General features: G+C 73.3%; 51 protein-coding genes (1 of these 51 cut by a window edge). 29 read left to right on the top strand and 22 right to left on the bottom strand.

All coding sequences use genetic code 11. From position 1 onward, the window contains the following. A protein-coding gene (locus ABT092_RS23955; protein ID WP_351247162.1) for a winged helix-turn-helix transcriptional regulator crosses the window boundary here: on the bottom strand, positions 1–61 show its start. Its footprint begins 317 nt before the window's first position; 61 of the gene's 378 nt are visible here — the first part of the coding sequence; its start codon is at positions 59–61; its stop codon lies off the left edge, out of view. A 123-nt stretch (positions 62–184) separates the two neighbouring features. Here ABT092_RS23955 and ABT092_RS23950 point away from each other — a divergent pair, with 123 nt between their 5' ends. From ABT092_RS23950 to ABT092_RS23915, 8 genes are all read left to right on the top strand, one after another. After that, complete coding sequence (locus ABT092_RS23950) at positions 185–1057, top strand: NAD(P)-dependent oxidoreductase (protein ID WP_351247160.1); 873 nt, start codon at positions 185–187, stop codon at positions 1055–1057. Between the two features lie 93 nt (positions 1058–1150). Continuing rightward, positions 1151–1591: a fluoride efflux transporter FluC gene (locus tag ABT092_RS23945; protein WP_351247158.1), complete on the top strand. Its 441-nt coding sequence runs from the start codon at positions 1151–1153 to the stop codon at positions 1589–1591. Beyond that, a complete protein-coding gene (locus tag ABT092_RS23940) occupies positions 1588–1935 on the top strand; it encodes a DUF190 domain-containing protein (RefSeq protein ID WP_351247156.1) in 348 nt (115 codons plus the stop codon). The genes ABT092_RS23945 and ABT092_RS23940 overlap by 4 nt, the downstream gene beginning before the upstream one ends. Then, entirely contained in the window at positions 1932–2306 is a 375-nt protein-coding gene (gene crcB / locus ABT092_RS23935; protein ID WP_351247154.1) for a fluoride efflux transporter CrcB, read from the top strand. The genes ABT092_RS23940 and crcB overlap by 4 nt, the downstream gene beginning before the upstream one ends. A gap of 175 nt (positions 2307–2481) precedes the next feature. Beyond that, on the top strand, positions 2482–3429 hold the full coding sequence (locus tag ABT092_RS23930) for an ABC transporter ATP-binding protein (RefSeq protein WP_351247152.1): 948 nt from the start codon (positions 2482–2484) through the stop codon (positions 3427–3429). A gap of 57 nt (positions 3430–3486) precedes the next feature. After that, entirely contained in the window at positions 3487–4275 is a 789-nt protein-coding gene (locus ABT092_RS23925) for an ABC transporter permease (protein ID WP_502968493.1), read from the top strand. 26 nt (positions 4276–4301) lie between these two features. Then, positions 4302–5579 carry a sensor histidine kinase gene (locus ABT092_RS23920; RefSeq protein WP_351247150.1) on the top strand — a complete coding sequence of 426 codons (1278 nt, stop codon included), beginning with the start codon at positions 4302–4304 and terminating at the stop codon, positions 5577–5579. After that, the gene (locus ABT092_RS23915; protein ID WP_351247148.1) at positions 5569–6285 is read left to right on the top strand and encodes a response regulator; all 717 of its coding nucleotides are present in this window, start codon (positions 5569–5571) and stop codon (positions 6283–6285) included. Before ABT092_RS23920 ends, ABT092_RS23915 begins: the two co-directional genes overlap by 11 nt. A 16-nt stretch (positions 6286–6301) precedes the next feature. Here the strand turns inward: ABT092_RS23915 and ABT092_RS23910 are convergent, their stop codons facing one another. The 4 genes from ABT092_RS23910 to ABT092_RS23895 all read right to left on the bottom strand — a co-directional run bounded on the left by ABT092_RS23910 (position 6302) and on the right by ABT092_RS23895 (position 8574). Next, positions 6302–7111, bottom strand: a complete 810-nt coding sequence (locus ABT092_RS23910) for a phosphotransferase (protein WP_351247146.1) — start codon at positions 7109–7111, stop codon at positions 6302–6304. A gap of 240 nt (positions 7112–7351) precedes the next feature. Then, complete coding sequence (locus ABT092_RS23905) at positions 7352–7987, bottom strand: hypothetical protein (RefSeq protein WP_351247144.1); 636 nt, start codon at positions 7985–7987, stop codon at positions 7352–7354. A gap of 84 nt (positions 7988–8071) precedes the next feature. Then, positions 8072–8260 carry a hypothetical protein gene (locus ABT092_RS23900; RefSeq protein ID WP_351247142.1) on the bottom strand — a complete coding sequence of 63 codons (189 nt, stop codon included), beginning with the start codon at positions 8258–8260 and terminating at the stop codon, positions 8072–8074. Between the two features lie 11 nt (positions 8261–8271). Beyond that, positions 8272–8574, bottom strand: a complete 303-nt coding sequence (locus ABT092_RS23895) for a hypothetical protein (protein WP_351247141.1) — start codon at positions 8572–8574, stop codon at positions 8272–8274. Between the two features lie 119 nt (positions 8575–8693). On the opposite strand from ABT092_RS23895, the gene ABT092_RS23890 reads away from it, so the two are divergent. Together ABT092_RS23890 and ABT092_RS23885 are read left to right on the top strand one after the other, a co-directional pair. Beyond that, positions 8694–9503, top strand: coding sequence for a helix-turn-helix domain-containing protein (locus ABT092_RS23890; RefSeq protein WP_351247139.1), 810 nt, complete (start codon positions 8694–8696; stop codon positions 9501–9503). Continuing rightward, a complete protein-coding gene (locus tag ABT092_RS23885; RefSeq protein WP_351247137.1) occupies positions 9500–9688 on the top strand; it encodes a DUF397 domain-containing protein in 189 nt (62 codons plus the stop codon). Before ABT092_RS23890 ends, ABT092_RS23885 begins: the two co-directional genes overlap by 4 nt. A 64-nt stretch (positions 9689–9752) precedes the next feature. On the opposite strand, the gene ABT092_RS23880 is transcribed toward ABT092_RS23885, so the two are convergent. Together ABT092_RS23880 and ABT092_RS23875 are read right to left on the bottom strand one after the other, a co-directional pair. Continuing rightward, on the bottom strand, positions 9753–10355 hold the full coding sequence (locus ABT092_RS23880) for an AAA family ATPase (RefSeq protein ID WP_351247135.1): 603 nt from the start codon (positions 10353–10355) through the stop codon (positions 9753–9755). A gap of 34 nt (positions 10356–10389) precedes the next feature. Beyond that, positions 10390–10857 carry an RDD family protein gene (locus ABT092_RS23875; RefSeq protein ID WP_351247133.1) on the bottom strand — a complete coding sequence of 156 codons (468 nt, stop codon included), beginning with the start codon at positions 10855–10857 and terminating at the stop codon, positions 10390–10392. A 266-nt stretch (positions 10858–11123) separates the two neighbouring features. On the opposite strand from ABT092_RS23875, the gene glnA reads away from it, so the two are divergent. Continuing rightward, positions 11124–12533, top strand: a complete 1410-nt coding sequence (glnA, locus tag ABT092_RS23870; protein WP_351247131.1) for a type I glutamate--ammonia ligase — start codon at positions 11124–11126, stop codon at positions 12531–12533. Positions 12534–13255: 722 nt separating this feature from the next. On the opposite strand, the gene ABT092_RS23865 is transcribed toward glnA, so the two are convergent. Both ABT092_RS23865 and ABT092_RS23860 read right to left on the bottom strand, forming a co-directional pair. Continuing rightward, a complete protein-coding gene (locus ABT092_RS23865) occupies positions 13256–16204 on the bottom strand; it encodes an MSCRAMM family protein (RefSeq protein ID WP_351247129.1) in 2949 nt (982 codons plus the stop codon). Between the two features lie 334 nt (positions 16205–16538). Then, positions 16539–17324, bottom strand: coding sequence for a PASTA domain-containing protein (locus ABT092_RS23860; RefSeq protein WP_351247127.1), 786 nt, complete (start codon positions 17322–17324; stop codon positions 16539–16541). Between the two features lie 268 nt (positions 17325–17592). On the opposite strand from ABT092_RS23860, the gene mutA reads away from it, so the two are divergent. The 4 genes from mutA to ABT092_RS23840 all read left to right on the top strand — a co-directional run bounded on the left by mutA (position 17593) and on the right by ABT092_RS23840 (position 23786). Beyond that, positions 17593–19446 carry a methylmalonyl-CoA mutase small subunit gene (mutA, locus tag ABT092_RS23855; protein WP_351247125.1) on the top strand — a complete coding sequence of 618 codons (1854 nt, stop codon included), beginning with the start codon at positions 17593–17595 and terminating at the stop codon, positions 19444–19446. Continuing rightward, positions 19446–21653 carry a methylmalonyl-CoA mutase gene (gene scpA / locus ABT092_RS23850; RefSeq protein WP_351247123.1) on the top strand — a complete coding sequence of 736 codons (2208 nt, stop codon included), beginning with the start codon at positions 19446–19448 and terminating at the stop codon, positions 21651–21653. The genes mutA and scpA overlap by 1 nt, the downstream gene beginning before the upstream one ends. 11 nt (positions 21654–21664) lie before the next feature. Then, the gene (meaB, locus tag ABT092_RS23845) at positions 21665–22666 is read left to right on the top strand and encodes a methylmalonyl Co-A mutase-associated GTPase MeaB (RefSeq protein ID WP_351247121.1); all 1002 of its coding nucleotides are present in this window, start codon (positions 21665–21667) and stop codon (positions 22664–22666) included. A 619-nt stretch (positions 22667–23285) separates the two neighbouring features. Next, positions 23286–23786 carry a DUF7144 family membrane protein gene (locus ABT092_RS23840; RefSeq protein ID WP_351247119.1) on the top strand — a complete coding sequence of 167 codons (501 nt, stop codon included), beginning with the start codon at positions 23286–23288 and terminating at the stop codon, positions 23784–23786. 28 nt (positions 23787–23814) lie between these two features. Here ABT092_RS23840 and ABT092_RS23835 read toward each other — a convergent pair whose 3' ends face one another. After that, positions 23815–25179 (bottom strand): DUF2252 domain-containing protein, encoded by a 1365-nt coding sequence (locus tag ABT092_RS23835; protein WP_351247117.1) that lies wholly within the window; start codon positions 25177–25179, stop codon positions 23815–23817. A 172-nt stretch (positions 25180–25351) separates the two neighbouring features. Then, the gene (locus ABT092_RS23830) at positions 25352–25630 is read right to left on the bottom strand and encodes a hypothetical protein (protein WP_351247115.1); all 279 of its coding nucleotides are present in this window, start codon (positions 25628–25630) and stop codon (positions 25352–25354) included. A 288-nt stretch (positions 25631–25918) separates the two neighbouring features. Between ABT092_RS23830 and ABT092_RS23825 the strand changes: the two genes are divergently transcribed. The 6 genes from ABT092_RS23825 (at position 25919) to ABT092_RS23800 (ending at position 32595) form a co-directional block, all read left to right on the top strand. After that, positions 25919–26431 carry a MarR family winged helix-turn-helix transcriptional regulator gene (locus ABT092_RS23825; protein ID WP_351247113.1) on the top strand — a complete coding sequence of 171 codons (513 nt, stop codon included), beginning with the start codon at positions 25919–25921 and terminating at the stop codon, positions 26429–26431. A gap of 144 nt (positions 26432–26575) precedes the next feature. Further along, positions 26576–27607 carry a glutamine synthetase gene (gene glnII, locus ABT092_RS23820; protein ID WP_351247111.1) on the top strand — a complete coding sequence of 344 codons (1032 nt, stop codon included), beginning with the start codon at positions 26576–26578 and terminating at the stop codon, positions 27605–27607. A gap of 483 nt (positions 27608–28090) precedes the next feature. After that, complete coding sequence (locus ABT092_RS23815; protein WP_351247109.1) at positions 28091–28708, top strand: winged helix-turn-helix domain-containing protein; 618 nt, start codon at positions 28091–28093, stop codon at positions 28706–28708. A gap of 121 nt (positions 28709–28829) precedes the next feature. Further along, entirely contained in the window at positions 28830–29843 is a 1014-nt protein-coding gene (locus ABT092_RS23810; RefSeq protein ID WP_351247107.1) for an NAD-dependent epimerase/dehydratase family protein, read from the top strand. A gap of 135 nt (positions 29844–29978) precedes the next feature. Next, the gene (locus tag ABT092_RS23805; protein WP_351247105.1) at positions 29979–30581 is read left to right on the top strand and encodes a tetratricopeptide repeat protein; all 603 of its coding nucleotides are present in this window, start codon (positions 29979–29981) and stop codon (positions 30579–30581) included. A 67-nt stretch (positions 30582–30648) separates the two neighbouring features. Beyond that, positions 30649–32595 carry a hypothetical protein gene (locus ABT092_RS23800; RefSeq protein ID WP_351247103.1) on the top strand — a complete coding sequence of 649 codons (1947 nt, stop codon included), beginning with the start codon at positions 30649–30651 and terminating at the stop codon, positions 32593–32595. A gap of 66 nt (positions 32596–32661) precedes the next feature. Here ABT092_RS23800 and ABT092_RS23795 read toward each other — a convergent pair whose 3' ends face one another. Then, the gene (locus ABT092_RS23795; RefSeq protein ID WP_351247101.1) at positions 32662–33246 is read right to left on the bottom strand and encodes a hypothetical protein; all 585 of its coding nucleotides are present in this window, start codon (positions 33244–33246) and stop codon (positions 32662–32664) included. A gap of 287 nt (positions 33247–33533) precedes the next feature. On the opposite strand from ABT092_RS23795, the gene ABT092_RS23790 reads away from it, so the two are divergent. After that, on the top strand, positions 33534–34265 hold the full coding sequence (locus ABT092_RS23790) for a TetR/AcrR family transcriptional regulator (RefSeq protein ID WP_351247099.1): 732 nt from the start codon (positions 33534–33536) through the stop codon (positions 34263–34265). A gap of 58 nt (positions 34266–34323) precedes the next feature. On the opposite strand, the gene ABT092_RS23785 is transcribed toward ABT092_RS23790, so the two are convergent. From ABT092_RS23785 to ABT092_RS23775, 3 genes are all read right to left on the bottom strand, one after another. Beyond that, a complete protein-coding gene (locus ABT092_RS23785) occupies positions 34324–36003 on the bottom strand; it encodes a glycoside hydrolase family 13 protein (RefSeq protein ID WP_351247097.1) in 1680 nt (559 codons plus the stop codon). 229 nt (positions 36004–36232) lie between these two features. Further along, the gene (locus tag ABT092_RS23780) at positions 36233–37432 is read right to left on the bottom strand and encodes a globin domain-containing protein (RefSeq protein WP_351247095.1); all 1200 of its coding nucleotides are present in this window, start codon (positions 37430–37432) and stop codon (positions 36233–36235) included. A gap of 81 nt (positions 37433–37513) precedes the next feature. Then, on the bottom strand, positions 37514–37957 hold the full coding sequence (locus ABT092_RS23775; protein ID WP_351247093.1) for an RrF2 family transcriptional regulator: 444 nt from the start codon (positions 37955–37957) through the stop codon (positions 37514–37516). A gap of 187 nt (positions 37958–38144) precedes the next feature. Between ABT092_RS23775 and ABT092_RS23770 the strand changes: the two genes are divergently transcribed. Continuing rightward, positions 38145–39239 carry a LacI family DNA-binding transcriptional regulator gene (locus ABT092_RS23770; RefSeq protein WP_351247091.1) on the top strand — a complete coding sequence of 365 codons (1095 nt, stop codon included), beginning with the start codon at positions 38145–38147 and terminating at the stop codon, positions 39237–39239. Between the two features lie 133 nt (positions 39240–39372). Next, the gene (locus ABT092_RS23765) at positions 39373–40287 is read left to right on the top strand and encodes a phosphatase PAP2 family protein (RefSeq protein ID WP_351247089.1); all 915 of its coding nucleotides are present in this window, start codon (positions 39373–39375) and stop codon (positions 40285–40287) included. Between the two features lie 28 nt (positions 40288–40315). Here the strand turns inward: ABT092_RS23765 and ABT092_RS23760 are convergent, their stop codons facing one another. Further along, positions 40316–41908, bottom strand: coding sequence for an amidohydrolase (locus ABT092_RS23760; protein WP_351247087.1), 1593 nt, complete (start codon positions 41906–41908; stop codon positions 40316–40318). A gap of 124 nt (positions 41909–42032) precedes the next feature. On the opposite strand from ABT092_RS23760, the gene ABT092_RS23755 reads away from it, so the two are divergent. Continuing rightward, positions 42033–42656, top strand: coding sequence for a TetR/AcrR family transcriptional regulator (locus ABT092_RS23755; protein WP_351247085.1), 624 nt, complete (start codon positions 42033–42035; stop codon positions 42654–42656). Here the strand turns inward: ABT092_RS23755 and ABT092_RS23750 are convergent. Further along, on the bottom strand, positions 42644–45667 hold the full coding sequence (locus ABT092_RS23750; protein WP_351247083.1) for a bifunctional [glutamine synthetase] adenylyltransferase/[glutamine synthetase]-adenylyl-L-tyrosine phosphorylase: 3024 nt from the start codon (positions 45665–45667) through the stop codon (positions 42644–42646). The two genes, ABT092_RS23755 and ABT092_RS23750, sit on opposite strands and share 13 nt — an antisense overlap. A 392-nt stretch (positions 45668–46059) precedes the next feature. Between ABT092_RS23750 and glnA2 the strand changes: the two genes are divergently transcribed. After that, complete coding sequence (gene glnA2, locus ABT092_RS23745; protein ID WP_351247081.1) at positions 46060–47421, top strand: gamma-glutamylpolyamine synthetase GlnA2; 1362 nt, start codon at positions 46060–46062, stop codon at positions 47419–47421. A gap of 85 nt (positions 47422–47506) precedes the next feature. Continuing rightward, complete coding sequence (locus ABT092_RS23740; RefSeq protein WP_351247079.1) at positions 47507–49273, top strand: NAD+ synthase; 1767 nt, start codon at positions 47507–47509, stop codon at positions 49271–49273. Between the two features lie 49 nt (positions 49274–49322). On the opposite strand, the gene ABT092_RS23735 is transcribed toward ABT092_RS23740, so the two are convergent. Both ABT092_RS23735 and ABT092_RS23730 read right to left on the bottom strand, forming a co-directional pair. Then, a complete protein-coding gene (locus ABT092_RS23735; protein ID WP_351247077.1) occupies positions 49323–50090 on the bottom strand; it encodes a GntR family transcriptional regulator in 768 nt (255 codons plus the stop codon). Positions 50091–50095: 5 nt separating this feature from the next. Continuing rightward, a complete protein-coding gene (locus tag ABT092_RS23730) occupies positions 50096–50638 on the bottom strand; it encodes a GntR family transcriptional regulator (protein WP_351247075.1) in 543 nt (180 codons plus the stop codon). Between the two features lie 280 nt (positions 50639–50918). Here ABT092_RS23730 and ABT092_RS23725 point away from each other — a divergent pair, with 280 nt between their 5' ends. Continuing rightward, a complete protein-coding gene (locus ABT092_RS23725; RefSeq protein WP_351247073.1) occupies positions 50919–51467 on the top strand; it encodes a hypothetical protein in 549 nt (182 codons plus the stop codon). 127 nt (positions 51468–51594) lie between these two features. Here the strand turns inward: ABT092_RS23725 and ABT092_RS23720 are convergent, their stop codons facing one another. The 3 genes from ABT092_RS23720 to ABT092_RS23710 form a co-directional block, all read right to left on the bottom strand. Beyond that, a complete protein-coding gene (locus ABT092_RS23720; RefSeq protein ID WP_351247071.1) occupies positions 51595–52626 on the bottom strand; it encodes an endonuclease/exonuclease/phosphatase family protein in 1032 nt (343 codons plus the stop codon). Positions 52627–52820: 194 nt separating this feature from the next. Continuing rightward, positions 52821–53417, bottom strand: a complete 597-nt coding sequence (locus tag ABT092_RS23715; RefSeq protein ID WP_351247069.1) for a TetR/AcrR family transcriptional regulator — start codon at positions 53415–53417, stop codon at positions 52821–52823. A 138-nt stretch (positions 53418–53555) separates the two neighbouring features. After that, positions 53556–55157 (bottom strand): MFS transporter, encoded by a 1602-nt coding sequence (locus ABT092_RS23710; RefSeq protein WP_351247067.1) that lies wholly within the window; start codon positions 55155–55157, stop codon positions 53556–53558. Positions 55158–55347: 190 nt separating this feature from the next. Here ABT092_RS23710 and panB point away from each other — a divergent pair, with 190 nt between their 5' ends. Next, the gene (gene panB / locus ABT092_RS23705; protein WP_351247065.1) at positions 55348–56232 is read left to right on the top strand and encodes a 3-methyl-2-oxobutanoate hydroxymethyltransferase; all 885 of its coding nucleotides are present in this window, start codon (positions 55348–55350) and stop codon (positions 56230–56232) included. The last annotated feature ends 109 nt before the right edge of the window (positions 56233–56341 follow it).

The raw sequence follows: 56341 nt of genomic DNA, 5'->3' as shown, positions 1-56341 counted from the left end.
CCACGTCCATCGCCGCGTCGATGCCGCAGAAGTAGGGACCGCTCCGTGCGGGTGTCGTCATCCGTCCCCTCCTCGGGGTACTTACCCGTAGGTGAGTACCCGACTTGTTAGTCGGTACTGGTGCAGGCTACCGGCGAGGGAGAGGATCGAACAGAAGGACGAACACGAGGGGAAACGACCGAAGATGACGACCAACGACGTCCGGGTGAGCGTGCTCGGGCTGGGAGCGATGGGCAGTGCCCTGGCCGGCGCACTGCTGGAGGCCGGGTACTCGACGACGGTCTGGAACCGCTCGCCGGGCCGGGCGGAGGACCTCCTCGCGCGGGGCGCACGGGCCGCCGCCTCGGCCGGCGACGCGGTGCGGGCGGGCGGGGTGGTGGTCGTCTGCCTGCTGGACCACGCATCGGTCCACCAGGTGCTCGACCCGCTCGCCGACGAGTTGACCGGACGGACCCTGGTCAACGTCACCACCACGTCACCCGCCGAGTCGCGGGAGCTGGCCGACTGGGCGGCCCGTGCCGGGATCGCCTACCTGGACGGCGGGGTCATGGCCGTACCGTCCATGATCGGCCGGCCCGGGGCCTCGATCCTCTACAGCGGATCGGCCGACGCCTTCGAGCAGTGCGAGCCGCTGCTGGACCGCTGGGGAACCAGCACCTACTTCGGTGCGGACGCCGGACTGGCGTCCCTGTACGACCTGGCACTCCTCTCCGGCATGTACGTCATGTTCGCCGGGTTCCTGCACGGCGCCGCCATGGTCGCACCGGCCGGGGTGACGGCCCGCGAGTTCGCCGGCCTGGCGGCCCCCTGGTTGACCGCCATGACCAGCGCCTTCGAGGGGTTCGCCACGGTCGTCGACGGCGGGGACTACACCGTGCCGGGGCAGCAGAGCCTCCTCTTCTCCGACCTCGGCGGCCTTCTGACCGCGAGTGCGGACCAGGGCATCGGGACCGAGGCCGTCGCCATGGTCCAGCGGCTCGTCCGGCGCCAGATCGACGCGGGCCACGGGGAGGAGGGCTTCGCCCGGATCTACGAGTCCATCAAGCAACCGGGCTGAGCGCCGGACCCCGCAAGTTCCGTGCCAGGATCTCCGACGCCCCCGTACGCACCCCGGTGCGGGCGGGGGCCGACGAGGAGGAGGCGAACACCCATGGGACACCCACCGTCCTCGGCGCCCGGACGCGCCCGGGCCGCGGTCCCCTGGACGACGGTGGCGGTCGTGGCGCTGGGCGGGGCGCTGGGCACCGCCGCCCGCTACGGGGCGTCGCTCCGGTGGCCCACCGCGCCCGGGGAATTCCCGTGGACCGTCCTGACCGTGAACGCCGTGGGCTGCGCGGTGATCGGGGTGTTCATGGTGCTCGTCGGCGAGGTGTGGGCGGCTCATCCGCTGGTGCGGCCCTTCTTCGGCACCGGTGTACTGGGCGGGTTCACCACCTTCTCCACCTACGCCGGGGACGTCCGGCACCTGGTGGCGGGTGGACGGGCCGGTGCCGGTCTGGTCTACCTGGCCCTGACCCTGCTCGCGGCCCTCGCGGCGGTGTGGACCGCGGCGTGGGCGACCCGCCGAGCACTGGCACGGAGGCGAACATGACCAGACTGACCGGTACGGCGCTGCGGGTGACGGTCTTCCTCGGGGAGAGCGACCTGTGGCACCACAAGCCCGTCTACACCGAGATCGTGCACCGCGCGCACCGGGCCGGGCTGGCCGGCGCCAGCGTGTTCCGGGGCATCGAGGGGTACGGGGCGTCCTCCCTGATCCACACCCAGCGGCTGCTGTCGCTGAGCGAGGACCTGCCGGTCGCCGTGGTGATCGTGGACGAGGAGGCGAAGGTCCGCGCCTTCCTGCCGCAGCTCGACGAACTCGTCACCGAGGGGCTGGTGATCCTCGACGACTGCGAGGTCATCCGCCACGTCGGCCGGGAGGGCGCCCGGTGAACTGGTTGCTGGTCCTGGTCGGCGGGGCGGTGGGCGCGCCGCTGCGGTACCTCACCGACCGGGCGGTGCAGCGCCGGCACGACAGCGTGTTCCCCTGGGGGACCTTCACCGTCAACGCGCTGGGCTGCCTGGTCCTGGGGCTGCTCACCGGGGCGGTCAGCGCCGGTGCGGCCTCCTCCGAGGTGCAGTTGCTCCTCGGTACGGGACTGTGCGGGGCGCTGACGACGTACTCCACCTTCAGCTACGAGACGCTGCGGCTGGCCGAGGACGGGGCCGCGTTCTACGCCCTCGCCAACGTCGTGGGCAGTGTGCTGGTCGGGCTCGGCGCGGTCTTCGGCGGGTTCGCCCTCGCCGAGGCCCTGTGGACGTGACGGCGCCCGCCCGACCCCGACCAGCGCCCACGGGCGACCTGATGAGCAACATGCCCCTGCCCATGGGCCCCGTGCCCACGGGCATGCGCACGCTGCCGCACCATCCGATCGGGTGATGCCGCGTCGAGCCCGACGGGCGATGCGGCGGGCGGGGCCCGTCCGCGAGGCTCTCCGCATGACCACGGCGAGCATGACCACGGCGAGCATGAGCACGGCGGCCCGCGGGCCCGTCGTCGAAGTCCGCGACCTGCGCAAGTCCTACGGCGGCCGGGCCGCAGTCGACGGGGTGTCCTTCACCGTCGAGGAGGGCGAGGTCTTCGGCATCCTGGGCCCGAACGGCGCCGGCAAGACCACGACGGTCGAGTGCGTGGAGGGCCTGCGCACCCCCGACTCGGGCCTGGTGCGGGTCGCGGGGCTGGACCCCGTCGCCGACCACGCCGAGGTGACCCGGGTGTTGGGCGCACAGCTCCAGGAGAGCGAACTCCAGGCCAAGCTGACGGTGCGCGAGGCGCTGGAGCTGTACGCCGCCTGCTACCCGCGTCCGCTGGACTGGCGGGTCCTCGCCGAACGCCTGGGCCTGACGGCCAAGCTCACCACCCGCTTCGGCGGGCTCTCCGGCGGGCAGAAGCAGCGCCTCTTCATCGCGCTCGCCCTGATCGGCAACCCCCGGGTCGTCGTCCTCGACGAGTTGACCACCGGCCTGGACCCCCGGTCCCGCCGGGACGCCTGGGAGCTGATCGAGGACGTCCGCGCCAACGGGGTCACCGTCCTGCTGGTCACGCACTTCATGGAGGAGGCGCACCGGCTCTGCGACCGGATCGCCCTGATCGACGGCGGGCGGGTCACCGCGCTGGACACCCCGGGCGGGCTGATCGGACGCGCCGCGGCGTCCACCCTGATCTCGTTCACCCCCTCGGCGCCCCTCGACGGTCGTGAACTGGCCGCACTGCCCGCGGTCGCGTCCGTCGATCACCGGGACGGCCGGATCACCCTGGGCGGCACCGACGAGACCGTGGGCGCGCTGCTCTCGCTGCTCGCCCGGCACCGCGTGACCGCCCACCAGCTCCGCGTCACCGACGCCACCCTGGACGACGCCTTCCTCGACCTGACGAGGCACCGGTAGTCCGCGCTGCCCGTCCGCCCCTTCCCCCCGCCCCACCACCCGCACAGGAGCCGTACCGTGTCCCGTCCTCCCGCCGGCGTCGCGCCGCTCGCCCGCGAACGCCGCGCCTCGCCCCGCCTCGCCGTGCTGCGCGCCGAGGCCCGGCTCTTCCGCCGGGAGCCCGGCAACCTCTTCTGGATCGTGGGCTTCCCGCCCGGGCTGTTGGCGATCCTGGGCTCCGTCCCCATGTTCCGGGAGGTCCGGGACGACCTCGACGGGCTCCGGCTCATCGACCTGTACGTACCGGTGACCGTCCTGGTCGGCCTGATCATGGCCAGCATGCAGGCGCTGCCGCCGGTCCTGACCGGCTACCGCGAGCGCGGCGTCCTGCGCCGGATGTCGACCACCCCGGTGCGCCCGTCCGCGCTGCTGAGCGCGCAGATGACCCTGATCGGCACGGCGGCCCTGTTCTCGGCGCTGCTCTCCCTCGCAGTGGGCCGGTGGGCCTTCGACGTGCCGCTGCCGGGCCGGCCCGCCGGCTACGCGCTGGCCCTGTTGCTCGGGGTCGCCGTCGCGGTGGGCATGGGCGCCCTGGTGGCGGCGGTGGCCCGGACCGCCAAGAGCGCGACGGCCATCAGTTCGGCGGTGTTCTTCCCGATGCTCTTCTGCGCGGGGGTGTGGCTGCCGGTGCAGGCCATGCCGGACCTCCTCGCCCGTATCGTCGGGTTCACCCCCTACGGTGCCGCGGCCCTGGCCCTCGGCGAGGCGGGGGCGGGCGACTGGCCCGCGTGGTCCCGGCTGGCCGTGCTCGCCGGGTGGGCGGTCGCCCTGTCGGCCGGGGCCTCGCGCTGGTTCCGGTGGGAGTAGGCAGCGGGAGGCGGGGGGAGCACGCGGTGGCGACGGCGACCACGGACGCGGACCGGGATCGACGCCGGACGGCCTTCCTCGCCCGGCAGCCGTACGGGCTGCTCGGCATCTCCGCACTGCTGGCCGTCGCCTCGGCCGGGCTGACGCCCACCGCGGCGGAACGGACCGCCGTCGTGGTGCTCGTGGTCGCGGCCCTGGTGCTCCAACTGTGCTGGGGACGGGTGGCGGCCCGCACCGGCCCGGGCCCGGGCCGCGCCTCGGTGGCGTACTACGTGCTGCGCTGGGTCATCGGTGCCGCGTTGACCTGGCTGAACGGGTTCTTCTCGTTCTACGCCGCCGCCGGCTGCTTCGACGCGGGCGAACTGCTCCCCGGCCGGCGCCGGGCGCGCCTCGGCCTGGTCGCCTGTTCCGTGCCGCTGGCGACGGCCCAGGCCAGCGGGCTGGCGTTCCGGGGCGGGCAGGAGTGGCTGGTGTTCGCCGGGCTGCTGGTCGCCAACAACGTGCTGCTGACCGTCGTCGGGCACGTCTTCCAGCAGCAGGAGGAGCAGTCCCTCGCCCGGGCGGCCACCATCGCCGAGTTGGAGCGCACCAACACCGCCCTCCAGCGGGCCCTCGACGAGAACGCCGCCCTGCACGCCCAACTCGTGGTCCAGGCACGGGAGGCGGGCGTCGCCGACGAGCGTCGGCGGCTGGCCGCCGAGATCCACGACACCATCGCCCAGGGCCTGACCGGTGTCATCGCCCAACTCCAGGTCGTCGCCGCCGCCCCCGACCCGGCCGCCGCCCGGGTGCACCTCGACCGGGCCACCGGTCTGGCCCGGCACAGCCTGGGCGAGGCCCGCCGCTCGGTGCGCGACCTCGCCCCCGTCGACCTGGCCCACGACGCGCTGCCCCGGGCGCTGCGCACGACCGTCGCCCGCTGGTCCGAACAGGCGGGCGTACGAGCCGAGTTCACCCTCACGGGTACCGTGCGGGAATTGCCGGGCGGGGTCTCCGCGACGCTGCTGCGGATCGCCCAGGAGGCACTGGCGAACGCGTCCAAGCACGCCGGCGCCTCCCGGCTCGGCGTCACGCTCAGCTTCATGGGCGACGAGGTCACCCTGGACGTCCGTGACGACGGGCGGGGCTTCGACGCCTCGGCACCGCCCGGGCGCACCGGCACCGGCGGTTTCGGGCTCGACGGGATGCGGGCCCGCGCCGAGGGCGTCGGGGGCGTGCTGGCCGTCGAGTCCGAGCCGGGCGGCGGCACCGCCGTGTCGGCCCGCGTACCGTGGGCACGAGATGAACCGCGCCATGAGCAGTGAGACGCCCGAGGGCCGGAACGGGGACGGGTTCGGGGACGTGACCCGGACCGCGGCAGAGGGCACGGCGGTTGCCGGGGGCCCCGTGGTCTCCCTGCTCCTGGTGGACGATCACCCGGTGGTGCGGGACGGCCTGCGCGGCATCTTCGAGTCGGCGCCGGGCTTCACCGTGCTTGGTGAGGCGGCGGACGGGGTCACCGCCGTCGCATCGGCCCTCGCCCTCGACCCGGACGTGGTGGTGATGGACCTGCGGATGCCGGGCGGCGGCGGGGCCGAGGCCATCGCCGAACTGACCCGCCGCGGCGCCCGGGCCAGGGTCCTGGTGCTGACCACCTGGGACACCGACTCCGACATACTGCCCGCGATCGAGGCGGGCGCGGCCGGCTACCTCCTCAAGGACGCCCCGCGCGAGGAACTCTTCGCGGGGGCCCGCGCGGTGGCGGAGGGCCGCCCGGTCTTCGCCCACTCCGTCACCTCCCGGCTGCTCGCCACCGTCCGTGCCCCCGGCCGGGAGACGGCCCTGACCGCCCGTGAACGCGAGGTGCTCGGCCTGGTCGCCCGGGGCACCTCCAACCGCGGGATCGCGGTGGAACTCTTCATCAGCGAGGCCACGGTGAAGAGCCACCTCAAGCACGTGTACGCCAAGTTGGACGTCAACGACCGTGCCGCGGCGGTGGCCAGGGCCTACGAGCGGGGCATCCTCGGCTGAGGTCCGCGGCCCCTCCTCAGCGGGGCGCGGCCAGCAGGTGGCGGAACCGTTCGTTGCTGCCCCGCGCCCCCCGTTCCCCGACCCGCGCGGACCACTGCCGGCAGGTCGCCCGGACGTACGCCTCGACGGCCTTCGGGTCGGCCTTCCGCCAGGACGGGAAGCCGTTCAACCAGTCCAGGGCGGCCCCGGGTTCCTGGTCCTCCTCCATCAGCCGGACCGCGGTGTTCGCGGGGTCGATCCACTCCGGGCCGAGCGCGGGCATGGCCCAGTCGATGACGTGGGCGTCCCCGCGCGTCCCGCAGATGAGGATGTTGTGCGGGTTGGTGTCGGTGTGCAGCAGCGCGGAGCCCCGCAGGGCGTCCCGTTCCTCGGGCGTCAGGAACCCCCGGAGGCGGTCGGCGACCCGCGGCAGCCCGCGAACGAGCCGGACCGGGAGTCGCGGGGCGGGACGCCCCATCCTGATCATGGTCGTCCGGACGGCGGTGAGGTCCCGGCTGCCGGGGCCGAGGCCGGCGTGCCGTCCGTCGACGTGGGCGAAGGCCAGCAGCCGCCACCCGGCCGCGTCGAACCGGTGGCGGATCGCGGGGCCGCAGCCGGTCACGATCCCGTTGACGGCCTCCTCGTTGCGCAGGCCCGCCATGCCCTCGTGGTCCGAGGTGCGGACGCCCTTGAGGAAGAGCCGCCCCGAGGGGGTGCGCACGGCGAGGGCCACGGTGCAGTTGAGACCGGACGGGACGACGACCGGGTCCACGACGGTCCCGGTGCCCTCCTGGACCTCGTCACGGAGTTCGGCGGGCAGGTCGTCCCACCTCAGATGCTCGTTCACGTGTTCTCGCTCCGTGGATGCGGCGGGGGCCGGGCGGGTCCCGGCCCCCTGCGGTGTCACTGGTGGAACGGCCCGGCTCAGGACGCCGTCACGCCGCACTTGCGACAGCGCGTCTTGCCGGACCAGCCGACCCACTCGTGTTCGCACTCGCGGACCGCCCGGGGGCGTGGAGTCTGCGGAATCATCGTCGTGCCTTTCCTTCCTCTTTCCGGTGTTCCTGCGGGGCGCTTCGGAGGTGCGTCAGCGGCTGACCAGGGACTCCCGGTCCGCCCGTCCGATCTCCTCCTCGGCGAGCCGCGCCAGCCGGCCGGTGCAGGCGGCGCAGGCGTACATGGGTGCGTCGCCCCGGGGCACGCGGACGGGCCCGATCCAGGTGACGGGCAGGTCCGTGCCCCCGCAGTACAGCCAGCACCGGCCGGGTACCCATCCCCCGCCCGTCATCGGGGGCTCCGACTCGGGTGGCGGGTCCTCCGGGGCCGGACGGCCGGCGCGGAGCTTGGCCGCGCCGAGCCAGCGGGCGAGCGATTCCTCCGCCGGGTCGCCCCGGAGTTGCCACCCGTGGTGACGGGGATGGCCCCAGAACAGGGTGCACGTCTCCTCCCGCGCCGCCCCGGCCGCCTCGCACCAGGGCAGCGACTCCAGCCGGGTCGCCGCCGCCCCGTCCGTCGCCCAGCGCACCCAGAGCGCGTGGGTGGGGCGGTGGTCCCAGTCCCACACGTGGTCCGCGTGCTCGCCCTCGTGCCACAGCCCCAACTCGCAGCGCAGCCTGCGGGGAATCCGTGCCAGGTCGGCGGCGCCGACCCGGCCCTGTCCCGCGAGTATCGCCAAGAACACGTCTCCGTGGGGCACTTCGGTCGCCGCGGTGCACTTGCGCATGTGTCAACGTCCTTCGTCGTGAGGGGTCGTCCCGCCCGGACGCCGGTAACGCACGGGCGGGAAACAGAGGTTGAGCAGGTCGGTTCAGCGGGTGGCGGTCATCCGCAGGCAGGTCGGGCAGTTGACCCGGCGCAACCACTCCCAGGTCTCGTCGCCGTCCTCGCCGGCGCCGCACACCGGCCAGACGTAGGGCCTGCGGTCGGGCACCCGCCGCCACTCCAGGGCGTGCACGGTGAGCACGTCCTCCCCGACCGTCACTGCCCCGGCCGGCACGCCCGGCGCCCTCACCGGGACCCTTCCGCGCCGGGCACCAGGGGGAGTTGGACGTCCACGACCTGGTTGCCGACGGCCAGCAGTTCGATCAGTCGCTCCGTCGAGGGAATGTCCACCACCCCCAGGTCGACGACCCACCTGCCGCTCTCCTCCTGCCGCTGGCACATCGTGCGGAGGTGGACCCCGAGGGCCAGCGACAGCGAGTAGAGGACCGTGTACGCCGTCCGCGCACGTTCCTCGGTCACCGTGTTCTCCACGGCGGTGTAACGGCTTGCTCCGGGGCCGCGCTCGGGCGGGTTGCTGTCCAGGTGCATGAGGGTGTTCCGCTTTCTGAGGGCGCTGTTCCTGACCCCTCACACTGTGGACCGCGTATCCGCTCCGTCACCAGGTGTAATATCTTCGTCCCCTGAACCCGACTACGCGGGACGGAGCCATGGGCAGGCCCCTCAAAGAACTGACGCCGCACAAGAGCGCACAGGACCTGATCGGTTGGCGCATCCGGAAACTACGGATGGAACGGAAGTGGGGCGTCGACGAACTCGCCGCCAAGGTGTTCGTCACCCCCGGTCGCATCACCCAGGTCGAGACCGCCAACGACCCGCCCGGCAGGGAGCTGACCAAGCAGCTCGCGGAGGTGCTGGGCGCACAGGACCTGGTCGAGCTCTGGCCGTTGATGAGGCTGGAGAGCTTCCGGGGCTACGCGAAGCTCTTCCTGCGGGACCAGGCCACGGCCGATGTCATCCACGACTTCGCGCCGATCGTGCCTGGTCTGTTCCAGGTCACCGGCTACGCCAGGGCCGTGATGGGGCTCACCAGCTCTGAGGACTTGGCCGAATTGGAGGAGGCCGTCACGCTGCGGATGGAGCGGAAGTCCATCTTCGAGCGGACCGATCCCCCCTGGATCTGGGTGGTCCTCGCTGAGGAAGCACTGACCCATGTGCAGGGCAGCCCCGAGGTGATGGTCCAACAGATCGACTACCTGCTGGAGATGGTCCAGCGCCCTCGCATCAACATCCAGCTTCTACCCCTGGACAAGACTTCGATTCCCGGGTCCATCAGCCTCCTCTCACTCCCCGGTGGGGAACGCACCGCATACGCCGAGGGGTTCGGCACGGGCACCTACTACCGTGAGCCCGTGGACGTGCATCGGTTCCAGAGGCTCTACGATCGGCTCCAGGCCGGCGCCTTGGACATCGAGGCGTCGATCGAGGCCATCAGGGACATTCGAAGGAAGCATCAATGAAGCAGCCCCACTGGCACATCAGCACCTACAGCGGAGACCGGGACAACTGCGTCGAGGTCGCCGTGTTCGATGCGGCGTTGCCGGGCGTGGTCCGCGTTCGGGACAGCAAGGACCGCACCATCCCCGAGATCCAGGCGTCCACCGCCGCGTGGCAGGGCTTGGTCCGGCTGGTGCACGGACACTGAACCCGCACCCGGCCCGGTGACGGGATCGCCCCGCAGCACATCGGCGGGGCGATCGCACGTTCCGTCAGGCCGGGAACGGCGGATCGAGTCGCCCGGGGTGGAGACGGTGGGTGCCGCTCGCGATGTCCCGCAGGACACGGTCGGCGGTCTCCCCGGCCGTCAGGGCCGTGGAATCCAGGACGTGCGCCTCGTACCGGCCGAGGTCGCTGAACTGGCCGTGCAGCGAGCGGATCGGCTCGGGGTCGGTCAGGGCGTCGCCGGGCCGGCTCGTCGCCCGGTGCAGCGTGGTGGGGCAATCCGGTCGGAGGACGACGTAGCTGAGCGGGAGGTTCCGCTCGCGGGCCGTCGTCCGGAAGAGGTCGATGAACCAGGGGCCGACGATGCCGTCGCAGATCACCTGGTACCCGCCGTCCGCGTAGCCGAAGGCCGCTGAGACCAGCACCCGCAGGACCACCTGGTTCTGTCCGTGCGCCTCGGGCAGGTAGGGAGCGATCGCCCCCTGCTTGATCCAGTGCCAGAAGTCGTCGCTGTGCAGGTGGACGCTGGGGGTCAGCCGATCGGCCAGCAGTCCCGCCACGGTGCTCTTGCCGGCTCCGGGCGGCCCGGTCAGGACGATCACCTGACCACGGCCGGGGGACGACGGGTGGGAGGCGGGCGTCGGGTTCATGCCGTCACCCTGCCACGCGTCGGCAGGGGGACGGTCAGATCCGGACCTCGATCGACCGGGCCAGCCGGTCGTGGAGGCCGCGGCCGTCGCGGTCCCAGACGAGGGGCGGCAGGGCCAGGCAGAGCAGGACGCTGCGCAGCAGGGCGCGCTGGGGGCGGATGTGGCCGCCGTCCTCGGCGACGACCCGGAGGCCGAAGAGGCGCTTGCCGGGGGTGAAGCCGACCGTGCCCACGGTGAGGACGTTGAGGACGAAGAGCACGAGCAGCGCCCAGTTGCTGGTGACCTGCGTGTAGCCGCCGGTGATCAGACCGTATGCGATCAGCAGGCACAGGGCCCAGTCGACGGCGAGGGCGCCGAGCCGGCGCCCGGGGCGGGCGATCGAGCCGGGACCCGTCTCGGGCAGGCCCAGCTGCTGGCCCCGGTAACCGAAGTCGACGCCGGCGTTCTCCGCGGCCTCGCGGGGGCCGGAGAGCCAGGATCCGATTGCTTGCCTCTTGTCCACCCGACCACGGTAACCGGGCGGAGGTGGATCACCCGCGCCAGGGTGCCCCGGGCCCCGGTCACCCGCCGACCGGCGGGGACGCTCCGGGGCGGGGCCGGGGCGTGGCGGCGGTACCGGGCGGACGGCGTCGGTTAACTTCGGCGAAACAAATGGGTCACGCTCGGGAAATGCCCCGTCCCTATGGTCGGGGCGAGCGTGCGCCACCGCACTGACGCGCGAACGAGTTGCAACCCCGCCCCTCCCGGGTCGGGAGTAGGAGGAGTTGGATGTTCCAGAACGCCGACGAGGCCAAGAAGTACATCGCCGACGAGGACGTCAAGTTCATCGACGTACGGTTCTGTGACCTGCCGGGAGTGATGCAGCACTTCACGATCCCGGCCGCGGTGTTCGACCCGGACGAGGAGCTGGCGTTCGACGGTTCGTCGATCCGCGGCTTCCAGGCGATCCACGAGTCCGACATGTCGCTGCGCGCGGACCTGTCGACGGCGCGGGTCGACCCGTTCCGCCGGGACAAGACCGTCAACATCAACTTCTTCATCCACGACCCGATCACGGGCGAGCAGTACAGCCGTGACCCGCGCAACATCGCCAAGAAGGCGGAGGCGTACCTGGCCTCCACCGGCATCGCGGACACCGCTTTCTTCGGTCCCGAGGCCGAGTTCTACGTCTTCGACTCGGTGCGCTTCAGCACCTCCGCGAACGAGGGCTTCTACCACATCGACTCCGAGGCGGGCGCCTGGAACACCGGTGCGGTCGAGAACAACCGCGGGTACAAGGTCCGCTACAAGGGCGGCTATTTCCCGGCCCCGCCGGTCGACCACTTCGCCGACCTGCGCGCCGAGATCTCCCTGGAGCTGGACCGCCAGGGCCTCCAGGTCGAGCGCCAGCACCACGAGGTGGGCACCGCCGGCCAGGCCGAGATCAACTACAAGTTCAACACGCTGCTGGCCGCGGCCGACGACCTGATGCTCTTCAAGTACATCGTGAAGAACGTCGCCTGGCGCAACGGCAAGACCGCGACCTTCATGCCGAAGCCGATCTTCGGTGACAACGGTTCGGGCATGCACGTCCACCAGTCGCTGTGGAGCGGCGGCGAGCCCCTCTTCTACGACGAGCAGGGCTACGCGGGCCTGTCCGACATGGCGCGCTACTACATCGGCGGCATCCTGAAGCACGCCCCGTCGCTGCTGGCCTTCACCAACCCGACGGTGAACTCGTACCACCGTCTGGTGCCCGGCTTCGAGGCCCCGATCAACCTGGTGTACTCGCAGCGCAACCGGTCCGCCGCGATGCGCATCCCGATCACCGGTTCGAACGCCAAGGCCAAGCGCGTCGAGTTCCGCGCCCCGGACCCGTCCTCCAACCCGTACCTGGCGTTCTCCGCGCTGCTGCTCGCGGGCCTGGACGGCGTCAAGAACAAGATCGAGCCGGCCGAGCCGATCGACAAGGACCTCTACGAGCTGGCTCCCGAGGAGCACGCGAACGTCGCCCAGGTCCCGACCTCCCTGCCGGCCGTCCTCGACGCCCTGGAGCAGGACAACGAGTACCTCCAGGCCGGTGGCGTCTTCACCTCCGACCTGATCGAGACCTGGATCGACTTCAAGCGGACCCAGGAGATCGCCCCGATCCAGCAGCGCCCGCACCCGCACGAGTTCGAGCTGTACTTCGACCTCTAAGCCGAACCGGCTCCCGCGGATTTCCGCGCGAAGGCCGCCGCCCCGTTCCGGGGATGCTGCTGGCTAATCCGGGCCCTTGCATGACGTCGGCCCCCGAGACCCGTTGGTGTCTCGGGGGCCGACGTCGTCGTTTGGGGAGGGCGTTTGTGTCGATGCGGTCGGGTGGGTCGGGCGAGATCCCGGTGGAGACAGTGCGGGTGGCGCAGGGCGCGTTCCCGAAGGGCAGTCTGGCGATCCGGGTCCGTGACGGGCTCGGGGTCCTGTGCCAGGACCGGGTACTTCGCGACGCTGTTCGGTGCGCGCGGCAGGCCAGAATGCTGTTGCTGCGGATGGCCTGGGCCTACGGTGCCCCGCCACGGCTACAGTCCCTGCCAGCACCGGCACCGGCCCGTTGCTCCCCGTCCCCGCGGACCAAACGGGCCAATCGACCTCGACGCGGGGGCCGCGCAGACGGACCGCCCGGCTTCGACCGCGAGGCGTGCAAGCGGCGGAACACCGTCGAGCGGTGCGTCAACCGCCAAAGCAGTGGCTCGCCGTCACGAGCCGCTACGACAAGACCGCAACGACCTGCCGGGCCGGACTCCACATCGCCGGAAATCCTCCTCCGGTCCGCCGGTCGATTCGTCGCAGGGCACGGCAGGGACGGTTCGCCTCGTGCGTGGGCCCGGGTCCCGGGGCGGGAGGATGAGACCGTGGCGTCCGCCCCGGGGCCGGGTCAGGGGTCACTTGCCTTTGGGGGATTCCCCTCTCTTGTTGGACAGGGCCACGAGGACGGTTTCGTCGGCGTTGCTGGTGGTGATCTCGTAGGGGCCGCTGACCGGGTTGTCCGGGAGGAGATAGCCCTCAGGGACGGCGACTTCACGGAGGTAGTACTCGCCGGTGGGCAGGTCACCGAACTCGCAGGTGCCCGTCGCGTCGGTGGAGCAGCCGTTGCCGACTTCGGTGTCGGGGTCGCTGCCGCCGGTCTGGAGGCCGGCGGTGCCGTTGGTCTCCCGCCAGAGTTCGAAGACCGCGCCGGCCAGGGCCTCGCCCGTCTTCTTGTCGGTCTTGGTGAGCTTGATCGTCCCCTGGACCGGGGTCTCGGTGTTGTCCGCGACGACGCTCACGCCCTCCTCCGCGTTGGCCTCGGTGAGCGTGAGGGGGCCGAAGACCGGGTCGGCGGGGAGGTCGTAGCCGTCCGGTGCCTGGGTCTCCTGCCAGTAGTAGGTGCCGAGCGGGACGGTGCGGCTGCACGTGCCGTTGGCGGTGGTGGTACAGGAGGCTCCGATGCGGGTGTCCGGGTCGGTGCCGGTGGTCTGGAGACCTTCGACGCCGTTGGTCTCCTCCCACAGGCGGAAGATCGCGCCCGACAGGGGGGCGCCCGTGGTGGCGTCCTCCTTGACGACGGTCACCTCACCGCGCGCGGGGGGTACGGGCGTGAGGGTGTTTCCGGCACTGGTCGTGACGCCCTGGGACGCGTTGTCCTCGGTGAGGACGAGCGGTCCGGAGACCGGGTCGGCGGGGAGGTCGTAGCCGTCCGGTGCCTGGATCTCGCGCCAGTAGTACGTACCGGTCTCCACCGTGCGGGAGCACGTGCCGTCGGCTCCGGTGGTGCAGGAGCCGTCCACCCGGGTGTCGGGGTTGGTGCCGGTGGTCTGGAGGCCGAGGACTCCGTTGGTCTCCTCCCACAGTTCGAAGACCGCGCCGGCGAGCGTGGCGTCGGTGGCGGCGTCCCGCTTGATCACGGCCACCTCGCCCGTGACGGGCGGCGGGGGTTGCGCGGTGTCGCGGGCGGTGGCGGCAACCCCCTGCGAGGCGTTGTCCTCGGTGAGGACGAGCGGTCCGAAGACCGGGTCGGCGGGGAGGTCGTAGCCGTCCGGTGCCCGGTTCTCGCGCCAGTAGTACGTACCGGTCTCCACCGTGCGGGAGCACTCGCCCTGGGTGTCGGTCAGGCACGGGGTGCCGATCCGGGTGTCCGGGTCGGTGCCGGTGGTCTGGAGACCTTCGACGCCGTTGGTCTCCTCCCACAGTTGGAAGACCGCGCCGGCCAGCTTGGCGCCGGTCTCGTCGTCGACCTTCACCACGGTGACGTCCCCGGTGACGGGTGTCGGCGGGATCGCCGTGTCGTCGGCCGTGACGGTCACCCCCTGGGCGGCGTTGCCCGCGGTGAGCACGAGGGGGCCGAAGACCGGGTCGGCGGGGAGTTGGTACCCGTTGGGGGCTTCGGTCTCGCGCCAGTAGTAGGAGCCGGTCGCCACGGTCGCGGTGCACGTCCCGTTCGCACCGGTGGTACAAGGCAGTCCGATCTGGGTGTCCGGGTCGCTGCCGCCGGTCTGGAGGCCGGCGGTGCCGTTGGTCTCCTCCCATAGTTCGAACACCGCACCGGCGAGCGGTTCTCCGGTCTCTTCGTCCTCCTTGACGACGGTGACGGCGCCGGTGATCGGCGGGACCACGCCGGTGCTATTGGTGAAGGTGACCGGGGCGGCCCGGTACGTTCCGCCACCGTGGTCGTTCAGGACGGCACCACCGCCGGCGAAGAACCCGCCGACCTCCAGCGCGGAGAGCAGACCGCGGTCGTAGTCCTGGAGGTAGGGCCAGGCCAGTAGCGCGTCCTTCAGGGCCTGGGTGATCGGGATGTAGGTGACCGGTTGCGCGGTGCCGTTCTGGGAGGTCGACTCCAGCCGGTACCCTGCCGCCCACTCCGCGGGGGTGATGTACTCGTAGGCCGTCAGTTGCCAGCCGGTGAGCGGGTCGGTGTTGTACGCGGTGCCGTCCGACCCGGTCTGCGAGGCGTAGATCGCCGTGCAGCACACGCCCCCCACGCCGCCGATCGCCCCGCCGAGGTTCTTGTTGGTGAACAGGATGGTCCGGCCGGAGACGGAGCCGGTCGAGCCCTCGGCCAACTCCTTGATCGCCGTTACCGAGAAGTGCTTGGTGATCGTCGTGACCGTGCGGGTGGCCCCGGCGCCGACGGTGACGGGCAGGATGCGACCGCCGAGGTAGCCGCCGCTGCCTCCGGAGAAGTAGGCCCGGTCGCCCGAAGGAGTCACGTACAGGCCGGAGTCGTTGAAACGCGACCCGGCCGGGAACCCGCCGTCGATCCAGTACCCCAGCGACCAGTCCGGACCGATACCGAACTGCGTCAGGTCCCGGTACCCGATGAGGTTCCCGCTCGCGTCGAAGTCCCGCTCGTACTGCACCACGTAGTAGGTGTGGGCGGTGTCCACCAGGACGTCGGTGCACGAGCCCCCGTCCACCTCGTAGAGCTGACCGCCGTACAACTCGGGACTGGACGGGTCGAGGAGTCCGTCCGGGGTGTCCAGGTTGGCGGCCACCTGTTGCTGGGTCGGCACGCCCGGCGTGCCGTTGTAGACCTCGCCGACGAACTCCCCGGGCGAGACTCCCGCGTCGTAGACCGCCATGTAGGTGGTGTGCCCGGGGGGCAGCGGCTGCTCGGTGCTGGTCTGTCCGGTCGAGAACGGACCGCCGTCCACGCTCCGGTCCGCGCACAACCGCAGGGTTCCCGTCGCACGCGGCGCGGCCTCCGCCGGCGCGATCGCTCCCGCCAACGGCAGCACCGCCGCGCACACCACCGTCACCACACCCGACCACAGGGCCCTGCCCGCCGGCCTGCGGCCGGACCTGCGGAAGCCGACCCGTCTCTCGTCACACGCGGCGCCTCGGCCGCTCATGCTTCGCATGAGACCGCATCACACCGCCCGCAGCCGCCTCCCAGCCGGACCCATCGGACCACACGCGCCAAGATCACTCACCTACCTCACGCACAAGGCCCGGACGGACCAGACCGCGGCACGGGTGCCGGGCCCGCAACAGGGAGAGGACGTGCGGATCACGGCGGTCGCCGGCCCGAACGCAGGGACTCCGGGCGTTGCGACGGTGCGTCGAACCAGACGTGCCCAATTTCCACACCGATGGGTTGACAGGCGACCGGTACGCGTGGAGGCCACCCGTCCCGTTCCCGGGCGGGTGGCCTCCACCGTGCGGTACGCGGGTGTCCCCGGTCCGTCAGCAGGACTCCTCGAACTTCACCACCCGCAGGGTGACCGGCTGGCCGTTGAGGGCGGTGCCGGCCGACGGCTGCTGGGAGCAGACCTTCCAGTTGGACTCGACGAGGACGAAGCGGTCCTCGCCGGAGGCGTCCTCGACGCTGAGGCTGGTGGAGGAGTCGAGCGCCTCCCGGGCCACGTTGGCGGACTTGCCGGTGAAGTCGGGCATCGTGTCGGTGGCCTCGGCGACCTCGCCGCCCCGGTCCGAGGCGGGGCAGGTCTCGTCCAGCTTCACCGTGCCGAAGTCCACCTCGGTGTCGGTGGGGTGGACGCCGGGGCGGGGGCTCTGGAAGCAGACCTTCCAATTGCGGTCGGAGAACTGGTTGCGCTCGCGGCCCAGCGCGTCGTGGGAGGTGAGCCGGAAGAAGTCGAGTTCCTGCGCCTTGTCCTGCGCGGACTGGAGTCCCATGCCGACGAAGTCGGGGAGTCGTCCGGTCTCGGGCTCCTCCTTCTCCTCCGGTGGGGTCTCCTTCGGGCGGACCGCGGGGGTCGCGGGCGGCTCGACGGCCGGCGAGGTGGTGGCGGGCGAGGCGACCGCCTTGGCGTCGGACCGCCCGCCCGCCTCGTCCTTCTCCGCGTCGCCGTCGCCGACCACGGCGCCGAGCGCGACCAGGAAGACGAAGACGCCGCCGAGGGCGAGGGCGATGACGGCCCCGGTGGACAACTTCTTCCGCGGCGGCGGCCCGTAGGGACCGGGGGCGGGCGGGTAGGAAGGCGGCTGGTGGCCCGGGTACTGCTGGCTCACGTTCCCTCGTTCATGTACGACCGACAGATTGGCGCGGCAAACGTACCGTGGGCTGATGAGAGGGGACATGTCACCCCTGTCCCGGTTGCCGCCGGGGGGTCGCCGGCCACCTCCGGGGCGTGACCGATCGTCCGAGGCGCCCCCGCGCGCACACCCGCGGTCACACGACGAGTTGTGGCAAAACGGCGCACAAGGCGCACCTTCCTGAGTTGGAGATCACAGTGTGTGCCCTGATGCCACGCAGCGAGTGAGGGCCTAGCATCTGGGCATGACGGTCCTGCCTGACGACGGGCTTTCGTTGGCCGCCGAGTTCCCTGACGCGACCCGTGAGCAGTGGCAGCGCCTCGTGGAAGGCGTACTGCGCAAGTCGGGCAAGGAGATCTCGGGCGACGACGCCGAGCGCGTTCTGTCCACCACGATCGAGGACGGGCTCATCACCCGCCCCCTCTACACCGCCCGCGACGCGGTGGCCTCCCCCGGTTTCCCGGGTGCCGCCCCCTTCGTGCGGGGCGGCCGGCCGGAGGGCTCCGCCTCCGGCGGATGGGACGTGCGACAACGGCACGCCGGGAACGATCCCGCCCGGGTCAACGAGGCCGTCCTCGCCGACCTGGAGAACGGCGTCACCTCGCTCTGGCTGACCCTGGACCCCGGCGGGCTGACCGTCGACGGACTCGGGCGGGCCCTGGAAGGCGTCCTCCTGGACCTGGCGCCGGTCGTCCTCGACGCCGGCGCGGCGTACAGGGAGGCCGGACGGGCGCTGCTGGCGCGGTACGAGGCGCACGGGGTGCGCCCCGAGGAGGCCCGGGCCAACCTGGGCGCCGACCCGCTGGGCCACGAGGCCCGGTCCGGGCGGGAACTCGACGGCGGGGACGCGGTGGAGCTGGCGCGGGCCGCCCTCGCCGGGTGGCCGGGCGTGCGGGCGCTGACCGTCGACGCCCTGCCGTACCACGAGGCGGGCGGCTCGGCGGCCGAGGAACTGGGCCTGTCGCTGGCCACCGGGGTCGCCTACCTGCGGCTGCTCACGGACGCGGGGCTGACCGTGAGCGAGGCGTGCGGACAGCTGGCCTTCCGGTACGCGGCGACCGCCGACCAGTTCCTGACCATCGCCAAGCTGCGGGCGGCCCGCCGGCTCTGGGCCCGGGTCGCCGAGGTGGCGGGGGCGCACGGCACGGCCGGCGCCCAGCAGCAGCACGCGGTGACCTCCTCGGTGATGATGACCCGGCGCGACCCGTGGGTGAACATGCTGCGCACCACGCTCGCCGCGCTGGGCGCGGGGGTCGGCGGCGCGGACGCGGTGACGGTGCTGCCGTTCGACGAGGCGATCGGGCTGCCGGACGCCTTCGCCCGGCGGATCGCCCGCAACACCTCGACGATCCTGCTGGAGGAGTCCCACCTGGGACGGGTGATCGACCCGGCCGGCGGCTCCTGGTACGTGGAGCGGCTGACCGACGAACTCGCCCACCGGAGCTGGGAGTTCTTCCAGGAGCTGGAGGCCGCCGGCGGATTGCCCGGGGCGCTGCGCTCGGGTTTCGTCGGCGAACGGCTGGCGAGTACCTGGGCGGCGCGTTCCCGCCGGCTCGCGACCCGGCGGGAGCCGATCACCGGAGTCAGCGAGTTCCCCTCGCTGGCCGAGCGGACCGTGGCGCGGGAGCCCGCTCCGGCCCGGGTGTCCGGCGGGCTGCCGAGGGTGCGCCGGGACGAGGCGTACGAGGCGCTGCGGGCGCGTTCGGACGCCCACCTCACGGCGACCGGCGACCGGCCGAGGGTGTTCCTGGCGGCGCTGGGCCCGGCCGCGGCGCACACCGCGCGGGTGACCTTCGCCGCGAACCTGTTCCAGGCCGGCGGGATCGAACCGGTCCACGAGCCGGTGACCGTGGACGCCGACTCGGTGGCCGCCGCGTTCGTCGCGAGCGGTGCGAAGGTCGCCTGTCTGTGCTCCAGCGACGCGCTGTACGAGGAGGGGGCGGCGGCGGTCGCGGCATCCCTGCGCGGGGCGGGCGCACAGCGGATCTACCTGGCGGGGCGCCCGGCCGATCACCCGGACGTGGACGCGTACGTCTTCGCGGGGTGCGACGCCGTGCAGACCCTGACCTCCGTGCTCGACCTGTTGGGAGTGGCGTGATGGCGATCCCCGATTTCACCGGCGTGGAGCTGGGCGACGGGGCCGGGACGGGCACCGAGGACGCCTGGCGCACCGCGCTCAAGGAGTCCGTCGGGATGGACGAGTCGGACCTGCGGTGGGAGACCCCGGAGGGCATCGACGTCAAGCCGCTGTACACCGGGCGGGACCTGGAGGGCCTGGACTTCCTGGGCACCTACCCGGGGATCGCCCCGTACCTGCGCGGGCCGTACCCGACGATGTACGTCAACCAGCCGTGGACCATCCGGCAGTACGCCGGCTTCTCGACGGCGGAGGAGTCCAACGCGTTCTACCGGCGCAACCTGGCCGCCGGGCAGAAGGGCCTGTCCGTCGCCTTCGACCTGCCGACGCACCGCGGGTACGACAGCGACCACCCCCGGGTCACCGGCGACGTGGGCATGGCCGGCGTGGCCATCGACTCGATCTACGACATGCGGCAGCTCTTCGACGGCATCCCGCTGGACCGGATGACCGTGTCGATGACGATGAACGGCGCGGTGCTGCCGGTGCTGGCGCTGTACATCGTGGCCGCCGAGGAACAGGGCGTCCCGCCCGAGAAGCTGGCCGGAACGATTCAGAACGACATTCTGAAGGAGTTCATGGTCCGCAACACCTACATCTACCCGCCGAAGCCGTCGATGCGGATCATCTCCGACATCTTCGCGTTCACCTCGCAGCGGATGCCCCGCTACAACTCGATCTCCATCTCCGGCTACCACATACAGGAGGCCGGGGCGACGGCCGACCTGGAGCTGGCGTACACCCTCGCGGACGGGGTGGAGTACCTGCGCGCCGGGCAGGGCGCGGGGCTGGACGTGGACGCGTTCGCGCCGCGACTGTCGTTCTTCTGGGCGATCGGCATGAACTTCTTCATGGAGATCGCCAAGCTGCGGGCGGCCCGGCTGCTGTGGGCCCGTCTGGTGCGGGAGTTCGGGCCGAAGAACCCCAAGTCGCTCTCGCTGCGCACCCATTCGCAGACCTCGGGCTGGTCGTTGACCGCGCAGGACGTGTTCAACAACGTGACCCGCACCTGCGTGGAGGCGATGGCGGCGACCCAGGGGCACACCCAGTCGCTGCACACCAACGCCCTGGACGAGGCGCTCGCGCTGCCCACCGACTTCTCCGCCCGGATCGCCCGCAACACGCAGCTGCTGATCCAGCAGGAGTCGGGCACCACCCGGGTCATCGACCCGTGGGGCGGCAGCGCCTACGTGGAACGGCTGACCTACGACCTGGCGCGGCGCGCGTGGGCGCACATCCAGGAGGTCGAGGCGGCGGGCGGCATGGCGCAGGCCATCGACGCCGGCATCCCGAAGCTGCGGGTGGAGGAGGCCGCGGCCCGCACCCAGGCCCGGATCGACTCGGGACGGCAGCCGGTGATCGGCGTCAACAAGTACCGGGTCGCCAGCGACGAACAGATCGACGTGTTGAAGGTCGACAACTCCTCGGTGCGGGAACGGCAGATCGACAAGTTGCGCCGGCTGCGGGCGGAGCGGGACGAGTCGGCCTGCCAGGACGCCCTGAGCGCCCTGACCCGGGCCGCCGGCCGGCAGCCCGGCCCCGGTCTCGACGGCAACCTGCTGGCCCTCGCGGTGGACGCGGCCCGGGCGAAGGCCACGGTCGGGGAGATCTCCGACGCCCTGGAGAAGGTGTTCGGACGGCACGCGGGTCAGATCCGTACGATCTCCGGTGTGTACCGCACCGAAGCAGGCCAGTCGCCGTCCGTGGAACGCACCCGCGCCCTGGTGGACGCCTTCGAGGAGGCCGAGGGTCGCCGGCCCCGCATCCTGGTGGCCAAGATGGGCCAGGACGGCCACGACCGCGGGCAGAAGGTGATCGCGACCGCCTTCGCCGACCTCGGTTTCGACGTGGACGTGGGCCCCCTCTTCCAGACCCCGGCGGAGGTGGCGCGGCAGGCCGTGGAGGCGGACGTGCACATCGTCGGGGTGTCCTCGCTGGCCGCCGGGCACCTCACCCTGGTGCCGGCGCTGCGCGAGGAGCTGGCGGCGGAGGGCCGCGAGGACATCATGATCGTGGTGGGCGGGGTGATCCCCCCGCAGGACGTCGAGGCCCTGCACGAGGCGGGCGCCACCGCCGTCTTCCCGCCCGGCACGGTGATCCCCGACGCGGCCTACGACCTGGTGGACCGGCTGGCCGAGCAGCTCGGACACGAATCCGGACGGCGGTGAGCCCTCGACCCATGGCGAGGACGATCGATCTCGACGGCTACGTGCAGGGCGTGCTCGACGGCAAGCGGGCCGCCATCGCCCGGGCGATCACCCTGGTGGAGTCCACCCGGGCCGACCACCGGGCCGGGGCCCAGCGGCTGCTGACCGCCCTGCTGCCGCACGCGGGCCGGGCCCGCCGGGTCGGCATCAGCGGGGTCCCGGGCGTCGGCAAGTCCACGTTCATCGACGCTCTGGGGACGATGCTGACGGAGCGCGGGCACCGGGTCGCGGTGCTCGCCGTGGACCCCTCGTCCACCCGGACCGGCGGGTCCATCCTCGGCGACAAGACCCGCATGGAGCGGCTCTCGGTGGACCCGGCGGCGTTCGTCCGCCCCTCCCCCACCGCCGGCACCCTGGGCGGGGTCGCCAAGGCCACCCGGGAATCCATGGTCATCATGGAGGCCGCCGGCTACGACGTGGTACTGGTGGAGACGGTCGGCGTCGGCCAGTCCGAGACGACCGTCGCCAACATGGTGGACACCTTCCTGCTGCTCTCGCTGGCCCGCACCGGGGACCAGTTGCAGGGCATCAAGAAGGGCGTCCTCGAACTCGCCGACGTGATCGCCGTCAACAAGGCGGACGGTCCCCACGAACGCGACGCCCGCGCCGCCGCCCGGGAACTCGCCGGCGCACTGCGCCTGTTGCGCTCCCCCGACGCGATCTGGCACGCCCCGGTCCTGAGTTGCAGCGCCCGCGAGGGCACCGGGCTTGACACCGTCTGGGAGCGCGTGGAGGCCCACCGCGCCCTGCTCGACTCCACCGGCGCGCTCGCCGCCAAGCGCCGTGACCAGCAGGTCGACTGGACCTGGTCGATGGTCCACGACGAACTGTTGGACCGCCTCCGCACCCACCCCGTGGTGCGGAAGCTGACCCCTGACCTGGAGCGGCGGGTACGGGACGGCGAGCTGACGGCCACGCTGGCCGCGGAGCGGATCCTGGCCGCCTTCCGCGCGGACGGCGCGGGCGAGGAGTGACGGGAGGCGGGCCGTGGGCCCGCCCCCCGTGGATGCGCCACCCCCACGGGGAGCGATGACGCCGGCCGGCTACGGCGCGAAGGGCTCCGCGGGATGTTTCCAACCCACCAGGGCTGATGAACACGCCCATGGTGGCAGTGGTGGTGAGGCGCGCGCGGGCGATGTTTCCAACCCACCAGGGCTGATGAACACTACGCCGCCAACGTCCAGATGGCCAAAGACCTGATGTTTCCAACCCACCAGGGCTGATGAACACCACCCGAGGGTAAAGCCCCAGCTCAGAGTACCCCCCACCACCCCTCGCCCGAGCAAAAACGCAGCGAATCCCTGGTAGTGCATCACCGCAGGTCAGACGGGCGCCCGACGAGGCGAGCCACCACCGGCACCGAGCCGCACCCACGGTACCGAACCAGCGCGCCCTACCCCACCCCCGCCCGAGCCATGCCGCACCACAGGTACCCCACGCGCCCCTCGCGCCGCATTCACCCGTTCGGCCCCGCCCCGATCGCCGCTCGGGGCCGGGCGGCGGACGCTCGGGGCACCGGGTCCTCGGCGGCCCCTGTGCGGGGGTCGCCGCTCAGCACCGAGCCAGGGGACCGCGCTTCGAGGGGAGAACCCCATGAGCAGCACCACACCTCCGCCCGCGGGCACCCCGGGTGGACCGACCGCTCCCGGCGCGGGCGGCGGAGGACCTGCCTCGCACCGCAAGGCGTCCGGGGGCGGGCACGACGGCCGGGCGGGCTGGGTGACCGGCGGGACCGTGTTCGCCGGGGTCCTGATGCTGGTCTCCGGTGTGCTGGCGGTCCTGAACGGCATCGCCGCGATCGCCGAGGACGACGTGTACGCCAGCGTCAACGACTACGTGTTCGAGTTCGACCTGACCACCTGGGGCTGGATCCACCTGGTCCTCGGGGTGCTGGTGGCGCTCGTCGGCTACGGCATCCTGAAGGGCGCGGACTGGGCCCGGGCGGTGGGCGTGGGGCTGGCCGCGCTGAGCGTCGTGCTGAACTTCGTCTGGTTGCCGTACCAGCCGCTGTGGGCGCTGGTGGCCATCGCCATCGGGCTCTTCGTGATCTGGGCGCTGTGCAGCGCGCCGGAGCGCGAGGGCCGGGTGCTCTGACCCACCGGGAACACGGGGCGGCCCGGGCTCACACCCCGGGTTCCGCCGCGATGACCCCGGCCGCGATCGACGCCTCCAGGGCGGAGTGGTCGCTGGTGTTCTGGACGGTGTAGCGCAGGGCGAAGTCGGCGACGGCCCGGTCGAAGGTGTCGCCGTTGCCGAGGTAGGCCGCGAGGGCGATCCGGTCGCCGGAGCGGGCGTGGGCGCGGGCCAGGGCGGTGCCGCAGAGGCCGGCGTAGTTGACGAGTTGGCGGTCGGTGAGGGTGGCCAGGTCGACCGAGCCCTTCATGTCGCGCAGTTGGCGCCAGTAGTAGGCGCGGCTCTGCGGGCCGGTCATCCAGCCGAGGAAGATGTCGCTGGCGGCCTGGATGAGGCGTTGGCCGGCGACGACCCGGCGGCCGGGGTGGTCGTAGGCGCCGTTGGGCAGGTGTTCCTCCAGGACCGAGGCGTTGGCCTCCTTGACCTGGAGGAACAGCGGGTCGCCGTCGTCGCGGCCGGTGAGCAGCACGATGTAGCAGCGGGTGCCGACGCTGCCGACGCCGACGACCTTGCGGGCCGCGTCCACGAAGCGGTAGCGGTCGAGGAGGGTGCGGCGCTCCTCGGCGAGGGTGGCGCGGTAGTCGCCGTAGGTCTTGCGGAGTTCGGCGAGGTCGGGGCCGCCGACCCGTTCGACGAGGGGCGGATCGTCGACGATGCGGCGGTGGCCGTCGACGAGTTCGGTGAGCTTGTTGAGGGCCTGGAGGCTGGTGCGGCGGCGGGCCCGGGCGAAGGTGGCGCGGGCCGTCTTGCGACCGCTGGGGCGCACCAGGCGCATGATGCCGGCGGTGTCGATGCGGGTGTACCAGACCTCCAGTTCGCCGAGTTCGGCGAGGCGGCGCATCATCAGCCGGTACCGGGTGACGCTCTCCTGGGCGGCCCGGCGGGCGACGGCCTTGCCGAGGCCGTTGTCGCGGGCGGCGACGGCGGCGCTCACCGCGAGCCGTTTGACGTCCCACTCGAAGGGGCCCGGGTAGGTCTCGTCGAAGTCGTTGACGTCGAAGAGTTGGGCGCGTTCCGGGGAGGCGAAGAGGCCGAAGTTCATCAGGTGGGCGTCTCCGCAGAGTTGGACGGTGAGGCCGGTGTTCTCGCTGGTGGCGAGGTCCGCGGCCATGATCGCCGCGCTGCCCCGGAAGAAGGCGAACGGGGAGAGCGCCATCCGGCCGTAGCGGATGGGGAGGAGTTCGGCGACCCGGTCGGTGCCCTGGCGTTCGAGGACGGCCACGGGGTCGGGGCGGGAGACGGCGGGGGTCCAGGCGGCATGGGCGCTGCGCGGCACGCGCTTGCGGGCCCGGCGGCCGCGTTCGGTGCGGGCCGAGGCGGTGCGGTCGGCGGGCCGCCCGGCGGGGGTGCTCATGCCGTCCGCCGCGGTCGCAGGGACGGCGTGACGGGGTAGCTCGGCATGGGGGCAGCCTCCCGGGAGTGCGCCGCGTGGTGCCCCCAGTGAACGGGACCGGGCGGCGGGTCGCACCCGCCGGTGTGCGAACGGGTGAGCCCCGGGAAGGGGCCCACCCGGTGGGGCGGGGGCGTCAGCGGCCGTAGCGCATGAACGCCCGGACCATGTGGCAGGTGGTGGCGGACGGCGGGTGGATGCCGATGCGGGAGGCGGTGGAGCGGATGGTGCGGTCGGGTGCCTGCTGGGGCACGTGGAGGCCGGCGTCCAGCAGGGCGATGGCCAGGCGCATGGCCTTGAGCCGGCGGTTGTGGGTGACGTACCACTCGCGCGGGCGGCCGGCGGGCAGCGCCTTCTTCCGCAGCGGGGCGTAGGGCTCGATGGGCAGGGGCTGGGTGGACGCGGTGGTGGGCACGGATGTCCTCCTGACGTCGTCGGGGCTCCTTGGCGACCCCCTCGAACTGTCTCCATTCTACCGGCGGGCGCTGACAAGAGCCCCTGCTCAGAAGGGGTTTGGCGGAATCGACGGGTAGGCCGGGAGCGGGCCGGTCGAGGGGCGCGGGGTGTTCGTTACCCGGACTTTGCCTACCGGATTTGAGTAGCCCCCCGGCTTGCTGCGTACCTGTCACCGCGGGTCGCGTGTCCGGCCGGTCCGGTTCCCGGGGCGCCGCACTGCCCCCACGAGACCCACCGGAGGACGACCATGGACGCACACAGCCCCCAGGACACGGGGCGGGAGATCGTACGGTTGCTACGGGAGGCGGCGGTCGGGCTCGGGGTGCTGCACACCCGGTTCGCGGCCCGGCACGCGCTGCACCCCACCGACGTGCGGGCGCTGGCCTGCCTGCTGGACGCCCGACACGCGGGGACGCCGGTGACGGTGGGGCACCTGGGGTCCCGGCTGGGCTTGAACTCCGCGGGGACCACCGCCCTGATCGACCGGCTGGAGCGGTCCGGTCACGTGCGGCGGGTGCCGGACGAGCGGGACCGGCGGCGGGTGTTCCTGGTGTTGGAGCAGCGCGCCGCGGGCATGGCCCGTGCGGTGCACGCCCCGCTCGTCGACCGGTCGGCGCAGGTGCTGAAGGAGTACGACGACCGGCAGTTGGACGCGGTGCGGGGCTTCCTCGCGGCGGCCCTGGAGGCGACCCGTTCGCCGGCGCCGTCCGGGAGCGGGGGGTCGGGGGTGCGGCGCCGGGCGGGCGGGGTCGCCGGGTAACACGGGGTTCACACGCGGGCAACGGTCGGGAAACCGCGCCTTGACAGGCTGGCGCCAGCAGCGCGACCCCGGTGCGCGCGGCCCCGCAGGACCCGCGGCACCCGCCATGACCGCGCAGCCGAAACACCCCGAAGGATGTGTCCCGTGACGTTCAAGGCCGAGTACATCTGGATCGACGGCACCGCGCCGACGGCCAAGCTCCGTTCCAAGACGAAGATCATGCCGGGCTCCCCCACGGGCCTGGCGGGGCTGCCGCTCTGGGGTTTCGACGGGTCGAGCACCAACCAGGCCAAGGGCCACTCCTCGGACTGCGTACTCAAGCCGGTGTACGTCTGTCCGGACCCGATCCGCGGCGGTGCGGACGTCCTCGTGCTGTGCGAGGTGCTCAACACCGACCTGAGCCCGCACGAGTCCAACACCCGGGCGGAGCTGGTCGAGGTCGCGGAGCGGTTCGCGGCGCAGGAGCCGGTCTTCGGCATCGAGCAGGAGTACACGTTCTTCGAGGGCGAGCGCCCGCTCGGCTTCCCGGTGGGCGGGTTCCCCGCACCGCAGGGCGGCTACTACTGCGGCGTCGGGGTGGACGAGATCCACGGCCGGCCGATCGTGGAGGCGCACCTGGACAACTGCCTGACGGCGGGGCTGGGCATCTCCGGCATCAACGCCGAGGTGATGCCGGGCCAGTGGGAGTTCCAGGTGGGCCCGCTGCCGGCGGTGGAGGTCGCGGACCAGCTGTGGGTGGCCCGTTGGCTGCTGTACCGCACGGCGGAGGACTTCGAGGTGTCGGCGACCCTGGACCCGAAGCCGGTGAAGGGCGACTGGAACGGCGCGGGCGCGCACACCAACTTCTCCACCAAGGCCATGCGCGAGGGCTACGAGGCGATCATCACCGCGTGCGAGGCGCTGGGCGAGGGCTCCAAGCCGCTGGACCACGTGAAGAACTACGGCGCCGGCATCGACGACCGGTTGACCGGTCAGCACGAGACGGCCCCCTGGAACGAGTACTCCTACGGGGTGTCCGACCGGGGCGCCTCGGTCCGCATCCCGTGGCAGGTCGAGCAGGAGGGCAAGGGGTACATCGAGGACCGCCGCCCGAACGCCAACGTGGACCCGTACGTCGTGACGCGGCTGATGGTCGACACCTGCTGCACCGCACTGGAGAAGGCCGGCCAGGTCTGATCCTCCGCACCCTCCTCCCCGTGGGGGCGTCCGCCGGTCCGGCGGGCGTCCCCACGGGCGCGTTCCGGGGCCGCGATGTCCACGGAGTGGGACGGCCCCGTCTGCGGCGAGTCTCGCCGCACCCGTTCAACCTGGTGTTTTGTCTGACCAGTTGGGTGGTTGCGGGCGATCACCGTTCCGTGGGCGTCCACAGAGTGAGAGGAGACCCCTGGTGGCGGACGGCTTCTGGTTCAATGAGGTCATGGCCAGCCAGCGAAAAACAGCGACGGGACGTCCCGACCTGTACCTGGAGCCCTTCTGGCCGTCACGACAGCACCACGACTTCGATCGGGTGTGTCGCCGCGCACGGAACGCGCCGGCCCTCTAAAGCCGCTCACCCCGGCCTTCGGCCAGCGCGCACGACGTACGTCCCGAGGAACGGGCCCACCGGCCCGCCGCCCTCGGCTCCCACGACGGCATCTCGCGCGAAAGAGCTGACCTCTCATGGCGAACACCCGTTCCTTCCCGACGAACACCCCTCGTCCGGTCCCCACGGGCTCCGCGCTCCCCTCCCCTGCCACCACCACGCCCGGCCACGGCCGTTCCGGCGCCGCGGCCCGCCGCGGACTGCGGGCCGTGGACCGGGACGAGGTCGTCGACGTGACCGACTTCCTCCCGCCGGGCACCACCTGGCTGCCCGCCCCGCAACACGCCCTGCCCACCCTGCCCGGGCACCCCCCGATGATCGGCTACCTGGTGCTGGTCCCCGCCGACCAGCAGCGGCTGCTGCCCGTGCCCGCCCCCGACCAGGAGGTCGAGGAGGAGGGCGACGAACTGGTACGGGTCGACCCGGTGCGGCGCACCGCCCAGGTGCGGGGGCAGGACCTCGACCTGACCTACCTGGAGTTCGAACTGCTGGCCCACCTGGTGGCGCACCCGGGCCGGGTGCACACCCGGGACCAGCTGGTCACCACCGTCTGGGGGTACGGGCACGTGGGCGACGGGCGCACCGTCGACGTCCACGTGGCCCGGCTGCGGCGCAAGCTGGGCGCGGAGAACCGGCAGGCCATCCAGACCGTACGGCGGGTGGGCTACAAGTACGTGCCCCCGATCGCCTCCTGAAGCGCACCGCTCGGCGCGCCAACCACCGTGCGCGCCGAGCGGGTTCAGCCCTCGGAGTAAACCGTTCTCCCTCGGCCGAACGGGGTTCCGCACACCCCGGGCCGGGGGCAGGCTCCGGGGCATGAAGCTACTGATCCTGGGGGGAACCGAGTTCGTCGGGCGGGCCGTCGCCGAGGAGGCGGTGCGACGCGGCTGGGACGTCACCGCCGTCAACCGGGGCCGCCACCCCACCCCGGCGGGGGTCACCGCCCTGCTCGGCGACCGCACCGAACCGGCCGGTCTCGCCGCGCTCGCGGACGGCACCTGGGACGCGGTCCTGGACACCTGGTCGGCCGCGCCCCGGGCGGTCCGTGACGCCGCCGCGCTCCTGGCGGACCGGGCCGGCCACTACACCTACGTGTCCAGCAGGTCCGTGTACGCCTGGGCGCCCCCGCCCGGGGCCGACGAGAGCCACCCGGTGGTGGCGGGCTCCCCGGACGCGGAGTCGACGGCGTACGCCGAGGACAAGCGGGGCGCGGAACTCGCCGTCGAGGCCGCCTTCGGCCGGCGGCGGAGCCTGCTGCTGCGGGCGGGCCTGGTCATCGGACCGTACGAGAACACCAGGCGGCTGCCCTGGTGGCTGAACCGGATAGCCCGCGGCGGGGACGTCCTGGCACCGGGGCCGCGGGAGCTGCCCCTCCAGTACGTCGACGCCCGTGACCTCGCCGCCTTCGCGCTCGACGCCACCGCCGCCGGACTGAGCGGCCCGTACGACACGGTGGGCCCGTCCGGAATGACCACCACCGGCGAACTCCTCGACGCCTGCGTGGCCGTCACCGGCTCCGACGCGCGGCTGCGGTGGACCGACCCCGAGGTCATCCTGCGGGCCGGGGTGGCGCCCTGGACCGAACTGCCCGGCTGGACCCCGCCCGGCTCCGAACTCCACGGGGCCATGCACCGGTCGGACCCCTCCCGGGCGCTGGCCGCGGGACTGCACTGCCGGCCCGCTGCCGGGACCGTCGCCGACACCTGGGCGTGGCTCACCGCCATCGGCGGCCGGGCCCCCCGGCGCCCGGACCGGCCCGGCGCCCGGCTCGACCCGGAGACGGAGGCCCGGGTCCTTCGGGAGGCCGCCGGACTCGACGCCCCCGGCTGATCCGCGCCACCTTCGACATCCCGGACGACCGAAACGGATCGCCGGCGGAAACATGGCTGATCACCGCCGGAACCCGACCGCTTGTGGGGTACAAGTGTGCGAAGGTGTGCCTGTGGAAGAAGGAAGGGGAGGGGCATGCGCGGGAACGGGAGCAGCGGGAAGACGGTGCGTCAGGCGCAGCACGGCACACGGGGCGCGGCGCACGGCTCGACGACAACGACGGCGGTGACGGGGGACGGGGAGCCCGGGCTCGCGTGGGAGCAGCGGCTGGCCGCCGCCTGGTCCCGGTACGACACCCTGCCCGCGTCCGAGTTCCGGGCGGTGATCGAGGCGCTGGCCGCGGAGTTGCCGGCGGACAGCGCGGTGGCGGCCTTCGAACGGGCCGGGGCGTTCGACTCGACCGGACAGCCGGCGCGCGCGGTCCCGTTGTACCGGATCGCGCTGGAGCGGGGCGTGCGCGGCGCACGTCGTCGTCGCGCCAAGATCCAGCTCGCGAGTTCGCTGCGCAACCTGGGCCGCCCGGAGGAGGGCGTGGTGCTGCTGTCGCCCGAACTGGACGCGGAGAACGACGAGTTGGACGATGCGGTGCGGGCCTTCCTGGCACTGTGCCTGGCGGACGCCGGACGGGAGCGGGAGGCCCTGTCCCTGGCCTTGGGGGCCCTGGCACCGCATCTACCGCGCTACCAGAGGGCGTTGGGTCACTACGCGCACCAGCTCTCCACGCCGGCCGGTTCCTGACCGGTCGGCCGGTGCTCCGTCCGGGTCCGGGCGGTGACCTCCGCGGGATTCGTTCGTTGCGCTGGTCGTGCAGTCACAGGATGTCGCCTCCCGTCCCGCCCGCCCGGCCGACCCGGTCACCGACGAGGAGCGGGCCGAGGCCACGCTCGTCGAGCACTATCCCCGGCTCGCCCGGATCGCCTACCTGGTGTTGCCGCCGGACCTCCCCCGCGCCCGGCGGGTGCTCACCGCGCACGGCCTGGTCCAGCGGGCGCTGCCCCGGGGACGCGGGGCGCGGTGGGCGGCCGGTGTGGTGGCCGCCCGGCGTGCCGCGGAGGACGAGGGCGTCGACCCCGGGTACGCCCTGGTGCGGGAACGGGTCCTGCGGGGCGCGCTGGCCGCGGCCCGACCCGTGAAGCGGTGGGCGCTGCTGCGCCGGGCCCGGCGCCGGCCCGCCCTGCCGGCGGTGTGGGGACTGAAGCTGCACCCCCACCCCGGGGGCGCCGGGGAACTCGCCCTGGCCCGGGAGTGGTCCGAACTGTCCGCCGAGGCCCGGGCCGCCCTGGTGCTCCGGGGCGTCGAACGGCTCTCCGACGAGGAGGCCGAGGAACTCCTCGCGGCGGTCGGGGTGGCCGACCCGGAGGACGCGCTCGCCGAGGCCGACGAGGTCGACCTCCGGTACGCGCTGTTGGAGTCGCCGGAGTTCGACCCGTGCACGCTCCGGGCCCGGCCCACCGATCTGGTGCGCCGCCGCCAGCACCTGCGGGCGGCGGGCGTCGCCCTGGCCGCGACGGTGGTGTGCGGGGCGCTGCTGGGGATGCCCGGCGAGGGCTGGGGCCCGGACGGCGCGGCGGCCCCGCCCTACGCCCGCAACCCGGCCGGGCAGGCGGCGCTGGACCCGGAGCAGTTGACCGCCGTCGAGCCCGACGCCTGGCGGAGCTCGCCGCGGACCGACTTCTCGGTGTGGCCGGCCCGCGGTGCGCTGACCGGTGACCGGGCCCTGTTGCGACGGGCGCTCGCGGTGTGGGCGCGGCCCGGCTCCACGGTGCGGGTGTCCGCGACCCCGGGCACCCAGGCGGGGGCCGCGCCGGGCCCGGCGCAACTGCTGTACGCGGGCCGGGTGGACGCGGCCCGGGTGGTGCTGCTGTACGACGGGCTGCGGGTGGTGCGCTACGCGGAGCCGGCGGAGGGCACCGAGATCGCCGCCCTGGACCTGGCCCGGGTGGACGGGGCGGAACGGGCCGCGGCGGGGGCGCTGGTGCTCGGCCGCTCCGACGGCAACGTCCGCTATCTGACCGCCCCCTGGGTGACCGGCGCCGCCGCCCGGGACCTGCGGAAGCCGGACGCCGAGCCGGTGGAGCTGGGCCGCAGTGCACAGGGGGTCACCGACCCGTTGCCGGGGCCCGGCCGCCCCGATCCGGACACCGGCGTCTGCGGTGCGGTCAACGCCCTCCAGCTGCGGGAGTCCGGGGGCGCCGGCCGGCTGTTCGCGGACCTCGGGGAGATCACCCCGGCCCGGCTCACCGCGGGCCCGCCCGGCTCGCCGCGGGACGTCGCCGGTCCGGAGGCGTACGGGGAGTGGGCGAGCACCGCGTGCTCACTGGCGGTGTTCCAGGGCCAGGGGGTGCGGTCGGTCAACTCGTGGGCGTACGCCCGGCAGCCGTTGCCGCAGGGCAACGGGGAGGCCCGCTGGCTCTGCACCCGGGGCGAGACCTGGCGCGGGCCACAGGCCCGGGTGCTCGCGCAGCTCCTCGCCCCGGGCAAGCCGGTGGCCGCGGTCGCCGCGCAGTCCTCGGGTGCGCCGGCGTGCGGCGCACGGGAGCCGCGGGTGTTGGCCGGGGCCCTGTGGAAGGCGAAGGCGGGCGACTGGTTCCTGCTGGCGGCCGGCAGCCGGCAGGTGACGGAGGTGGCCACCAGCGGCGACGTCACCGAACGGGCGTCGGGCCGGTTCCTCGCCGTGCCCACGGAGCAGGGGGTGCAGGCGGCGCTCGAAGGGCGCACCGCGGACGGGACCGCCGTGCACGGCCTGCACTGACGCCCCTTCCGACGGAGGTCCCCGCGCCCGGGTGGGTGCGGGGACCTCCGTCGTCCGGGCCGGCGGTCAGGGGTGCGGGGCCGACGGCGGCAGACGGGGGTCCGGGGGACGGGGCGGCTCCCAGCCGGCGAGGACGGGATCGTGGACCACGACCGGTACGGTCCGGCCGAGGGCCCGCAGCAGGGTCCCGTCCCTCGTGAGGGCGTCGGCGACCCGTTCGCAGGCGTCCGCGAACAGCGCGTACAGGGCCTCCGCGCAGTCGTCCTCCTCGGCGTCGGTGAGGTCGTCCCCGTCCTCGTACCAGTGGCCGAGCCGCACCGCCTCGGCGCGGAACGCCGCGGCCACGGGCCCGTCGCCGACGACCTCGCCGCCGGGCAGCCAGTGCAGCGGGTTCCACCGGGCCTCGTCGGTGCCGTGCCGGACGCACTGCGCACGGCACCGGCCCTCCGTGTTGCCGCCGACCGTCAGCCGCGGACGGCGGGGGTCGTCGGCGATCCGGCCGATGCGGAAGGACAGGACGTAGACCTCCGGCCCCAGCGCTCGGGGCAGCCGGGAGAGGGCCGCGGCGGTGGCGCGGCGCAGGTGCGGCAGGAAGGAGGGGGACGCGAACGGGGTGGCCGGGGCGTCGGGGGGCGGGATGGGCGTGGTCATGGCGTCTTCGCGCTCCGGATGGTGGGGGAAGGGAAGAAGTGCCGTGTGTCGTGGGGGGTTCGAGCGACCTCGCGGTCGAGCCAGGAGTACTCCACCACGCGGGGGCCGGGCGTGCGGACCGGTCGGCCGAGAAAGTCACGGCCCCGCCTCGCGCCCCGGCCCGGGTGTGCACCCGGTCGCTCCCGCCGGGCGGTGGGGGAAGGCGGGAACGAACCGGTACCTGAGGGTCCGGTAACGGTCCCGACGCCCCGCCGACATGCGGGTTCGCTGCGGTTATGGTGTCCCCCATGACGACCGGGGTGCGCCGCAGGATGGGTGTCGAGGAACGGCGACAGCAGCTGATCGGGGTTGCTCTCGACCTGTTCAGCCACCGCTCGCCCGAAGAGGTGTCCATCGATGAGATAGCCGTCGCGGCGGGCATATCCCGGCCGCTGGTCTACCACTACTTCCCCGGGAAACTGAGCCTGTACGAGGCGGCGTTGACCCGGGCCGCGGAGGACCTGGCGGCCCGGTTCCGGGAGCCGTGCGAAGGCGCGCTGGGCGACCGGCTGCTGCGGATGATGGGCCGCTTCTTCGACTTCGTGGACGAGCACGGGCCCGGGTTCGCGGCCCTGATGCGCGGCGGTCCGGCCGTCCCGACCGGTGGCGGCGGGGTGCCGGTGCCCGCGGCCTCGGCCACCAACGGCCTCGTCGATTCGGTGCGGCAGACCGCGTACGAGCGGGTGCTCGGGCACCTGGGCGTGGCGCAGCCGCCGCCGCGGCTGGAGCTCGTGGTGCGGTCCTGGATCTCGCTGGTGGAGTCGACCGCCCTGCTCTGGCTGGACACCCGGAAGATCCCGCGCGGTGAGCTGGAGTTGCAGTTGGTGCACGACTTCGCGGCGCTGGTCGCGGTGAGTTCCGCCTACGACGAGGAGATGGCCGGCATCCTGGTGCGCATCCTGGCGGACGAGCCCTCCGAGGGTCCCTTCGGCGACCTGGTCGGACGGCTGGTGTCCCTGGCGCCGCGCGCCGCGGCCTGATCCCGACGAGTGCTCCGCCGCCCCTGCCGCGTCCCGGCGGGGGCGGCGGACCCGCCGCTCAGGGAGTGCTCCACCAGACCGTGGTGTCGGGGGGCAGTTCACCGGCGACGGGCAGCGGTCCGCTGGACAGCAGCGGGGTGCCGGGGGCCGTCCAGGGCACCGGTGCGCCGGTGGTGTTGGCGGCGCAGACGACGGCGCGCCCCTCGGCCTCGCGGCGGAAGGCCAGCACCCCGGGCGGGGCGTCGAGCCAGTCGACCCGGTCGCCGGCGCCGAGGGCGGGGTGGGCGCGACGGGTGGCGAGGGCCGACCGGTACAGCTCCAGGGTGGAACCGGCGGCGCCGGTCTGCGCCCGTACGCTCAACCCTCCCCAGTCGGCGGGTTGCGGCAGCCACGAGCCGGCGGGGCCGAAGCCGTAGGAGGGGCCGTCCTCGGTCCACGGGATCGGGACGCGGCAACCGTCGCGGAAGCCGTCCTGGCCGGAGGCGCGGAAGAAGGAGGGGTCCTGGCGGGCCTCGTCGGGCAGGTCGACCACGTCCGGCAGCCCCAGTTCCTCGCCCTGGTACAGGTAGGCCGAGCCGGGCAGCGCCAGCATCAGCAGGGTCGCCGCGCGGGCCCGGCGCAGCCCGAGCCGACGGTCGCCGGCGGTGCGCAACTGGGTGCCGAGGCCCGGCGGGTTGGCGTACCGGGTGACGTGCCGGGTGACGTCGTGGTTGGACAGCACCCAGGTGGTGGGGGCGCCGACGGCGCGCATGGCGTCCAGGGAGCGGTCGACGACGGCGCGCAGCGCGCTGGCGTCCCAGGGGGTGGTGAGGTACGAGAAGTTGAACGCCTGGTGGAGTTCGTCGGGGCGGACGTAGCGGGCGGCCCGTTCGACGGTGGGGGTCCACGCCTCGGCGACGAAGATCCGTTCGCCCCGGTACTCGTCGAGGAGGGCGCGCCAGGAGCGGTAGACGGCGTGCACCCCGTCCTGGTCGAAGAAGGGTTTGGCGCCGCCGTCGAGCAGTCGGGCCTGCGCGGGGCCGCCGGCGTCGGGCAGCCCGGGGGGCTTGACCAGACCGTGGGCGACGTCGATGCGGAAGCCGTCGACGCCCAGGTCGAGCCAGAACCGCAGGACGGAGCGGAACTCGTCGGCGACCGCCGGGTGGTCCCAGTTGAAGTCGGGTTGTTCCGGGGCGAACAGGTGGAGGTACCAGTCGCCGGGGGTGCCGTCCGGGCCGGTGGTGCGGGTCCAGGCCGGGCCGCCGAACACCGACTCCCAGTCGTTGGGCGGGAGTTCGCCGTGGGCGCCGCGGCCGGGGCGGAAGTGGTAGCGCCGGCGCAGCGGGGAGTCGGGGCCGCCGGCGAGGGCGCGGCGGAACCAGTCGTGGTGGTGGGAGGAGTGGTTGGGCACCAGGTCGACGATGATCCGCAGGCCGAGGGCGTGGGCGTCGGCGATCAGGGCTTCGGCGTCGGCGAGGGTGCCGAACACGGGGTCGACGGCCCGGTAGTCGGCGACGTCGTAGCCGGCGTCGGCCTGGGGCGAGGCGTAGAAGGGGCTGAGCCACACCGCGTCGACCCCGAGGTCGCGCAGGTGGGGAAGGCGGGAGCGGATGCCCGGTAGGTCGCCCATGCCGTCGCCGTCGCTGTCGGCGAAGCTGCGCGGATACACCTGGTAGATGACGGCCTCGGTCCACCAGCCGGGGCGGACGGCGGTCCGGGTGACGGTCTGCGGGGGGTGGTCGTCGGGGTGCGGGCTCATGGCGTCCTTCGTGCGTCGGGGCCGGGGCGCGGGGAGGCCGTCCGCCGCGGGGCCGCCCGGGCGGGGTCGCCGGGGCGCGCCCGGGACGGCGGCGCCTCCACGAAATCTCTTGCGGAAAGCATGCGCAAGGATTTGCACTTCCATGCCTGCCCGGGGCCGCCCGCCTCCGACGGGGTGGACTTCGCGCCACCGGGTCGGGCCCGCGGGGTGCGGGCCCGACCGCGGGCGGTCAGTCCTGGCCGAGCCAGAGGTCCGGGCCGAACACCTCGTAGTGGACGGACCGGGCGGGCACTCCGCAGCGCAGCAGGTCGCTGCGGAAGGAGCGCAGGAAGGGCAGCGGGCCGCACAGGTAGGCGGTGACGCCTTCGGGCAGGTCGAGGACGCCGGCGTCGGCCAGTCCGGTCCGGGCGGGGGTGCCGGTGTCGGGACCGGGGTCCTCGTACCAGAGGTGCAGGGCGGCGTGCGGAAGCCGGTCGACCAGGGCGAGTTGTTCGGCGCGGTGGGCGTGGGAGCCGGGGCTGCGGTCGGCGTGGACGACGGTCACCGGGCGGGTGGGGGCGGTGGTGGCGAGGTGGTCGAGCATGGCGAGCATGGGGGTGCAGCCGATGCCGGCGGAGGCGAGGAGCAGGGGGCCGTCGCCGGGGGGCAGGACCAGGTCGCCGAAGGGGGCGGAGACGGTGAGCACGTCGCCGGGGCGGGCGTGCGCGTGGAGGTGGTGGGAGACCTCGCCGTCCGGGTCGGGGCCGCCGTCGACCCGTTTGACGGTGATGCGCCAGTGGTCGCGGCCGGGCGCGGCGGAGAGGCTGTACTGGCGGATCTGGTGGGCGCCGTCGGGGAGTTCGACCTGGACGCTGACGTACTGCCCGGGGCGGAAGGGGGCGAGCGGGAGGCCGTCCGCGGGGCGCAGGCCGAAGGAGACGGTGTCGGGGGTCTCGGCGTGCCGTTCGACGATCGTCATGGGGCGCCGGACCGTGCCGCCCGCGGTGCCGCTCTCCTCGTAGAGGCGGGCCTCGACGGCGATGAGGGCGTGGGCCATCAGCCAGTACACCTCGTCCCAGGCGGCGCCGACCTCGGGGGTGACGGCCTCGCCGAGCACCTCGGCTATCGCCTCGAACAGGTGCTGGTGGACGATCTTGTACTGCTCGGGGGTGACGCCGAGCGAGGCGTGTTTGTGGGCGATCCGCTGGAGCAGGGCGTCCGGGCGCTCGTCGGGGCGTTCCAGCAGCATGCCGGCGAAGGCGGCGATGGAGCCGGCGAGGGCCTGCTTCTGGGTGCCGCTGGCCTGGTTGCCGCGGTTGAAGAGGTCCCGCAGGAGGGTCGGGTGGGCCTCGAAGAGCTTGCGGTAGAAGAGGTCGGTGATGTCGGTGATGTGGGCACCGACCACCGGGAGGGTGGCGCGGACGATCGGAACGGACCGTGCTGAGAGCACAACGACTCCTCGTCGGTTAATTGGTAAAGGATCTTCGTATTCACGCGATCGACGGATGCGATCGCGCACCCCGGGTGCGGCTCAGGGACGCGGTCGCCCGACCAGGCCGAGCAGCACCGGCCCGGTGGGGGGTGCCGCGAGTTCGCCCACGGTCAGCGGATCGAGCGAGGCGTAGAAGGCGTTCTGCGCCTCGCGCAGCGCCCGGCGGAGCCGACAGGCCCCCCGCAACGGACAGGGCGAGTCCCCCTCGCACTCCACGACCTCCCCCTCGCCTTCCAGGTCACGGACGAGTTGACCGACCGAGGTGTGCCGCCCGGCCGCGGTGAGCGCGAGCCCCCCGCCGCGCCCCCGGCGCGCTTCGACCACACCCAGGTGCTGGAGCCGGGCGACGGCCTTCGCCAGGTGGGTGTAGGGCACGTCCATGGCCTCGGACACCTCGCGCGTGGTGAGCGGAGCGCCGCCCTCCGAGGCGGCGAGGCTCATCACGGCACGGAGGGCCAGGTCGGTGAACTTGGTCAAGCGCATGCCGGGACGCTATCAAATAGGCATGTCATCTTCTTATTTGGGGGGTCGCTTTCGGACACGGCCGGGAAACCACTGACCTCACCCGCGGTCCCCGCCCCCTCCCGCTGCGTATACGTTGGGCGCGCGGGCGCCGACCGCCGCGCCCATGACGCACGTTCGCCCGTCCGGCACGATCCGAGGGAGCCCGATGAGTCAGCAGCCCACGGCGAGCCCCGCCCCGGCGCCCGCCCCGCCCCCGACCGCGCGGCTCGCCGACATCGCGGCGCGGGTGGGGGTCAGCGAGGCGACCGTCAGCCGGGTGCTCAACGGGCGGCCCGGGGTCGCCGCGGCCACCCGCCGCTCGGTGCTCGCCGCCCTCGACGGGCTCGGCTACGAGCGGCCGGCCCGGCTGCGGGCCCGCAGCGCCGGACTGGTCGGCCTGATCATCCCGGAGCTGGACAACCCGATCTTCCCGGCGCTCGCCCAGGTGATCGGCCAGGCCCTGACCCGACAGGGCTACACCCCGGTGCTCGCCACCCAGACCCCGGGCGGCTCCTCCGAGGACGAACTCACCGACCTGCTGGTGGAACGCGGGGTGCGCGGCATCATCTACGTGTCCGGGCTGCACTCCGACACCACCGCCGACCCCGGCCGCTACGAACGGCTGCGCGTCCAGGGCGTGCCCTTCGTCCTGGTCGACGGGTTCGCACCGGGCGTGCGCGCCCCGTTCATCTCCCCCGACGACCGGGCGGCGATGCGGTTGGCCGTCACGCACCTGGTCTCCCTGGGGCACGTCCGGATCGGACTGGCGCTCGGACCGGTCCGGTTCGTGCCCGTGCAGCGCAAGATCGAGGGCTTCGTCCGCGCGGTGCGCGAACAGCTCGGCCTGGACGAGGACGAGATCACCGGACGGCTGATCGCGCACTCCCTGTTCTCGGTGGAGGGCGGCCAGGCCGCGGCCGGCACCCTGCTGGACCGGGGGTGCACGGCGCTGGTGTGCGCCAGCGACCTGATGGCCCTGGGCGCGGTGCGCGCCGCCCGGCAGCGGGGCCGCGCGGTCCCCGGCGAGGTGTCCGTCGTCGGATTCGACGACTCCCCGCTGATGGCGTTCACCGATCCCCCGCTCACCACCGTCCGCAAGCCCGTGCCCGCGATGGGTCAGGCCGCGGTGCGCGCCCTGCTGGAGGAGATCGACGCGTCGCCGGCCCCGCACAGCGAGTTCGTGTTCCAACCGGAACTGGTGGTCCGCGGCTCCACCGGATCCGCCCCGGGGCGCAACCCCCGCCGGCCCGAGGACGTCTAGCACTCCGAACGCCCCGGGGCGGCCACCAGCGCCGACGCGGAGGGGGCGCGAGCACGAGGGGGCAACGGGGTGCGGGACGGGACCGTCCGGGGGATGATCGGACTGACCAGGTCATCTGGCAGACTCTTCCCCCATGGGTGAGACGACCGTGACACAACTGGAAGGCCGACAGCAGGCCACCAGCGGGCAACCCGGTACCGCTCCCCAGGACGGTGCCGCGCCCGCGGACCGGCACGAGGACACCGCGGCGCCGCACGGGACGGACTCCCGCGGACCGCTCGGTCCGCGCCGACTGCTCGACCGGATGCGGGCTCCGCGCCGTCCCCGGCTCTGGTTCGAGGTCCTGCTGATCGCCATCAGCTACTGGACGTACTCGCTGGTCCGCAACGCCGTGCCCGAGCAGAAGGCACAGGCGATGCGGAACGCCCACTGGATCTGGGACGTCGAGCAGAGCATGGGACTGGCCTTCGAGAAGGCCGTCAACCACGCCGTGGACTCGGTGACCTGGCTCGTCGTGGGGATGAACTACTACTACGCCACGCTGCACTTCATCGTGACGCTGGGTGTGCTGGTGTGGCTGTTCCGCAGCCATCCCGGCCGCTACGCGGCGACCCGCACCGTGCTCTTCGCCACCACGGGGGTGGCCCTGCTCGGCTACTACCTGTACCCGTTGGCGCCCCCGCGGCTGATGACCGGCGGCGGCTTCATCGACACCGTCCTGGTCCACGAGACCTGGGGGTCGATGGCCTCCGGGGACCTGAAGAACATGTCCAACCAGTACGCGGCCATGCCGTCCATGCACATCGGCTGGTCGCTGTGGTGCGGGCTCACCCTGTACTTCCTGGCCCGGGTGCCCTGGGTGAAGGTGCTGGGCCTGTTGTACCCGGTGCTCACCCTGGTCGTCATCGTCGCCACCGCCAACCACTTCTGGCTGGACGCGGTCGGCGGGATGGTCTGCCTCGCCTTCGGCTACGGCGTGGCCCGCGCCTGGTACGGCCGCTGGCCCTCGGAGCTGCCCCGGCTCGTACCGAACGACCGGACCGGCTGACCCCGGCCCGGCCGTCCGGCGGCCGGGCTCAACCCCGGTGGACGACGCGCCCCGCCACGGTGGTCAGCACCACCGGCGCCCCGGCCACCTCGTCGGCGGGGGCCGCCACCGGGTCCACTCCGAACGCCGTCAGATCGGCCCGGTGACCCGGGGCGATCCGGCCGGCCTCCCGCTCCTCCCCCGCCGCGAGCGCGGCATGGGAGGTGAGCCCCTCCAAGGCCATCAGCCCGGTGAGCCCGGACCGGGCGGCGGCGGCCCCGCGCGGGGAACGGGCGGTGGCCAGCACCCCGCGCGCGTCGAAGGACGCGATCGGCCAGTCCGAGCCGAGGGCCACCACCGCGCCCGCGTCCCGCAGGTCCCGCACCCGCCAGGCCCGCCCGGCGCGCTCGGGCCCCAGCCGCCGGGACCACTCGTCACCGTGGTCGGCCCGGGTGTAGGCGCTGTGCGGCGGCTGCATCGAAGCGATGACGCCGAGGGCGGCGAAGCGCGGCACCAGGGCGTCCGGCACGGTCTCGACGTGCTCGATCCGGTGCCGCATCCGGCCGCCCGGGCCGAGCGACCCCACGGTGTCCAACACGTGTCCGACCGCCGCGTCCCCGATGGCGTGGGTGATGGTGCGGACCCCGGCCCCGTGCAGGTACCGCACCGCCGCCGCGTACGCCCCGGGGTCGGGCCACAGCGCCTCGGTGCCCTGTCCGTGGCGGTCCGGGTGCTCCAGCCAGGCGGTGCCGCCCTCGACCGTGCCGTCCATGAAGAACTTCACCCCGCCCACCCGCCAGTCGGGCCCGTGCCTGCCCTGGAGGGCGACCAACGCGTCCAGGGCGTCCCGGTCGGCGCCGGGCATGCACCAGGGCGCCAACCGCAACCGCAACGGCAGCCCGTCGGCCTCCTCGGCCACCGCGGCCAGCAGCTCCAGGTCACCGAGGTCCATCACCTGGGCCCCGGTCAGCCCGGTGGCGGCCATGGCGTGCAGCAGGTCCAGCAGCCGGGCCCGGCGCTCGGCGCGCGGCAGCCGGGGCAGGACCGGGGTCAGCAGGTCCATCGCGGCGTGCTCGATCAGATGGCCGGTGGGTCCGTCCGCGTCGCACACCACCTCGGCCCGCTGGCCGAACTCGCGGGGGCCGGTGATCCCGGCCGCGGCCAGGGCGGCCCCGCTGGCCAGTGCGGAGTGGCCGTCGTACAGGCGCAGCAGGGTCGGCGCACCCCCCACCGCCTCCTCGATCGCGGTGCGGTGCGGCGCCGCCCCGCCGAAGGCGTTGTGGTCCAGGCCCCAGCCGAGCACCCACCCCCCGATCCGGTCCGCGCCGGCGAGCGCCGCCCGCAACCCGGCCGGGTCGGTGACCCCGCTCAGGTCGACCCCGGTGGCCAGCTCCAACCCCCACACCGGGTGGCTGTGGGCGTCGGTGAGCCCCGGCACGAGGGTCGCCCCGGCCAGGTCCACCACCTCGGTGCCGCTGCCGCGCCAGTCACGGACCTCGTCCGGCGCGCCCACCGCGACGATCCGGCCGGCCCGGACGGCGACCGCGGCGTCCTCGCTGACCGGGGGCAGGGCGGGATCGAGGGTACGGACCCGGGCCCCGGTCAGCACGAGGTCGGCGGTGCAGGCGGCGGGGTCCGGCATGACGGCTCCTTCTCTCCGCGACAGAAACCTAAAGCCTGTCGGTTCCAGCACGGTAACCTGTGCCCGAGCGATCCGGAAGGTCGGACTCCGCTCCCTTTGACCTCCCCCAGGAAGGCCCCACGGCATGGCACGACCCCGCACCCCGCTACTGGACCGGGACCGGATCACCACGGCCGCACTGGAACTGGTCGACGCCCGGGGCGACTTCAGCGTGCCGCAGATCGCCGCCCGGCTCGGGGTGCGCACCGCCTCCGTCTACCACCACGTCGACGGGCGGGACGGGATCGTGGAACTGCTCCGGGAGCGGATCACCGACGCCATCGACCCCGCCACCCTCGACGAGGAGCCCTGGGACCGGGCGGTGGCCGCCTGGGCCCGCTCCTACCGCGCCGCCTTCGCCGCGCACCCCCGGGCGATCCCCCTGCTGACCGCCTCGCCGGTGCGGGCGGCGGGCGTCCTCGACCAGTACGAACGCGCGGTGGTCCGACTGTTGGCGGCCGGCTTCCCACTGCCCGAGGTGCTGCCGGTGGTCGTGGCACTGGAGAACCTGGTCCTGGGGTCGGCCCTCGACCTGGCCGCTCCGGAGACGATGTGGGAACCGCCCGCGGGGGCGCGCACCCCGCAGCTCGCCCGCGCCCTGGCCGCGGTCGGCCCGGACCGGGCCGACCGGGCCTTCGAGCTGGCCCTGACCGGCTTCCTCACCCGGGCCGCCGCACTGCGGGGGCCGGCCGCGCCTCAGGAACCGTAGAAGACCTCGTCCACCACCGCACGGGCCCGCCGGGTGGTGCGGCGGTAGGCGTCCAGGAGTTCGCCCACCTGCCCCGGGCCGTAGCCCAGGTACCGGCCCACCGCGGCGAGCTCGCGACCGTCCGAGGGGAAGGTGTCGCCCGCCCGGCCGCGCACCAGCATCACCGCGTTGCGCACCCGGGAGGCCAGCACCCACGCCTCGTCCAGCACCTCGGCGTCCGGACCGTCCAGCAGCCCCGCCGCGGTCGCCGCGGCCAGTGCCGGGCGGGTCCGGGTGGTGCGCAGGCCCGGCTCCGACCAGCCGTGCCGCAGTTGCAGCAGTTGCACCGTCCACTCCACGTCGGACAGGCCCCCGCGGCCCAGCTTGGTGTGCAGGGTGGGGTCGGCGCCCCGGGGCAGGCGCTCGGACTCCATCCGCGCCTTCAGCCGCCGGATCTCGCGCACCGCGTCCGGTCCGATGCCCTCCGCCGGATAGCGCAGGGGGTCGACCAGTTCCATGAACCGCTGCCCCAACTCGGCGTCCCCGGCGACCGGTTCGGCCCGCAGCAGGGCCTGCGACTCCCACACCAGCGACCAGCGCCGGTAGTAGGCGGCGTACGAACCGAGGGTGCGCACAAGCGGCCCGCTCTTGCCCTCCGGACGCAGGTCCGCGTCGATCAGCAGCGGCGGGTCCGCGCTGGGGATCTGGAGCAGGCGCCGCACCTCGGCGACCACGGTGGCCGCGGCCTTGGCGGCGGTCTGCTCGTCCACCCCCGGACGGGGCTCGTGGACGAACAGCACGTCGGCGTCGGAGCCGTAGGAGAGTTCGTGCCCGCCGAAGCGGCCCATGCCGATGACCGCGAACCGGGTGGGCAGCTCCTCGCCCCACCCCGCGCGCACCACGGCGCGCAGGGTGCCCGCGATGGTCGCCGCGGTCAGGTCGGAGACGGCCCCGCCGACCAGGTCCACCAGGGCGCCCTGGTCGGCGACGGCCGGGGCCTCCTCGGTGCCGTAGGAGGCGACGATGTCGGCGGCGGCGGTGCGCAGCAGCTCGCGGCGGCGCATGCCGCGGGCGGCGGCCACCGCCTGCTCCGCCCCGTCCGCGCGCCGGACGGCCGCGAGCACCTCCTGCTCCAGCGGCTCCCGACCGCGCGGCCGCAGCCCGCTGGCGTCGCCGAGCAGGGCCACCGCCTCCGGGGCCCGCATCAGCAGGTCCGGGGCGAGCCGACCGGCGGACAACACCCGGGCCAGGTTCTCCGCGGCGGCCCCCTCGTCCCGCAGCAGCCGCAGGTACCAGGGGGTCTTGCCGAGCGCGTCGGAGACCTTGCGGAAGTTCAACAGGCCGGCGTCCGGGTCGGCGGAGTCGGCGAACCAGCCCAACAGCACGGGCAGCAGGGTGCGCTGGATGGCCGCCTTGCGGCTGACCCCGGAGGCCAACGCCTCCAGGTGCCGCAGTGCCGCGGCCGGATCGGCGTAGCCGAGGGCCACCAGCCGTTCCCGGGCCGCCTCGGTGCTCAGCCGGGTCTCCCCGGGCGCCAGTTGGGCGACGGCGTCCAGGAGGGGGCGGTAGAACAGCTTCTCGTTGAGGCGCCGCACCACCGAGGTGTGGCGGCGCCAGGCCCGGTCGAGTTCGGTGATGGGCTCGGTGCGCATGCCCAGCGAGCGCCCTATGCGCCGCTGGTCGGCCTCGCCCTCGGGGACCAGGTGGGTGCGGCGCAGCCGGAACAGTTGGATGCGGTGTTCCAGGGTGCGCAGGAAGCGGTAGGCGTCGTCGAGCTGGGCGGCGTCGACCCGGCCCACGTACCCGCCGCGGGCCAGGGCGGCCAGCGCGTCCAGGGTGGTGCCGCTGCGCAGCGAGGTGTCGGCCCGGCCGTGCACCAGTTGGAGCAGTTGCACGGCGAACTCGACGTCCCGCAGCCCGCCGGGGCCGAGCTTGAGTTCGCGGTCCACCTCGCCGGCCGGGATGTTCTCGATCACCCGGCGGCGCATCTTCTGCACGTCGGCGACGAAGTTGTCGCGCTCCGCGGCCTGCCACACCAGGGGGGCGAGGGTGGCGACGTACCGGGCGCCCAGTTCCTCGTCGCCGGCGACCGGGCGGGCCTTCAGCAGCGCCTGGAACTCCCAGGTCTTCGCCCAGCGCTGGTAGTAGGCGAGGTGGCTGGAGAGGGTGCGCACCAGCGGACCGTTGCGGCCCTCGGGACGGAGGTTGGCGTCGACGGGCCAGATGGTCCCCTCGACGGTGGTCTCCGAGCAGATCCGCATCAGGTGGGCGGCGAGCCGGGTCGCGGCCTGGAGCGCCGCGGTCTCGTCGCCGTCCTCGGTGCCGGCGGCCGGTTCGGCGACGAAGATGACGTCCACGTCGGAGACGTAGTTCAGCTCGTGGCCGCCGGTCTTGCCCATGGCGATCACGGCCAGCCGGCAGCGCGCCGCGTCCTCGGGGCCGGCCGCGGAGGCGATGGCGAGGGCCGCGCGCAGGGTCGCCGTCGCCAGGTCGGCGAGTTCGGCGGCGGTCTGGGCCACGTCGGTGGTGGTGCCGCACACGTCCCGGGCGGCGATCGACAGCAGGCAGCGCCGGTAGGCGACCCGCAGCGAGACCGGGTCGGTGGCGGCGGCCAGCCCCCGTTCGAACTCCGCCACCCCGGGGTGCAGGTCCTGGGCCTCGTAGGTGGTAAGGGCGCGCCAGTCGCCGGGGTGGCGGGCCAGGTGGTCGGCGAGCGCCTCGGAGGCGCCGAGCACCCCGAGCAGCCGGTCCCGCAGGGGTTTGGCGGTGAGCAGGGTGTCGAGCAGTTCCCGGTGGTCGAGTTCGTCCGGTTGGGCCTCGACCAGGCGGACGAGTCCGACCAGGGCGAGGTCCGGGTCGGCGGTGCGGCCGAGTGCGTCCAGCAGCACCGGATCGGCGCGCGCCGGGGCCAGGGCCTCCCCGTCGAGCAGCCGCTCGGCGGTGGAGGGGTCGGTGAAGCCGTGCCTGAGCAGGCGCGTGAAGGTGCTGCTGCGGCGTCCGCTCGACACCGGCGGCCCCGACGGCACCGTCATCCGTCCGTCCCCCTGTTCCGTTCCGTCCGTGCTGTTCGCCCTGGTCCGTACTGCGGTGTTGCGGGGGTGCCCCGTGCTCCGCGGCGGCCGGTCCCCGTCCGACGGAAGATCACACCGCACGCCGAGCCTACGTCCTCGGCCCCGGGTTCCGCCCCAGGGCACCGCCCCGGACGCGTCCGGCGCCCGGCCGCTCCCCGGGTGGCGGGTCCGACCGTTACGGAGACCCGGATCAGCAGGCACTATGGGCACAGAGCCACGGAGGGGCACCCGGCCGCGGACCTGCGCCGGGCGCCCGCAACGTGCCGGAAACCGTGTGGTGGGATGCTCGTGACGGGGCCTGTCCCATGGCACCGGAGCACGCGGCCCGACCAGCAAGGATGGGGAAGTCGACAATGGACAAGCAGCAGGAATTCGTGCTCCGCACGCTGGAGGAGCGCGACATCCGGTTCGTACGCCTGTGGTTCACGGACGTGCTGGGCTTCCTGAAGTCCGTCGCGGTCGCGCCCGCAGAGCTCGAACAGGCCTTCGACGAGGGCATCGGCTTCGACGGCTCCGCCATCGAGGGCTTCGCCCGGGTGTACGAGTCCGACATGATCGCCAAGCCCGACCCGGGCACCTTCCAGGTGCTGCCGTGGCGGGCGGAGGCGCCGGGCACCGCCCGGATGTTCTGCGACATCCTGATGCCGGACGGCTCCCCGTCCTTCGCGGACCCGCGCTACGTGCTCAAGCGGGCCCTGGCCAAGACCTCGGACCTGGGCTTCACCTTCTACACCCACCCCGAGATCGAGTTCTTCCTGTTGAAGGACCGGCCGCTGGACGGCTCCCGGCCCACCCCCGCCGACAACTCCGGCTACTTCGACCACACCCCGCAGAACGTCGGCATGGACTTCCGCCGGCAGGCCATCACCATGCTGGAGTCGATGGGCATCTCGGTGGAGTTCAGCCACCACGAGGGCGCTCCGGGACAGCAGGAGATCGACCTGCGGTACGCGGACGCGCTCTCCACGGCGGACAACATCATGACCTTCCGGCTGGTGATGAAGCAGGTGGCGCTGGAGCAGGGGGTGCAGGCCACGTTCATGCCCAAGCCGTTCTCCGAGCACCCGGGCTCCGGGATGCACACCCACCTCTCCCTGTTCGAGGGCGACCGCAACGCGTTCTACGAGTCGGGCGCCGAGTACCAGCTCTCCAAGGTGGGCCGGTCCTTCATCGCCGGCCTGCTGCGGCACGCGGCGGAGATCTCCGCGGTGACCAACCAGTGGGTGAACTCGTACAAGCGGATCTGGGGCGGTTCGGAGCGCACCGCGGGCGCCGGCGGCGAGGCCCCCTCGTACATCTGTTGGGGCCACAACAACCGTTCGGCGTTGATCCGGGTGCCCATGTACAAGCCGGGCAAGACCGGTTCGGCGCGGGTGGAGGTCCGCTCCCTGGACTCGGGGGCGAACCCGTACCTCTCCTACGCGGTGCTGCTGGCCGCGGGCCTCAAGGGCATCGAGGAGGGGTACGAGCTGCCGCCGGGCGCCGACGACGACGTCTGGGCCCTGTCGGACGGGGAGCGGCGGGCGATGGGCATCGAGCCGCTGCCGCAGAACCTGGGCGAGGCGATCCGGTTGATGGAGCGCAGCGAGCTGGTCGCCGAGACGCTCGGCGAACACGTGTACGACTTCTTTCTGCGGAACAAGAAGTCCGAGTGGGAGGAGTACCGCTCCGAGGTCACCGCCTTCGAGCTGCGGAAGAACCTGCCGGTGCTGTAGGCCCTCGGGAGGGTCCGGGCCCCGCCGGCCCGGGCGGGGCGGAGCCCGCAGGACATCGCGTCGGAGTGACGATTACACTGGGGGCGTGCCTCAACTACGCCTAGCCCTGAACCAGGTCGACTCCACGGTCGGCGCCCTCGCCAGCAACGCCGACGCCGTGCTCCGGTGGACCCGGCACGCCGCCGGCCAGGGGGCCCATCTCATCGCGTTCCCGGAAATGGTCCTCACCGGCTACCCCGTCGAGGACCTGGCGCTGCGCTCCTCCTTCGTGGAGGCGTCCCGGGCGGCCCTGCGGGACCTCGCCCGCCGGCTCGCCGAGGAGGGCTTCGGCGGGATCCCGGTGGTCGTCGGCTACCTCGACCGCTGCGAGACGGCGCAGCCCAAGTACGGCCAGCCGGCGGGCGCCCCGCAGAACGCGGCGGCCGTGCTGCACGGCGGCGAGGTGGTGCTGACCTTCGCCAAGCACCACCTGCCCAACTACGGCGTGTTCGACGAGTTCCGGTACTTCGTGCCGGGCGACACGCTGCCCGTGGTGCGGGTGCACGGGGTGGACGTGGCCCTCGCGATCTGCGAGGACCTGTGGCAGGACGGCGGCCGGGTGCCGGCCGCCCGGTCCGCGGGCGCCGGACTGCTGCTGTCGATCAACGCCTCCCCCTACGAGCGGAACAAGGACGACACCCGTCTGGAGCTGGTGCGCAAGCGCGCCCAGGAGGCGGGGTGCACCACGGCGTACCTGGCCATGATGGGCGGACAGGACGAGTTGGTGTTCGACGGCGACTCGATCGTGGTGGACCGGGACGGCGAGGTGATCGCCCGGGCCCCCCAGTTCGCCGAGGGCTGCGTGGTGCTGGACCTCGACCTGCCGGCGGCGGCCGACGAGCCCCCCTCCGGCGTGGTGGACGACGGACTGCGCATCGACCGCCGCACGCTCTCCGCCGACCCCCTGCCGCCCTACGAGCCGGAGCAGGACGGCGGGTACGCGGAGCGCCTGGACGACGACGAGGAGGTCTACTCGGCGCTGGTCGTGGGCCTGCGCGCCTACGTCGCGAAGAACGGCTTCCGCTCGGTGCTGATCGGGCTCTCCGGCGGCATCGACTCGGCGTTGGTGGCGGCCCTGGCCTGCGACGCCCTGGGCGCGGAGCACGTGTACGGGGTGTCCATGCCCTCCAAGTACTCCTCGGAGCACTCCAAGGAGGACGCGGCGGAGCTGGCCCGCCGCACCGGGCTGCACTTCCGCACGGTGTCGATCGCGCCGATGTTCGACGCCTACATGGAGTCCCTGGGGCTGACCGGGCTGGCGGAGGAGAACCTCCAGTCCCGACTGCGCGGCACCCTGTTGATGGCGATCTCCAACCAGGAGGGCCACATCGTGCTGGCCCCGGGCAACAAGTCCGAGCTGGCCGTGGGGTACTCCACGCTGTACGGGGACTCGGTGGGCGCCTACGGACCGATCAAGGACGTGTACAAGACGACCGTGTTCCGGCTCGCCGAGTGGCGCAACCGGGCGGCCGTCGAGCGCGGCGAGACCCCGCCGATCCCCGAGAACTCCGTCACCAAGCCGCCCAGCGCCGAACTCCGCCCGGACCAGGTGGACACCGACTCGCTGCCGGACTACCCGGTGCTGGACGCGATCCTGGAACGGTACGTCGACCGGGACCAGGGCGCGGACACGATCGTGGCGGCCGGCTTCGACGCGGAGCTGGTGACGAAGACCCTGCGGATGGTGGACACCGCCGAGTACAAGCGGCGCCAGTACCCGCCGGGGACGAAGACCTCCGCCAAGGGCTTCGGCAAGGACCGGCGGCTGCCGATCACCAACCGGTGGCGGGAGTCGGGGCACGCCCCGGAGTGAACCGGCGCGCCCGGGGCCTCGCCCCGGGCGCGGACGAGGGAGCGGACCCCTACGCGAACTCGTACTGCAATTCGTACAGGTGGCCCGCCTTCACCATCACGGTCACCTCGATCGGGCGTTCGCCGTCGCTGTACACGGTCCGGAGCGTGCGCAGGACCGGCAGGTCCGTCGGCAGGCGCAACGCCTCGTACTGGGCCTGGGTGGGCACGCGAGCCGACACGCGGTCCACGGTGCGCCTGGGCGGATATCCCATGCCGGCCAGCAGAGCCGGCGTCCCGCCCCGGATCCTCCGGGCCTCCGACAGGGCGGTGCCCTGCGCGAGGTCGAGAGGGTAGTACGACGAGACCAGTTCGGCGGGTTCCCCACCGTGCAGCAGGAGTTGCTTCCGCTCGATCGCCGTCCCGGTCCCGACGGGACCCAGCCGCTCGGCGACATCGTGCGGTGGCCGCACCTCTGCCACGCCCAGGAGTTGGACGCTGCCGTCCTTCCCCCGCTCGGCGGCCTCGGCGAGCCACGGGTGGGGCTCGCCGGGGCCGGCGGGGCGTCCGAAACGTGCCGGGGACACCGTCTCCTGCCGGTGTTCGCGGACGGTCACCCCCGAGCCCGCACGACCGATGACCAGGCGTTCGTCCTTCAACACCTGCAAAGCCTTCTGCACGGTGGCGTTCGACGCGCCGAACCGCTCCTTCAGGCGCTGCGTGGAGGGGAGGTTGGTGGCGGGCGCCAGGACACCGGACATGATCTCGTCACGCAGATCCGCAGCGATGCGCTCATGCAGGGGACGCCGGTCGAAGGTCTCTTCAGGATCCTTGGGCATGTCGGTCAGCCCACCCTCATCTCGTAGCTGAGCCCATGGGCGGTGGCCGGGAAAACCGACACGTCGACCTGGAACGGGACGCCCCGGGCGTCCGCGGTGACCCGGGTCAAGGTCAGGACCGGGGCACCGGGTCCCGTTGCCAGCAACTCCTGTTCACGGACGTCCGGCATGCGTGCGCGCACCACTTCGCGCACGGCGTGGGCGACGTATCCGAGCTCCGCCAACAACGTGACGGCTCCCCCGGGGATCTTCGATGTCTCCGCCAGTCGAGTGCCCCGGGCGAGGTCCGCCGGATAGTAGGTGTCGGTCAGCTCCGTGGCCTCCCCGTCGAGGAGGATGACCCGCTGACGGACGATCACCTCCGCCGCTTCGTCGAGCCCCAGCAGGTCCGCCACCTCGCCTGAGGCCCGGACCTCCCCGGCCAGCACGACGCGCTGCGTCCCCTTGCGCCCCCTGGCCGCCGCCTCGGCGGTCCAGGCATCGGCCTGACCCGCGGCACGGGGCGACAGATACGGCACGGAAGCCTGCGTCCACCCACCTTCAGGCACGAGGTCCTCTCCTTCCACGACGTTCCGAAACCTTGCCGCTTCGCACGGCAAGTGTCCCACCCCCCTCCTCACCTTGCCGCCTTTCGCGAATAGCGATACGTTCTTCGGTGCCGGTTCGGACCGGTGAAACACAGCAAGGCCCACCTGGAAGGAGAGCCCGCGTGCGGCAGAGTGCGAGCGTCACCCGGAGCGGGGCGGACGGCCCCGAATTGCCGGTGGACAGGCCGAGGGCCCTCACCGCCCCGGCCGCGTCCACCCCCCTGACGGTCGGGGAGCGCGTGTGAACCGGATGCATGTCCTCGGGGCGCCGGACGGCCACCGCCCCTGGACGCCCGACGTCCAAGGGGCCGGGTCCGGTGGGAACGCGGATGCCGCCGCACGGTGGTTGCTGCTGGCTGCCGAGAGCCCGGAAGTCGCCGTTCAGGAGTGGCGGGCTCGCGGAGTGGCGCTGCTCGCCTGTGGAGGGGTCTTCGACGCGGTGCGCGCGCCCTGCGACCTGGTGCGCGTCGCGGTATCGGCAGCAGACGACATCCGGGCCGTCGGTGTCCTGCGGGCCGCTCTGGGGGGAGGCCCGATCTTCGTGGACCGCGCCACCGGGCAGGTCTATGCCTTGACCGCACCCGGCGCCTGGTCCCCGGAGCGGATCCCCCTGGTGGAACGCCTGGGGCGGGGGTGCTACCTGGGGGTTCCCCAGCTCGGCCCCGCGACTGCGCGGAGCCGAGCATGCTGGGCCGGGCCGGTGGAGCGGTACGCCTGCGCCGCTGGGCCCCTCCGCGCCCTGCTGACTCGCGGGCTGGAACTGCTCCGCGCGGCGGAGGAGCACGCATGAGGCACCTCGTCGAGCAGATGTGGCGCATCGTCGCCGTCGCCGCCCCGCGACCCTCAACCGGTGGCGCGAGTCGGGGCACGCCGCGGAGTGAGCCGGCGCGCCCGGGGCCGGCCCCGGGCGCGGAACCTCAGAGCCGGACCCGGGCCGCGACCGGGAGGTGGTCGCTGGTGGTGCGCGGCAGGGTCCAGGAGGCCATCGGCTCCACGTGCTTGACCAGGATCTGGTCGATCCGGGCCATCGGGAACGCCGCCGGCCAGGTGAAGCCGAAGCCGCTGCCCGCCGCGCCCTGGGTGGAACGCATCTGCGCGGTGACGCCGTTGAGGGCGCGGTCGTTCATGGTGCCGTTGAGGTCGCCCAGCAGGACCGTCCGCTCCAGGGGTTCGCGGGAGATGGCCTCGCCGAGCGCGTCCGCGCTCTGGTCCCGGCGGCTGGCGGTGAACCCGGCGTTCAGCTTCACCCGCACCGAGGGCAGGTGGGCCACGTACACGGCCACCGGGCCCTGGGGCGTGGTGACCGTGGTGCGCATCGCCCGGGTCCAGCCGAGCTTGATGTCGACCGGCGCGGTGTCGCTCATCGGGTACTTGCTCCAGACCCCGACCGTGCCCTCCACCTTGTGGTACGGGTACGAGTCCTCCAGGGCACGGGTGTACACGGGCACCGCCTGCGGGGTGAGTTCCTCCAGGGCGAGCACCTCCGCCCCGGAGGCGGCGACGCTGCGGGCGGTCCCGGCCGGATCGGGGTTCTCGGCGTTGACGTTGTGGCTGACGACGGTGAGGTCGCCGCCGGTGCCGGTCTTGTCGGTGACGAGCCCTCCGAAGAGGTTGACCCAGGTGACGGCGGGCACCAGGACCGCGATCAGCGCGGTGGCGGACTTGCGGACCAGGGCCAGCAGGAACAGCAGCGGCACGAACACCCCGAGCCACGGCAGGAAGGTCTCGTTGAGACTGCCGAGGCTGCCGATGGAGTTGGGGATCTGCGCGTGCAGGATCATCGCCAGCGCGACCAGGACGGCGAGCACCGCCAGCACCGCGCCGCGCCGCCAGGTGCCCCCGTCGCCGCGCCAGCCGCGGGTCAGGCGCCGCAACCGGGACGCGGGGCGGCCGCCGGTCCCCGGATCGCCGCCGCTGTCCGTCGCCGTCGCATACGTCTGCTGCGCCATTGGTCGCCTCACTGATGCCGTGCCCTTCGTTCCCGCCTGCACCCGACCCTAGGCGATGGCCCGTGGTGTTCCCGTCGTCCCGGGCGGGGGTGTGGGAACGAAGACGAGAGATGGGGCCCCGGGAGTTCCGGAGCGGCCCCGTCCGCCGCTCCGCGCCGGCGGGTCGCGCGGGAGTGCGCCCGGGCGCGGCGACCCTACTGCGCCGGGCGCAGCCCCGCCAGTAGGGCGTCCACGATCCGTGTCGCGAAGTCGTCCGGGAGGTCGCCCTCGGGGCGCAGCACGGTGCGCACCAACATCGGCCCGGCGAAGAGGTCGTTGAGGAAGTCGGCGTCGAGGTCGGCGCGGATCTCGCCGTCGGCCTGTCCACGGCGGATCACGTCGAGGGCGGTGCGGCGGCGGGGTTCGATGACGGTCGCGCGGTAGGCGGCCCAGAGCCGGGGGTGGCTCTTGATCTGGGCGTGGACGTTGTGCAGCAGGGCGGAGGAGCGCCGGGCCAGCCCCCACCGGCGTTGGGCCTCCAGCAGGGCGATCAGGTCCTCCCGGACCGAGGTGCCGGCGAGTGGGGGCTCTTCGGGTTCGACGCGGCGGATGGCGGCGACGAAGAGTTCCTCCTTGCCGGGCCAGCGGCGGTAGATGGTGGCCTTGCCGACGCCGGCGGCCCGGGCGATGCGTTCGATGCCGATGTCTGCGAGCGGCACCCCCTCCTCCAGGAGCCGCACGGCGCCCTCCAGGATCGCCTGTTCGGCCGCCTCGCTGCGGGGGCGCCCCCGCAGCGGCTTCACCTCGTCCACTGTTCCTCCGGGCCTCGTGGGACTGTGCCCCCATCTTGGCGCCTCGTGGTCCCCGAGGTGCGGGTCGCACGCGGCGGTTCCGGTGTCAGCGTCCCCGCCGCGGTCCGCGACCGGCTCTGCCGAGCTGACGCCCGCAGCTCAGGGGGTGCGTCCGGCCTCCGTCCGGGTCGGCCGCGGCACCCCGTCGGGTGCCGGTGGCCGGGGGGTGCGGGCGGGCAGGAACAGGGCGGTGACCACGGCGCCGAGCACCGCGACGGCCGCGCCCCACAGTGCGGTGGCGCCCATGGCGTGCAGGAAGGACTGGTGCGCGGCGGCCACCAGGGGCGCCCCGTCCGCCCCGAGGCGGTGCGCGGCGGCGAGGGTGGCCTCGATGGACTCGCCGGCGGTGTGCCGGGCCGCCTCCGGCAGCACGGCGAGCCCGTCCTCGACGCTGGCCCGGTAGGCGGCGGACAGCACCGAGCCCAGCACGGCGATGCCGAGGGCGCCGCCGACCTGCCGGAAGGTGCTGCTGAGGGCGGAGGCGGAGCCGGCCTTCTCCCGGGGCACCGCCTGCATGATGAGCACGTTCGTCGGGGTCACCACGTGCGCCATCCCCAGTCCCATCAGGAAGAACACCAGCTCCAGCGCCCAGAGCGGGGTCCGTTCGTCGAACACCGCGAACGAGGCCAGGGTCGCGGCCAGCAGCAGCAGTCCGGAGGTGGTGACCGCGCGGTGGCCGAACCGTTCGACGACCAGCCGGGCCCGGGGCGCGGCGAGGAGCTGCGCGATCGCCAGCGGCAGCATCAACAGGCCGGTCTCCAGCGGGGAGTGGCCGCGCACGGTCTGGAGGTAGAAGACGGAGAAGAAGGTGACGCCCATCAGCGCGAAGAAGACCAGCGCGACGGCGGTGACGGCGGCCGAGAACACCCGGTCGCGGAAGTACCGGACGTCGATGGCGGGGTGTGCGGTGCGCTTCTCGTGCCGCACGAAGAGCCACAGGGCGAGCAGCCCGGTGCCGCTGGTGGCGAGGACGACGGGGTCGGTGAAGTCGGCGAGGCGACCGCCTTCGACGATGCCGTAGACGAGCAGGGTGAGTCCGACGACGGTGAGGAGCACCCCGAGCGGGTCGACGCGCCCGGGCGCGGGGTCGCGGGACTCGGGCACCATCACCAGGATCAGGACCACCGCGACGAGCACGATGGGGACGTTGACGAGGAACGCGGAGCCCCACCAGAAGTGGTCGAGGAGCAACCCGCCGGTGACGGGGCCCACGGCGATGGCGAGGCCGACGCCGCCCGCCCAGATCCCGATGGCCTTGGGCTGTTCCTCGCGCTCGAAGACGTTCATCAGGATCGCGAGGGTCGCCGGCATCACGAAGGCGGCGCCGAGGCCCATCAGGGCGCGGTAGGCGATCAGCTCGCCGGGCGAGTCCGCGTAGGCGGCGAGCGCGGAGCAGGCCCCGAAGGCCAGCATGCCGGCGACCAGCACCTTGCGGCGGCCCAGCCGGTCGCCGAGGAGTCCGGCGGAGAAGAGGAGCCCGGCGAAGACCAGGGAGTAGGAGTTGATGGCCCACTCGATCTCGACCTGGCTGGCGCCGAGGCCCACGGGCGCGGGCGTCGAGATGGTCTTGATTGCCACGTTCAGGATCGAGTTGTCGATCACGACGACGAGCAGGCTGAGCATGAGCACGCCCAGGACGGCCCAGCGCCTACGGTGCACGGCTTCGGACACCCGCCCGGAGGGGACAGCAGGATCGGTCATGGGCCGAGCCTAGGAACCCTTCGATACGAGACGGACTCGTATCGAAATCCATGGGGAGAACTTTACGTTTCGGGGTCCGACCTGCGGGAGGACGGCCCCCGACTACCGTCCCGCGGCCCGAGGTGCCACCATGGAAACGGTCCGGAGACGCCGTCAGGGCGCTTCGAGATGACATGAAGGAGCCGTTGCGATGACGCAGCTCTCGGCTGCCCGCACCCCAGACCAGCCCCCCGTACCCCCCGACGGGGACGGCAGGACGCTGTACGGGGGCAAGGGGACGCGCCGCATCACCGTCCGGGACATCGCCCTCGCCAAGGAACGCGGCGAGAAGTGGCCCATGCTCACCGCCTACGACGCGCTGACCGCCTCCGTCTTCGACGAGAACGGCATCCCGGTGCTGCTGGTGGGCGACTCCATGGGCAACGTCCACCTCGGGTACGAGACCACCGTGCCCGTCACCATGGACGAGATGACCATGCTGTCCGCCGCCGTGGTCCGCGGCACCCGCCGGGCCCTGATCGTGGCGGACCTGCCCTTCGGTTCGTACCAGGAGGGCCCCACCCAGGCGCTGCGCAACGCGATGCGACTGGTCAAGGACGCGGGCGTGGGCGCGGTGAAGCTGGAGGGCGGCGAGCGCTCGCACCGGCAGATCGAGCTGATCGTGGAGTCCGGCATCCCCGTGATGGCGCACGTCGGGTTGACCCCGCAGTCCGTCAACACCATGGGCTACCGGGTGCAGGGCCGCGGCGATGAGGCGGCCCAGCAACTCCTGCGGGACGCCAAGGCCGTTCAGGACGCGGGCGCCTTCGCCGTGGTCCTGGAGCTGGTCCCCGCCGAACTCGCCGCCGAGGTGACCCGCACCCTGCACATCCCCACGGTGGGCATAGGCGCCGGCGCCGCCACCGACGCCCAGGTGCTGGTGGCCACTGACATGCTCGGGCTGACCGGCGGGCGCCTGCCCCGGTTCGTCAAGCAGTACGCCCAGTTGCGCTCCGTCATCGGGGACGCCGCCCGTTCCTTCGCGGACGAGGTCGTCGGCGGGGCCTTCCCGGCGGAGGAGCACTCCGTCCACTGATCCACCCGGCCGGGCGGCCCGGGCGCGCCGCCCCCGGCCCCCCCCCCCCCCCCCGCGCCACCGCGGCCCCGCCGCCCGGCCCCCCGCGCGGGGGCGGGCCCCACCGGCG

Origin of the sequence: Streptomyces sp. NPDC002490, assembly GCF_040296045.1 — a bacterium.
Taxonomy (GTDB): domain Bacteria; phylum Actinomycetota; class Actinomycetes; order Streptomycetales; family Streptomycetaceae; genus Streptomyces.
Note: the sequence above shows the minus strand (reverse complement) of the source record. Positions and strands in the feature narration are given on the sequence as shown.

What these genes read in the sequence shown, in the direction of transcription:
- ABT092_RS23950 (WP_351247160.1), top strand. Translation starts at nt 185, where the DNA reads ATGACGACCAACGACGTCCGGGTGAGCGTGCTCGGGCTGGGAGCGATG.
- ABT092_RS23945 (WP_351247158.1), top strand. Translation starts at nt 1,151, where the DNA reads ATGGGACACCCACCGTCCTCGGCGCCCGGACGCGCCCGGGCCGCGGTC.
- ABT092_RS23940 (WP_351247156.1), top strand. Translation starts at nt 1,588, where the DNA reads ATGACCAGACTGACCGGTACGGCGCTGCGGGTGACGGTCTTCCTCGGG.
- ABT092_RS23930 (WP_351247152.1), top strand. Translation starts at nt 2,482, where the DNA reads ATGACCACGGCGAGCATGACCACGGCGAGCATGAGCACGGCGGCCCGC.
- ABT092_RS23915 (WP_351247148.1), top strand. Translation starts at nt 5,569, where the DNA reads ATGAGCAGTGAGACGCCCGAGGGCCGGAACGGGGACGGGTTCGGGGAC.
- ABT092_RS23905 (WP_351247144.1), bottom strand. Translation starts at nt 7,987, where the DNA reads ATGCGCAAGTGCACCGCGGCGACCGAAGTGCCCCACGGAGACGTGTTC.
- ABT092_RS23895 (WP_351247141.1), bottom strand. Translation starts at nt 8,574, where the DNA reads ATGCACCTGGACAGCAACCCGCCCGAGCGCGGCCCCGGAGCAAGCCGT.
- ABT092_RS23890 (WP_351247139.1), top strand. Translation starts at nt 8,694, where the DNA reads ATGGGCAGGCCCCTCAAAGAACTGACGCCGCACAAGAGCGCACAGGAC.
- ABT092_RS23885 (WP_351247137.1), top strand. Translation starts at nt 9,500, where the DNA reads ATGAAGCAGCCCCACTGGCACATCAGCACCTACAGCGGAGACCGGGAC.
- ABT092_RS23880 (WP_351247135.1), bottom strand. Translation starts at nt 10,355, where the DNA reads ATGAACCCGACGCCCGCCTCCCACCCGTCGTCCCCCGGCCGTGGTCAG.
- glnA (WP_351247131.1), top strand. Translation starts at nt 11,124, where the DNA reads ATGTTCCAGAACGCCGACGAGGCCAAGAAGTACATCGCCGACGAGGAC.
- ABT092_RS23865 (WP_351247129.1), bottom strand. Translation starts at nt 16,204, where the DNA reads ATGAGCGGCCGAGGCGCCGCGTGTGACGAGAGACGGGTCGGCTTCCGC.
- mutA (WP_351247125.1), top strand. Translation starts at nt 17,593, where the DNA reads ATGACGGTCCTGCCTGACGACGGGCTTTCGTTGGCCGCCGAGTTCCCT.
- scpA (WP_351247123.1), top strand. Translation starts at nt 19,446, where the DNA reads ATGGCGATCCCCGATTTCACCGGCGTGGAGCTGGGCGACGGGGCCGGG.
- meaB (WP_351247121.1), top strand. Translation starts at nt 21,665, where the DNA reads ATGGCGAGGACGATCGATCTCGACGGCTACGTGCAGGGCGTGCTCGAC.
- ABT092_RS23840 (WP_351247119.1), top strand. Translation starts at nt 23,286, where the DNA reads ATGAGCAGCACCACACCTCCGCCCGCGGGCACCCCGGGTGGACCGACC.
- ABT092_RS23835 (WP_351247117.1), bottom strand. Translation starts at nt 25,179, where the DNA reads ATGAGCACCCCCGCCGGGCGGCCCGCCGACCGCACCGCCTCGGCCCGC.
- ABT092_RS23825 (WP_351247113.1), top strand. Translation starts at nt 25,919, where the DNA reads ATGGACGCACACAGCCCCCAGGACACGGGGCGGGAGATCGTACGGTTG.
- ABT092_RS23815 (WP_351247109.1), top strand. Translation starts at nt 28,091, where the DNA reads ATGGCGAACACCCGTTCCTTCCCGACGAACACCCCTCGTCCGGTCCCC.
- ABT092_RS23810 (WP_351247107.1), top strand. Translation starts at nt 28,830, where the DNA reads ATGAAGCTACTGATCCTGGGGGGAACCGAGTTCGTCGGGCGGGCCGTC.
- ABT092_RS23805 (WP_351247105.1), top strand. Translation starts at nt 29,979, where the DNA reads ATGCGCGGGAACGGGAGCAGCGGGAAGACGGTGCGTCAGGCGCAGCAC.
- ABT092_RS23795 (WP_351247101.1), bottom strand. Translation starts at nt 33,246, where the DNA reads ATGACCACGCCCATCCCGCCCCCCGACGCCCCGGCCACCCCGTTCGCG.
- ABT092_RS23790 (WP_351247099.1), top strand. Translation starts at nt 33,534, where the DNA reads ATGACGACCGGGGTGCGCCGCAGGATGGGTGTCGAGGAACGGCGACAG.
- ABT092_RS23785 (WP_351247097.1), bottom strand. Translation starts at nt 36,003, where the DNA reads ATGAGCCCGCACCCCGACGACCACCCCCCGCAGACCGTCACCCGGACC.
- ABT092_RS23775 (WP_351247093.1), bottom strand. Translation starts at nt 37,957, where the DNA reads ATGCGCTTGACCAAGTTCACCGACCTGGCCCTCCGTGCCGTGATGAGC.
- ABT092_RS23770 (WP_351247091.1), top strand. Translation starts at nt 38,145, where the DNA reads ATGAGTCAGCAGCCCACGGCGAGCCCCGCCCCGGCGCCCGCCCCGCCC.
- ABT092_RS23765 (WP_351247089.1), top strand. Translation starts at nt 39,373, where the DNA reads ATGGGTGAGACGACCGTGACACAACTGGAAGGCCGACAGCAGGCCACC.
- ABT092_RS23760 (WP_351247087.1), bottom strand. Translation starts at nt 41,908, where the DNA reads ATGCCGGACCCCGCCGCCTGCACCGCCGACCTCGTGCTGACCGGGGCC.
- ABT092_RS23755 (WP_351247085.1), top strand. Translation starts at nt 42,033, where the DNA reads ATGGCACGACCCCGCACCCCGCTACTGGACCGGGACCGGATCACCACG.
- ABT092_RS23750 (WP_351247083.1), bottom strand. Translation starts at nt 45,667, where the DNA reads ATGACGGTGCCGTCGGGGCCGCCGGTGTCGAGCGGACGCCGCAGCAGC.
- glnA2 (WP_351247081.1), top strand. Translation starts at nt 46,060, where the DNA reads ATGGACAAGCAGCAGGAATTCGTGCTCCGCACGCTGGAGGAGCGCGAC.
- ABT092_RS23735 (WP_351247077.1), bottom strand. Translation starts at nt 50,090, where the DNA reads ATGCCCAAGGATCCTGAAGAGACCTTCGACCGGCGTCCCCTGCATGAG.
- ABT092_RS23720 (WP_351247071.1), bottom strand. Translation starts at nt 52,626, where the DNA reads ATGGCGCAGCAGACGTATGCGACGGCGACGGACAGCGGCGGCGATCCG.
- ABT092_RS23710 (WP_351247067.1), bottom strand. Translation starts at nt 55,157, where the DNA reads ATGACCGATCCTGCTGTCCCCTCCGGGCGGGTGTCCGAAGCCGTGCAC.
- panB (WP_351247065.1), top strand. Translation starts at nt 55,348, where the DNA reads ATGACGCAGCTCTCGGCTGCCCGCACCCCAGACCAGCCCCCCGTACCC.